Source organism: Candidatus Bandiella woodruffii (genome assembly GCF_034359465.1).
In the GTDB taxonomy this organism is placed as follows: domain Bacteria; phylum Pseudomonadota; class Alphaproteobacteria; order Rickettsiales; family Midichloriaceae; genus NDG2.
Genome location: NZ_CP110820.1, coordinates 1,008,218 through 1,063,224 on the forward strand (window position 1 = coordinate 1,008,218; position 55,007 = coordinate 1,063,224).

General features: G+C 35.7%; 70 protein-coding genes, 2 tRNA genes and 4 pseudogenes (1 of these 76 cut by a window edge). 42 read left to right on the forward strand and 34 right to left on the reverse strand.

Features of this window, described 5'->3' with window-relative positions; translation table 11 throughout:
* From Bandiella_RS06105 to ileS, 5 genes and pseudogenes are all read right to left on the reverse strand, one after another.
* Positions 1-250 (reverse strand): annotated as a pseudogene (locus Bandiella_RS06105) (IS6 family transposase); its annotated part reaches 236 nt to the left of the window's first position; the annotation flags it as partial.
* An 18-nt stretch (positions 251-268) separates the two neighbouring features.
* Positions 269-469 carry a hypothetical protein gene (locus Bandiella_RS06110; protein WP_323732757.1) on the reverse strand — a complete coding sequence of 67 codons (201 nt, stop codon included), beginning with the start codon at positions 467-469 and terminating at the stop codon, positions 269-271.
* Between the two features lie 10 nt (positions 470-479).
* A complete protein-coding gene (locus Bandiella_RS06115; RefSeq protein WP_323732804.1) occupies positions 480-614 on the reverse strand; it encodes a hypothetical protein in 135 nt (44 codons plus the stop codon).
* A gap of 155 nt (positions 615-769) precedes the next feature.
* Entirely contained in the window at positions 770-1,378 is a 609-nt protein-coding gene (locus Bandiella_RS06120) for a lysophospholipid acyltransferase family protein (RefSeq protein WP_323732805.1), read from the reverse strand.
* Between the two features lie 112 nt (positions 1,379-1,490).
* On the reverse strand, positions 1,491-4,619 hold the full coding sequence (ileS, locus tag Bandiella_RS06125; RefSeq protein WP_323732806.1) for an isoleucine--tRNA ligase: 3,129 nt from the start codon (positions 4,617-4,619) through the stop codon (positions 1,491-1,493).
* Positions 4,620-4,801: 182 nt separating this feature from the next.
* Here ileS and Bandiella_RS06130 point away from each other — a divergent pair.
* The 6 genes and pseudogenes from Bandiella_RS06130 to fmt all read left to right on the forward strand — a co-directional run bounded on the left by Bandiella_RS06130 (position 4,802) and on the right by fmt (position 10,667).
* Positions 4,802-5,540: pseudogene (locus tag Bandiella_RS06130) on the forward strand (IS6 family transposase).
* A gap of 438 nt (positions 5,541-5,978) precedes the next feature.
* Positions 5,979-6,110 (forward strand): hypothetical protein, encoded by a 132-nt coding sequence (locus Bandiella_RS06135; RefSeq protein WP_323732807.1) that lies wholly within the window; start codon positions 5,979-5,981, stop codon positions 6,108-6,110.
* An 8-nt stretch (positions 6,111-6,118) separates the two neighbouring features.
* Positions 6,119-6,882 (forward strand): IS5 family transposase gene (locus tag Bandiella_RS06140; RefSeq protein WP_323732808.1). Its coding sequence is split into 2 segments (ribosomal slippage): positions 6,119-6,491 and positions 6,491-6,882, totalling 765 coding nucleotides; the frame shifts between segments, so codons are not numbered across the junction.
* A gap of 388 nt (positions 6,883-7,270) precedes the next feature.
* On the forward strand, positions 7,271-8,326 hold the full coding sequence (gene hemE, locus Bandiella_RS06145; RefSeq protein WP_323732809.1) for a uroporphyrinogen decarboxylase: 1,056 nt from the start codon (positions 7,271-7,273) through the stop codon (positions 8,324-8,326).
* Entirely contained in the window at positions 8,310-9,740 is a 1,431-nt protein-coding gene (locus Bandiella_RS06150) for a replicative DNA helicase (RefSeq protein ID WP_323732810.1), read from the forward strand. Before hemE ends, Bandiella_RS06150 begins: the two co-directional genes overlap by 17 nt.
* Before the next feature lie 3 nt (positions 9,741-9,743).
* Positions 9,744-10,667: a methionyl-tRNA formyltransferase gene (gene fmt / locus Bandiella_RS06155; RefSeq protein WP_323732811.1), complete on the forward strand. Its 924-nt coding sequence runs from the start codon at positions 9,744-9,746 to the stop codon at positions 10,665-10,667.
* 60 nt (positions 10,668-10,727) lie between these two features.
* Here the strand turns inward: fmt and nusB are convergent, their stop codons facing one another.
* The 3 genes from nusB to Bandiella_RS06170 all read right to left on the reverse strand — a co-directional run bounded on the left by nusB (position 10,728) and on the right by Bandiella_RS06170 (position 11,730).
* Positions 10,728-11,210, reverse strand: coding sequence for a transcription antitermination factor NusB (gene nusB / locus Bandiella_RS06160; protein WP_323732812.1), 483 nt, complete (start codon positions 11,208-11,210; stop codon positions 10,728-10,730).
* Positions 11,182-11,625 (reverse strand): 6,7-dimethyl-8-ribityllumazine synthase, encoded by a 444-nt coding sequence (gene ribH / locus Bandiella_RS06165; RefSeq protein WP_323732813.1) that lies wholly within the window; start codon positions 11,623-11,625, stop codon positions 11,182-11,184. The genes nusB and ribH overlap by 29 nt, the downstream gene beginning before the upstream one ends.
* Positions 11,626-11,645: 20 nt before the next feature.
* Positions 11,646-11,730 (reverse strand) — tRNA-Leu (locus Bandiella_RS06170).
* 131 nt (positions 11,731-11,861) lie between these two features.
* On the opposite strand from Bandiella_RS06170, the gene fdxA reads away from it, so the two are divergent.
* The 7 genes from fdxA (at position 11,862) to Bandiella_RS06200 (ending at position 16,082) form a co-directional block, all read left to right on the forward strand.
* Positions 11,862-12,194 carry a ferredoxin FdxA gene (gene fdxA, locus Bandiella_RS06175; protein ID WP_323732814.1) on the forward strand — a complete coding sequence of 111 codons (333 nt, stop codon included), beginning with the start codon at positions 11,862-11,864 and terminating at the stop codon, positions 12,192-12,194.
* Positions 12,195-12,387: 193 nt separating this feature from the next.
* Entirely contained in the window at positions 12,388-13,782 is a 1,395-nt protein-coding gene (gene fumC / locus Bandiella_RS06180) for a class II fumarate hydratase (RefSeq protein ID WP_323732815.1), read from the forward strand.
* Positions 13,783-13,787: 5 nt separating this feature from the next.
* Positions 13,788-14,426: an endonuclease III gene (gene nth / locus Bandiella_RS06185; RefSeq protein ID WP_323732816.1), complete on the forward strand. Its 639-nt coding sequence runs from the start codon at positions 13,788-13,790 to the stop codon at positions 14,424-14,426.
* Between the two features lie 18 nt (positions 14,427-14,444).
* A complete protein-coding gene (locus tag Bandiella_RS06190; RefSeq protein ID WP_323732529.1) occupies positions 14,445-14,837 on the forward strand; it encodes a transposase-like zinc-binding domain-containing protein in 393 nt (130 codons plus the stop codon).
* Entirely contained in the window at positions 14,821-15,189 is a 369-nt protein-coding gene (locus Bandiella_RS06195; protein WP_323733371.1) for an IS1 family transposase, read from the forward strand. The genes Bandiella_RS06190 and Bandiella_RS06195 overlap by 17 nt, the downstream gene beginning before the upstream one ends.
* Before the next feature lie 78 nt (positions 15,190-15,267).
* A complete protein-coding gene (locus Bandiella_RS07620; RefSeq protein WP_407651243.1) occupies positions 15,268-15,417 on the forward strand; it encodes a transposase in 150 nt (49 codons plus the stop codon).
* A gap of 116 nt (positions 15,418-15,533) precedes the next feature.
* Entirely contained in the window at positions 15,534-16,082 is a 549-nt protein-coding gene (locus Bandiella_RS06200; protein ID WP_323732817.1) for a DUF4410 domain-containing protein, read from the forward strand.
* A gap of 80 nt (positions 16,083-16,162) precedes the next feature.
* On the opposite strand, the gene Bandiella_RS06205 is transcribed toward Bandiella_RS06200, so the two are convergent.
* A complete protein-coding gene (locus tag Bandiella_RS06205; RefSeq protein ID WP_323732818.1) occupies positions 16,163-16,816 on the reverse strand; it encodes a hypothetical protein in 654 nt (217 codons plus the stop codon).
* A 182-nt stretch (positions 16,817-16,998) separates the two neighbouring features.
* On the opposite strand from Bandiella_RS06205, the gene Bandiella_RS06210 reads away from it, so the two are divergent.
* From Bandiella_RS06210 to Bandiella_RS06230, 5 genes are all read left to right on the forward strand, one after another.
* Positions 16,999-17,145: a hypothetical protein gene (locus tag Bandiella_RS06210; RefSeq protein WP_323732819.1), complete on the forward strand. Its 147-nt coding sequence runs from the start codon at positions 16,999-17,001 to the stop codon at positions 17,143-17,145.
* A 130-nt stretch (positions 17,146-17,275) separates the two neighbouring features.
* Entirely contained in the window at positions 17,276-17,980 is a 705-nt protein-coding gene (locus Bandiella_RS06215) for an IS6 family transposase (RefSeq protein WP_323732571.1), read from the forward strand.
* A gap of 253 nt (positions 17,981-18,233) precedes the next feature.
* Positions 18,234-22,349, forward strand: coding sequence for an ICP22 family protein (locus tag Bandiella_RS06220; protein ID WP_323732820.1), 4,116 nt, complete (start codon positions 18,234-18,236; stop codon positions 22,347-22,349).
* A gap of 180 nt (positions 22,350-22,529) precedes the next feature.
* Positions 22,530-23,234: an IS6 family transposase gene (locus Bandiella_RS06225; protein WP_323732571.1), complete on the forward strand. Its 705-nt coding sequence runs from the start codon at positions 22,530-22,532 to the stop codon at positions 23,232-23,234.
* Complete coding sequence (locus Bandiella_RS06230; RefSeq protein ID WP_323732821.1) at positions 23,234-23,707, forward strand: DDE-type integrase/transposase/recombinase; 474 nt, start codon at positions 23,234-23,236, stop codon at positions 23,705-23,707. Before Bandiella_RS06225 ends, Bandiella_RS06230 begins: the two co-directional genes overlap by 1 nt.
* On the opposite strand, the gene Bandiella_RS06235 is transcribed toward Bandiella_RS06230, so the two are convergent.
* From Bandiella_RS06235 to Bandiella_RS06250, 4 genes and pseudogenes are all read right to left on the reverse strand, one after another.
* Positions 23,697-23,831, reverse strand: coding sequence for a hypothetical protein (locus Bandiella_RS06235; protein WP_323732822.1), 135 nt, complete (start codon positions 23,829-23,831; stop codon positions 23,697-23,699). The genes Bandiella_RS06230 and Bandiella_RS06235 overlap by 11 nt on opposite strands.
* 46 nt (positions 23,832-23,877) lie before the next feature.
* Positions 23,878-24,582, reverse strand: a complete 705-nt coding sequence (locus Bandiella_RS06240) for an IS6 family transposase (RefSeq protein ID WP_323732571.1) — start codon at positions 24,580-24,582, stop codon at positions 23,878-23,880.
* A gap of 37 nt (positions 24,583-24,619) precedes the next feature.
* Positions 24,620-24,937 (reverse strand): annotated as a pseudogene (locus Bandiella_RS06245) (IS6 family transposase); the annotation flags it as partial.
* A 10-nt stretch (positions 24,938-24,947) separates the two neighbouring features.
* Positions 24,948-25,259, reverse strand: a complete 312-nt coding sequence (locus tag Bandiella_RS06250; protein WP_323732823.1) for a VirB3 family type IV secretion system protein — start codon at positions 25,257-25,259, stop codon at positions 24,948-24,950.
* 74 nt (positions 25,260-25,333) lie between these two features.
* On the opposite strand from Bandiella_RS06250, the gene tmk reads away from it, so the two are divergent.
* A complete protein-coding gene (gene tmk / locus Bandiella_RS06255; RefSeq protein WP_323732824.1) occupies positions 25,334-25,948 on the forward strand; it encodes a dTMP kinase in 615 nt (204 codons plus the stop codon).
* Between the two features lie 330 nt (positions 25,949-26,278).
* The gene (locus Bandiella_RS06260) at positions 26,279-26,863 is read left to right on the forward strand and encodes an IS6 family transposase (protein WP_323733405.1); all 585 of its coding nucleotides are present in this window, start codon (positions 26,279-26,281) and stop codon (positions 26,861-26,863) included.
* Positions 26,864-26,882: 19 nt separating this feature from the next.
* Here Bandiella_RS06260 and Bandiella_RS06265 read toward each other — a convergent pair whose 3' ends face one another.
* Both Bandiella_RS06265 and Bandiella_RS06270 read right to left on the reverse strand, forming a co-directional pair.
* The gene (locus Bandiella_RS06265) at positions 26,883-27,644 is read right to left on the reverse strand and encodes a sulfite exporter TauE/SafE family protein (RefSeq protein ID WP_323732825.1); all 762 of its coding nucleotides are present in this window, start codon (positions 27,642-27,644) and stop codon (positions 26,883-26,885) included.
* Positions 27,645-27,727: 83 nt separating this feature from the next.
* Entirely contained in the window at positions 27,728-28,900 is a 1,173-nt protein-coding gene (locus tag Bandiella_RS06270) for a PQQ-binding-like beta-propeller repeat protein (RefSeq protein WP_323732826.1), read from the reverse strand.
* Positions 28,901-29,065: 165 nt separating this feature from the next.
* Here Bandiella_RS06270 and Bandiella_RS06275 point away from each other — a divergent pair, with 165 nt between their 5' ends.
* The 3 genes from Bandiella_RS06275 to Bandiella_RS06285 are packed head-to-tail and all read left to right on the forward strand — an operon-like array spanning position 29,066 to position 33,241.
* On the forward strand, positions 29,066-30,091 hold the full coding sequence (locus Bandiella_RS06275; RefSeq protein WP_323732827.1) for a hypothetical protein: 1,026 nt from the start codon (positions 29,066-29,068) through the stop codon (positions 30,089-30,091).
* Positions 30,092-30,135: 44 nt separating this feature from the next.
* Positions 30,136-32,154: a TrbL/VirB6 family protein gene (locus tag Bandiella_RS06280; protein WP_323732828.1), complete on the forward strand. Its 2,019-nt coding sequence runs from the start codon at positions 30,136-30,138 to the stop codon at positions 32,152-32,154.
* 22 nt (positions 32,155-32,176) lie between these two features.
* The gene (locus Bandiella_RS06285; protein WP_323732829.1) at positions 32,177-33,241 is read left to right on the forward strand and encodes a mechanosensitive ion channel family protein; all 1,065 of its coding nucleotides are present in this window, start codon (positions 32,177-32,179) and stop codon (positions 33,239-33,241) included.
* Between the two features lie 79 nt (positions 33,242-33,320).
* On the opposite strand, the gene Bandiella_RS06290 is transcribed toward Bandiella_RS06285, so the two are convergent.
* Both Bandiella_RS06290 and Bandiella_RS06295 read right to left on the reverse strand, forming a co-directional pair.
* On the reverse strand, positions 33,321-33,689 hold the full coding sequence (locus Bandiella_RS06290; RefSeq protein WP_323733407.1) for an IS1 family transposase: 369 nt from the start codon (positions 33,687-33,689) through the stop codon (positions 33,321-33,323).
* Positions 33,593-34,066, reverse strand: coding sequence for an IS1/IS1595 family N-terminal zinc-binding domain-containing protein (locus Bandiella_RS06295; RefSeq protein WP_323732830.1), 474 nt, complete (start codon positions 34,064-34,066; stop codon positions 33,593-33,595). The genes Bandiella_RS06290 and Bandiella_RS06295 overlap by 97 nt, the downstream gene beginning before the upstream one ends.
* 270 nt (positions 34,067-34,336) lie before the next feature.
* On the opposite strand from Bandiella_RS06295, the gene Bandiella_RS06300 reads away from it, so the two are divergent.
* Positions 34,337-34,921 carry an IS6 family transposase gene (locus Bandiella_RS06300; RefSeq protein WP_323733405.1) on the forward strand — a complete coding sequence of 195 codons (585 nt, stop codon included), beginning with the start codon at positions 34,337-34,339 and terminating at the stop codon, positions 34,919-34,921.
* A gap of 94 nt (positions 34,922-35,015) precedes the next feature.
* On the opposite strand, the gene Bandiella_RS06305 is transcribed toward Bandiella_RS06300, so the two are convergent.
* On the reverse strand, positions 35,016-35,717 hold the full coding sequence (locus Bandiella_RS06305; protein ID WP_323732831.1) for a DUF6765 family protein: 702 nt from the start codon (positions 35,715-35,717) through the stop codon (positions 35,016-35,018).
* On the opposite strand from Bandiella_RS06305, the gene Bandiella_RS06310 reads away from it, so the two are divergent.
* Genes Bandiella_RS06310 through Bandiella_RS06320 form a run of 3 tightly spaced genes read left to right on the forward strand, consistent with a single transcriptional unit; the run spans position 35,602 to position 36,823 of the window.
* On the forward strand, positions 35,602-35,856 hold the full coding sequence (locus Bandiella_RS06310; protein WP_323733428.1) for a transposase-like zinc-binding domain-containing protein: 255 nt from the start codon (positions 35,602-35,604) through the stop codon (positions 35,854-35,856). The two genes, Bandiella_RS06305 and Bandiella_RS06310, sit on opposite strands and share 116 nt — an antisense overlap.
* A complete protein-coding gene (locus Bandiella_RS06315; protein ID WP_323732577.1) occupies positions 35,841-36,452 on the forward strand; it encodes a transposase in 612 nt (203 codons plus the stop codon). Before Bandiella_RS06310 ends, Bandiella_RS06315 begins: the two co-directional genes overlap by 16 nt.
* A 20-nt stretch (positions 36,453-36,472) precedes the next feature.
* Positions 36,473-36,823 (forward strand): transposase, encoded by a 351-nt coding sequence (locus tag Bandiella_RS06320; protein WP_323732514.1) that lies wholly within the window; start codon positions 36,473-36,475, stop codon positions 36,821-36,823.
* A gap of 167 nt (positions 36,824-36,990) precedes the next feature.
* On the opposite strand, the gene Bandiella_RS06325 is transcribed toward Bandiella_RS06320, so the two are convergent.
* A complete protein-coding gene (locus Bandiella_RS06325; protein ID WP_323732832.1) occupies positions 36,991-37,221 on the reverse strand; it encodes a hypothetical protein in 231 nt (76 codons plus the stop codon).
* A 46-nt stretch (positions 37,222-37,267) separates the two neighbouring features.
* Between Bandiella_RS06325 and Bandiella_RS06330 the strand changes: the two genes are divergently transcribed.
* Both Bandiella_RS06330 and Bandiella_RS06335 read left to right on the forward strand, forming a co-directional pair.
* Positions 37,268-38,031, forward strand: a protein-coding gene (locus Bandiella_RS06330; protein WP_323732753.1) for an IS5 family transposase whose coding sequence is annotated in 2 segments (ribosomal slippage) — positions 37,268-37,640 and positions 37,640-38,031 — 765 coding nt in all. Because the reading frame shifts where the segments join, the coding sequence is not laid out codon by codon here.
* A 192-nt stretch (positions 38,032-38,223) separates the two neighbouring features.
* On the forward strand, positions 38,224-38,673 hold the full coding sequence (locus Bandiella_RS06335) for an IS1 family transposase (protein ID WP_323732575.1): 450 nt from the start codon (positions 38,224-38,226) through the stop codon (positions 38,671-38,673).
* A 605-nt stretch (positions 38,674-39,278) separates the two neighbouring features.
* On the opposite strand, the gene Bandiella_RS06340 is transcribed toward Bandiella_RS06335, so the two are convergent.
* From Bandiella_RS06340 to Bandiella_RS06355, 4 genes and pseudogenes are all read right to left on the reverse strand, one after another.
* On the reverse strand, positions 39,279-39,629 hold the full coding sequence (locus tag Bandiella_RS06340) for a transposase (RefSeq protein ID WP_323732514.1): 351 nt from the start codon (positions 39,627-39,629) through the stop codon (positions 39,279-39,281).
* Positions 39,630-39,649: 20 nt separating this feature from the next.
* Positions 39,650-40,261: a transposase gene (locus tag Bandiella_RS06345; RefSeq protein ID WP_323732477.1), complete on the reverse strand. Its 612-nt coding sequence runs from the start codon at positions 40,259-40,261 to the stop codon at positions 39,650-39,652.
* 375 nt (positions 40,262-40,636) lie between these two features.
* A complete protein-coding gene (locus Bandiella_RS06350) occupies positions 40,637-41,059 on the reverse strand; it encodes a thermonuclease family protein (protein WP_323732574.1) in 423 nt (140 codons plus the stop codon).
* A pseudogene (locus Bandiella_RS06355) lies at positions 41,056-41,630 on the reverse strand (IS5 family transposase); the annotation flags it as partial. The pseudogene Bandiella_RS06355 and the gene Bandiella_RS06350, both read right to left, overlap by 4 nt.
* A gap of 21 nt (positions 41,631-41,651) precedes the next feature.
* Between Bandiella_RS06355 and Bandiella_RS06360 the strand changes: the two are divergent.
* The 3 genes from Bandiella_RS06360 to Bandiella_RS06370 are packed head-to-tail and all read left to right on the forward strand — an operon-like array spanning position 41,652 to position 42,396.
* Positions 41,652-42,044 carry a transposase-like zinc-binding domain-containing protein gene (locus Bandiella_RS06360; protein ID WP_323732833.1) on the forward strand — a complete coding sequence of 131 codons (393 nt, stop codon included), beginning with the start codon at positions 41,652-41,654 and terminating at the stop codon, positions 42,042-42,044.
* Entirely contained in the window at positions 41,993-42,124 is a 132-nt protein-coding gene (locus Bandiella_RS06365) for a hypothetical protein (protein ID WP_323732528.1), read from the forward strand. Before Bandiella_RS06360 ends, Bandiella_RS06365 begins: the two co-directional genes overlap by 52 nt.
* A complete protein-coding gene (locus Bandiella_RS06370) occupies positions 42,073-42,396 on the forward strand; it encodes an IS1 family transposase (RefSeq protein WP_323732685.1) in 324 nt (107 codons plus the stop codon). Before Bandiella_RS06365 ends, Bandiella_RS06370 begins: the two co-directional genes overlap by 52 nt.
* Here the strand turns inward: Bandiella_RS06370 and Bandiella_RS06375 are convergent.
* The 3 genes from Bandiella_RS06375 to rnhA all read right to left on the reverse strand — a co-directional run bounded on the left by Bandiella_RS06375 (position 42,383) and on the right by rnhA (position 43,975).
* A complete protein-coding gene (locus Bandiella_RS06375; RefSeq protein WP_323732834.1) occupies positions 42,383-42,640 on the reverse strand; it encodes an IS1/IS1595 family N-terminal zinc-binding domain-containing protein in 258 nt (85 codons plus the stop codon). The genes Bandiella_RS06370 and Bandiella_RS06375 overlap by 14 nt on opposite strands.
* A 148-nt stretch (positions 42,641-42,788) precedes the next feature.
* A complete protein-coding gene (rlmB, locus tag Bandiella_RS06380; RefSeq protein ID WP_323732835.1) occupies positions 42,789-43,541 on the reverse strand; it encodes a 23S rRNA (guanosine(2251)-2'-O)-methyltransferase RlmB in 753 nt (250 codons plus the stop codon).
* On the reverse strand, positions 43,538-43,975 hold the full coding sequence (rnhA, locus tag Bandiella_RS06385; RefSeq protein ID WP_323732836.1) for a ribonuclease HI: 438 nt from the start codon (positions 43,973-43,975) through the stop codon (positions 43,538-43,540). The genes rlmB and rnhA overlap by 4 nt, the downstream gene beginning before the upstream one ends.
* Positions 43,976-44,054: 79 nt before the next feature.
* On the opposite strand from rnhA, the gene Bandiella_RS06390 reads away from it, so the two are divergent.
* Positions 44,055-45,317 (forward strand): S41 family peptidase, encoded by a 1,263-nt coding sequence (locus tag Bandiella_RS06390; RefSeq protein WP_407651244.1) that lies wholly within the window; start codon positions 44,055-44,057, stop codon positions 45,315-45,317.
* 47 nt (positions 45,318-45,364) lie between these two features.
* Here the strand turns inward: Bandiella_RS06390 and folE are convergent, their stop codons facing one another.
* The gene (gene folE, locus Bandiella_RS06395; protein WP_323732838.1) at positions 45,365-45,967 is read right to left on the reverse strand and encodes a GTP cyclohydrolase I FolE; all 603 of its coding nucleotides are present in this window, start codon (positions 45,965-45,967) and stop codon (positions 45,365-45,367) included.
* Between the two features lie 146 nt (positions 45,968-46,113).
* On the opposite strand from folE, the gene Bandiella_RS06400 reads away from it, so the two are divergent.
* Positions 46,114-46,539 carry an IS1/IS1595 family N-terminal zinc-binding domain-containing protein gene (locus Bandiella_RS06400; RefSeq protein WP_323732464.1) on the forward strand — a complete coding sequence of 142 codons (426 nt, stop codon included), beginning with the start codon at positions 46,114-46,116 and terminating at the stop codon, positions 46,537-46,539.
* Positions 46,488-46,832: an IS1 family transposase gene (locus tag Bandiella_RS07625; RefSeq protein WP_407651266.1), complete on the forward strand. Its 345-nt coding sequence runs from the start codon at positions 46,488-46,490 to the stop codon at positions 46,830-46,832. Before Bandiella_RS06400 ends, Bandiella_RS07625 begins: the two co-directional genes overlap by 52 nt.
* 193 nt (positions 46,833-47,025) lie before the next feature.
* Here the strand turns inward: Bandiella_RS07625 and Bandiella_RS06405 are convergent, their stop codons facing one another.
* Positions 47,026-47,226 carry a hypothetical protein gene (locus Bandiella_RS06405; protein WP_323732839.1) on the reverse strand — a complete coding sequence of 67 codons (201 nt, stop codon included), beginning with the start codon at positions 47,224-47,226 and terminating at the stop codon, positions 47,026-47,028.
* 154 nt (positions 47,227-47,380) lie between these two features.
* Here Bandiella_RS06405 and Bandiella_RS06410 point away from each other — a divergent pair, with 154 nt between their 5' ends.
* Both Bandiella_RS06410 and Bandiella_RS07630 read left to right on the forward strand, forming a co-directional pair.
* Complete coding sequence (locus tag Bandiella_RS06410) at positions 47,381-47,806, forward strand: IS1/IS1595 family N-terminal zinc-binding domain-containing protein (RefSeq protein WP_323732659.1); 426 nt, start codon at positions 47,381-47,383, stop codon at positions 47,804-47,806.
* On the forward strand, positions 47,755-48,099 hold the full coding sequence (locus tag Bandiella_RS07630) for an IS1 family transposase (protein ID WP_407651266.1): 345 nt from the start codon (positions 47,755-47,757) through the stop codon (positions 48,097-48,099). Before Bandiella_RS06410 ends, Bandiella_RS07630 begins: the two co-directional genes overlap by 52 nt.
* 136 nt (positions 48,100-48,235) lie before the next feature.
* Here the strand turns inward: Bandiella_RS07630 and Bandiella_RS06415 are convergent.
* Together Bandiella_RS06415 and trxA are read right to left on the reverse strand one after the other, a co-directional pair.
* Positions 48,236-48,310, reverse strand: a tRNA-Thr gene (locus tag Bandiella_RS06415).
* Between the two features lie 103 nt (positions 48,311-48,413).
* Positions 48,414-48,734: a thioredoxin gene (gene trxA / locus Bandiella_RS06420; protein WP_323732840.1), complete on the reverse strand. Its 321-nt coding sequence runs from the start codon at positions 48,732-48,734 to the stop codon at positions 48,414-48,416.
* Positions 48,735-48,865: 131 nt separating this feature from the next.
* Between trxA and infA the strand changes: the two genes are divergently transcribed.
* From infA to Bandiella_RS06445, 5 genes are all read left to right on the forward strand, one after another.
* Positions 48,866-49,081, forward strand: a complete 216-nt coding sequence (gene infA, locus Bandiella_RS06425; protein ID WP_323732841.1) for a translation initiation factor IF-1 — start codon at positions 48,866-48,868, stop codon at positions 49,079-49,081.
* 4 nt (positions 49,082-49,085) lie between these two features.
* Positions 49,086-49,682: a Maf family protein gene (locus tag Bandiella_RS06430; protein WP_323732842.1), complete on the forward strand. Its 597-nt coding sequence runs from the start codon at positions 49,086-49,088 to the stop codon at positions 49,680-49,682.
* Positions 49,683-49,814: 132 nt separating this feature from the next.
* Positions 49,815-51,389, forward strand: a complete 1,575-nt coding sequence (locus Bandiella_RS06435; protein ID WP_323732843.1) for an ABC-F family ATP-binding cassette domain-containing protein — start codon at positions 49,815-49,817, stop codon at positions 51,387-51,389.
* A 73-nt stretch (positions 51,390-51,462) separates the two neighbouring features.
* A complete protein-coding gene (locus tag Bandiella_RS06440) occupies positions 51,463-51,936 on the forward strand; it encodes an IS1/IS1595 family N-terminal zinc-binding domain-containing protein (RefSeq protein WP_323732830.1) in 474 nt (157 codons plus the stop codon).
* A complete protein-coding gene (locus Bandiella_RS06445; protein ID WP_323733407.1) occupies positions 51,840-52,208 on the forward strand; it encodes an IS1 family transposase in 369 nt (122 codons plus the stop codon). The genes Bandiella_RS06440 and Bandiella_RS06445 overlap by 97 nt, the downstream gene beginning before the upstream one ends.
* Here Bandiella_RS06445 and Bandiella_RS06450 read toward each other — a convergent pair.
* The 4 genes from Bandiella_RS06450 to Bandiella_RS06465 all read right to left on the reverse strand — a co-directional run bounded on the left by Bandiella_RS06450 (position 52,205) and on the right by Bandiella_RS06465 (position 54,726).
* A complete protein-coding gene (locus tag Bandiella_RS06450; RefSeq protein ID WP_323732844.1) occupies positions 52,205-52,330 on the reverse strand; it encodes a transposase-like zinc-binding domain-containing protein in 126 nt (41 codons plus the stop codon). The genes Bandiella_RS06445 and Bandiella_RS06450 overlap by 4 nt on opposite strands.
* A gap of 73 nt (positions 52,331-52,403) precedes the next feature.
* Positions 52,404-54,002, reverse strand: a complete 1,599-nt coding sequence (gene mutS / locus Bandiella_RS06455; RefSeq protein ID WP_323732845.1) for a DNA mismatch repair protein MutS — start codon at positions 54,000-54,002, stop codon at positions 52,404-52,406.
* A 97-nt stretch (positions 54,003-54,099) separates the two neighbouring features.
* Positions 54,100-54,396, reverse strand: a complete 297-nt coding sequence (locus Bandiella_RS06460; RefSeq protein ID WP_323732846.1) for a hypothetical protein — start codon at positions 54,394-54,396, stop codon at positions 54,100-54,102.
* Between the two features lie 105 nt (positions 54,397-54,501).
* Entirely contained in the window at positions 54,502-54,726 is a 225-nt protein-coding gene (locus Bandiella_RS06465) for an IS1/IS1595 family N-terminal zinc-binding domain-containing protein (RefSeq protein WP_323732847.1), read from the reverse strand.
* Positions 54,727-55,007: the final 281 nt, after the last annotated feature.

Sequence of the window (55,007 nt, forward strand, 5' to 3'; positions counted from 1 at the left end):
CTTTATGGCGCCTATGCTCTGTTTTAGGGCACATTTCTTTTATAGGTTTGGTATAGCTTTTTAATTTATCTGTCACGATTACTCTGGGTACTGGATTTGATTGTAATAATCTTGATAAAAACCTTATCGCAGACTTTTTATTACGTCTGGTCTGTAGGAAGACATCTATCTCATATCCATCTTCATCTACAGCTCTCCACAAAATAAAATATTTACCGTTAATTTTAATGCTCATCTCATCCAAATGCCATTTATCCTTTGCTTTCCTCTACTTCTTCTTGATTATATCTAAAAACCTTTTTCCAAATTTAATACACCATGCTCTTATCGTTTCATGGCTTACTTCTATACCCCTGTATAACAACTCTTCTGCTACGTCTCTATAACTCAAATTAAATCTGTGGTACAACCAAACTGCATGTCCTATTATCACCATTGGATATCTGTATCTGCTCGCTCTTTCTTCCATTGTTTTTCTATTATTTTTTATTTTGCTCCAATTTACTATTTTTTCCCTCTTCTCTCAATACCTTTTGCACCTCAACTTTTTTAACTTGACGGTGCCTACAGAATAGGACGCAAAGCCCAGTGTATATTTTTTCTATTTTGTTCATTCTCTGAAAGCATCACATATCATAGTCCACAGTATGTGTTATTTTTTTATATTAAGCAACAAAATACTAAAAACCGCTGCAGCATTAGAAAGCAAGTAACGCAATGCGAAGTCTGCAGACTCTCCAAGTAGAAATAATTATTCTTTACGGTCTTTTTAACTTCTACATAGATCATCACTATGACAGTCTATGGTGGTTTTTAAATATTTTAACAATTCGTCCTTATTTGTTTTAGTGTTAACTGAAGGAAGCACCTTCAAAACTACAGTTCCTGGATACTTCCACCACGACCCTTTAGGCCAAAAAACACCAGAATTAACAGCAACTGGAATAATAGGGGTATTGGGAAACTTATTGTGCAGTGCTGCAATCCCTGCTTGATACTCTACAGAATCAAATGGTTTAACTCTTGTTCCTTCTGGAAAAATTATAACACTTCGATTTTCTCCTAAACTTTTCTCGCAAGCCCTCAACAACTGTTTCAATGCTAACATACCGCCATTTCTGTCAATCGGGATCATTCCCATGTGCTGTAGAAACCATCCATAAAATGGTATGCTAAGCAGCTCTTTTTTGATTACATATACGGGAAACTTCAGATATTGTAAGAAAAATGCCGTTTCTATCACTGATTGATGCTTGCATGCTATTATGAATGGGGATTTAGGTAGGTTCTCTGCGCTTAAAATTTCCACTTTGATATTGCAGATAAACCTCAAGGCCCTTATCACCACATAAGACCATGAAATGCCTAATATAGACATAATTTTGGGATTCCTAAGAAAAAATAAAGGAGATAAAGTTGCTGATATCAAAACCGTCCAAACTGGCAAGAATATATTAAAAATCAAAGACCTAATAAAAAGCGACATACATCTATACTTTTATATGCAACCTAATTGCGCCACCATCAAGATTGAATACCTTGCTTTCTTGTGATGAATCAATTTTATCTTTCAATTCTATGGCTAACGTTTGCTCTTTTATGTATTCGTGCCATTTACTGATTGATTCTTTTACTATTTTGTCATCCGAAGACATCTCAAGATATATCTTGTCCGTGATATTCAAGTCCATCTCTTTTCTTGTTTGCTGGATAGCTCTTACTATATCGCGCGCTATTCCTTCCAGCTCAAGCTCCCTAGTTACTTCTAAATCAACCAGTACTAAAGCATCGTTTGTTGAGAGAGCGGATATATTATGTTTATATTCGCCCTTAGCTTCTAATAGCAATTCAAACTCATCTGCATTCAACAAACAGCCAGCAATCTCAACACTATTACCGACAAATCTCCAATTACCTTCTTTGTTGGCTGCTACTATATCTTTAACTTTTTGTGGCAGCCTCTTTGCCAACATTGGAAAGCTTATCTTCAATCTATAATCTGCATATTGAGCTATTTCTTCTTTGCCAAGATTAACCCAACTCTTTACATTGATTTCATCAAGCACAAGCTGCTTTAACTCGGCAGAGAAATTCGCATCAGCAACCCCGATAAAAGTAACTTTTGCAAGTGGTTGCCTAACGCGTATGTGTCGCTCATTTCTAATTCTGAGTGCGGTATTGCATGCATCACGCACTTTTTCCATATTATTTATCAAAGTTTCTTCATATGGGATAGAGGACGTGTCTGGATATAATTCCAGATGAACACTTTTAGAAGTTTGGTCAAGATTTGAGAAGATCGCTTCTGTGATTAACGGTAGTAACGGTGCTACACTACGTGTAAATACGTGCAGAACAGAATATAACGTGTTGTATGCAAAGAGTTTATCTTGATCTTTTTGATGGCGCCAAAATCTCTCTCTTGAACGCCTGATGTACCAATTGTTTAAAACCTCAAGAAACTCCTCAACAGCTTTTGTCGCAGAAACAGTGTCATATTTATCCAAAGAAGCTTGGATTGTATCCGTAACATTTGCCAACTTTCCGATGATATACTTATCGAGCACATTCGTTGATGTTAAATCGAAACGCACTGCGACTTTATCCGCTTTTGAATAAATTGAAAAAAAGTTAAATGCATTCCAAAGCGGTTTTATAACAGTTTTGACTGCTTCTCTGATACCATTTGCGTCCTTGTCCATCACAAGCTCCTGACCTTTCATCACAGGTGATGACATCATGAACCAACGCATTGCATCCGCTCCATATTTTTCAAATACCTCTTTGGGGTCGGGGTAATTCTTTAAGCGTTTTGAAAGCTTTTGCCCTCCGTCCCCAAGAATAACACCGTGACAAATACAATTCAAAAATGGTGGTCTATCAAACAAAGCGGTCGAAAGAACCGTCATGGTATAAAACCAACCTCTTGTTTGCGCCAAGTATTCAACTATAAAATCAGCAGGAAAGTGATTTTCAAACCATTCTTTATTTTCAAATGGATAATGCATCTGCGCATATGGCATAGAACCGCTTTCAAACCAACAATCTAATACCTCTGGCACTCTCCTTAATTTTGATTGGCCTGTTGGGTCTTTTGGGTTTGGCTTAGTTAAATCATCGATGAACGGACGGTGTAGGTCATCCACCCTTACCCCAAATGATTCTTCTATTTCTGTTACGGAGCCGTAAACTTCGATATGAGGATATTTTGGATCATCACTTTGCCAAATTGGGATCGGACATCCCCAAAACCTGTTCCTTGAAATTGACCAATCTCTTGCATTTTCCAGCCACTTACCGAACAGTCCAGCTTTAATATGTTCAGGTATCCAATTGATCTGTTTGTTATTTTCGATCATTTTGTCTTTTATTGCCGTCACTTTCACATACCAAGAGGAAACAGCCTTATATATAAGTGGTGTGTCAGTACGCCAACAATGTGGATAATTATGGATATACTGTTCTGTTTTTATCCAAAGGTTCAGGTTTTTTAAACGGATTATAATGTCGTCATTTGTTTCAAAGACTTGTTTGCCAACATAATCTTCAACCGGATAAGTAAATTTACCAGCAGCATCCACTGGACAAACCAACTCTATCCCATATTTTTCACAAAGAATCTGATCGTCTTCCCCAAATCCTGGTGCTATATGCACAATTCCGGTTCCGTCATCAGTTGTTACAAAGTCGCCTGCTAGGATCGTAAATGCTTTTGGATGATCTTTAAAAAACTCAAAAGGTGGTATATAACTTAAGCCTATAAGTTCAGCTCCTTTGAATTTTTTTATGACAGAAGAGCCTAGCTCTTTAGCATATTTTGGCAGCAAATTTTCAGCTATTATAGCAACCTTCCCTTCCTTTTCCACTGCAACATAATCAATTTCCCTACCAACAGCAATCGCAAGATTTGATGGCAACGTCCAAGGAGTTGTCGTCCAAACTGCAAGCACCACAGAACCATAGCCTGCTATTATGCTGTCTCCATTCTTTAACTTAAAACCAAGTGTAACTGCTTTACTATGCTTTTCTCTATACGCATTGTCCATTCTTGTTTCAAAATCCGAGACTGGAGTTTCACAGGCCCATGAATATGGCATCACTCTCATAGATTGGTAGATTAATCCAGCTTTATAGAGTTCACTAAAAGCCCAAATCACACTTTCCATGTATGGCTTATCCATGGTTTTATAGTCATCCTTAAAATCAACCCAACGAGCTTGTCTATTAACGTATTCTTGCCATTCATTAGTGTATTTTAAAACAGACTCCTTACAATGTTGATTAAATCTATCTATACCATACTTTTCAATCGCAACTTTGCCTGATATCCCAAGTTCCTTCTCAGAGTACATCTCCGCAGGCAGTCCATGACAATCCCAACCAAATCTTCTATCTACTTTTTTACCTTTCATCGTTTGATACCTGGCGAATAAATCTTTGATGAAGCCAGTAAGAAGATGTCCATAATGAGGTAAGCCATTAGCAAATGGAGGTCCGTCATAAAAAACAAACTCTCCTTCTCCCCTCAAACTTTGTTCGAAGGTTTCATCATCATGCCATTTTTTCAAAACTTGTTTTTCTATAGCATTGAAGTCATCTGCATCTAAGTTTATTGCCATATTATATAGCCGCTGAAATAATCGAAAAGTTATATACTTATAAACAAAAATCATAAAAGAAGCAATTGCGCTTTTTGTTTACCCAACAAGAAAATGGCATTCCTAAATAAATATGGTTCTGTCGCATCTGTTGAAACACATAAGAATTTTTGATATTCTGAAAGAAATAGTTGCTGGTAATAATGTTTAAAGTAGACCCAAAATTAATGAAGTATTTTAAGAACCATGAATATGGCGCAGAAATCATTATGGTATCGCTGTATATGAAAGGAAGATATTCTTTAAGTTACAGAGAGATAGAAGAGATAGGCGGGTTGAGAGGACTCAACATAGATCACGCCACTCTACAAAGATGGGTAGTAAAGTTTATGCCAATACTTGAAGGAAGATTCAGAAAAAGAAAAAAAGCCAGTCAACGGCAGCTGGAGAATGGACGAGACATATATCAAGGTTAAAGGTAAATGGGTCTATTTGTATAGAGCAGTTGATAAATACGGGGATACCATAGATTTTATGCTAAGAGCAAAAAGAGATAAAAGGGCAGCTAAAGCGTTTTTCAGGAAAGCAATTAAATCTAGTGGCCAGCCTATAAAGGTTAATATAGATAAAAGTGGCTCTAATACTTCTGCTTTGAATTCGATCAATAAGCCATTATCTAAAGAAGACCAAATAGAAATTAGGCATAACAAATATCTAAACAATAGGATAGAAGGCGATCACAGATTTGTAAAGAAACGAACTAGACCGATGCTTGGTTTCAAATCCTTTAGAAGTGCCGCCAGGACTATTGCAGGAATAGAGCTCTTGCACATGATTAAAAAAGGACAACTTGCTGACAATGACAATTATAATTCTGACTTTGATAAATTTCTTTGGTTCTGTCGCATCTGTGAAAATTCAGTGCAAAAAAGTGAAAAGTGAAAATTTCAAAGTGCGGAAAATCGGGAGTTAAAAATTCTTAATTTTTACTTTTTATTTCAAAAATTAACAGATGCGACAGAACCCAAGCAACACAAAAATGTAAAAAAAGAAGTTTAATGTTGGCATAAGTCAGCTATTTACGTTTGTTATCAAATATATACTCTTCTTATCTCAAGAACGGTTCTGTCGCATCTGTTGAAACACATAAGAATTTTGGCTCTGTCGCATCTGTAATATGATGCAAAAACTTTCAAATTATTTGTATATTTTTCCATTAAGCAGTTAGTGAAAGAAATGGTTCTGTCGCATCTGTTAATTTTTGAAATAAAAAGTAAAAATTAAGAATTTTTAACTCCCGATTTTCCGCACTTTGAAATTTTCACTTTTCACTTTTTGCACTGAATTTTCACAGATGCGACAGAACCCAGAATTGCAAGAATGACCAGAAAAACAAAGGTAGTTTCAAAATCTGAAGAAGTTGTCGATCTTACGATTAAGCTCTGGCTACATTTTGAGGATAACAATAATTTCCTAAGTGAGCAGGGCAATTTTATATCTATCTTTGGCTAACACTCTGAATGGATTTAGGGCTACATAGGCATGATATAACAGATAATATGTGGGATTTGATAAAGGATCATTTACCAGGAAGGGAAGGTACGTGGGGAGGTTTGGCACATAATAACAGAAGATTCATTAACGCAGTATTTTGGATATTAAGAACAGGTTCTCCCTGGAGAGATTTGCCTTCAGAATATGGAGGATGGAAAAATACACATAAAAGATTTTGCAGATGGAGAGACAAAAGGATATGGGAGGCTTTATTGGAGATATTTGTGAAAGAACCTGATATGGAATGGTTAATGATAGACGCAAGTCATAGTAAAGTGCATCCACATGCTTCAGGTGCAAAAGGCGGCAATCAAGATATGAGTCGTACAAAAGGGGGCTCAATACAAAGATTCACCTTGCCTTGGATTCACATGGTATGCCACTCAAAGTTATTATCACAAAAGGCTCAGAAGCTGATTGCAAGCAGGCTGTTAATCTTATTGAAGAGATGAAAGCTGAGTACTTACTAGCCGACAGAGGGTACGATGTTAATTACATAATTGACCATGCCCAAGAATTGGGCATGAGAGTTGTTATTCCTCCTAAAAAGAACAGAATCACCCAGAGAAAATACGATAAAGATTTATACAAAATAAGGCATATTGTAGAAAACACCTTTCTTCATCTTAAAAGATGGAGGGGAATTGCAACCAGATATGCTAAAAATTCAGCTTCTTTTCTTGCCGCAATTCAGATTAGATGCTTATCTCTTTGGCTTAAAATCTCATGACGACATTATCTAGAAAAGATACCAGAATAAAAAATATGCTTTTACAAAACTTCATCGCTTGTTTTTCTACTTTACACTTAATAGAGTACTTACTTTTTTGCATTATACAATTTGTTTGTATTTTTTGATGAAAGTTCTACAAACTATGTCAATAACTTGTTAGTTTGGTGTTAGTATTGTTTTCATCAACATTTACATTTTTTTTTATCAAAGTTATTATTAATGTTGATAAATTAAGAATCATTATAAAACACTACAAACCTACTCTGTGGTTAGTCTTAAGTGTTAATAAATGTTAGGCTGACCAAACCAACATTAAATAACTAACACTATTAAATAAAAATAAATATAATGTATAAGGTCATAATCAATAATGAATTTATAAAACATGAGTAATAATAAATTACTAATAAATGAGGTGGTATACGGACCATCCCAAACAACCCCCATTTGGTTTATGCGACAAGCTGGCAGATATCTAAAAGAATATATGGAAGAAAAAAGTAAGCATAAGTCTTTTTTAGATATGTGTTTAAACAGTGATTCGATGAAAGAAATAACTCTACAGCCATTGAGAAGGTTTGATTTGGATGCAGCTATTATATTTTCTGATATACTTATTGTACCTTTATCAATGAAGTTGAAGTTGGATTTTATAAAAGGGAGTGGACCGGTTTTTTTATCCAAAGATTTAGATGAAAGGCTAAACCAAGTGGAAAAATCTGAAGAAGCATTTGATGTATATGACAAAGTTTTTGAAGGTATAAGAAAAATTAAGGAAGAGATTGACCAAAAACATAAAAGCAAAGCTATAATAGGATTTGCTGGCTCACCATTTACTGTTGCATGTTACGTGATACAAGGAAGGGGGGATAAAGATTTTAGTGAGGTGAGAAAGTTATATTTTAATGATAAAAAAAGATTTTTAAGAATTATAGAAATATTAACAAGGGAAACAATAAAATATCTAAAAGGACAAATTGATCAGGGAGTTGAAGTGGTAAAACTTTTTGATTCTTGGAGTGGGATATTGGCAGAAGATGAGTTTGAGGAGCTAGTGATAAAGCCAAATCAAAAAATTGTGAATGAGTTGAAGAATTATAAAAAAAACATCATTACCAATACCTTTCCCAAAGGAAGTGGTGTTAAGTATAAGCGATTTTTGGAAATGGTGGATACAGATATAATAGCAATAGATCACACCATGCCAAAAGAATGGGTAAGAGATAATTTACAAGGCAAAGCAACAATACAAGGAAACTTAGATAATGCCATATTACTTGCGGAAAATGCGGATATAAAAGGGGAGGTAACAAAAATATTGGATGTTTTTTCAAAAGGAAAGTTCATATTTAATTTAGGGCATGGTATACTGCCAAGCAGTATGGTGGAAAAAGTTGAGGAGGTAGTAAAAGTAGTAAGGGAATATGACAGAAGAAAATAAAGTTACAGACACAAGGCCTCATAATATAGAGGCGGAGCAAAATCTACTTGGTTTGTTGTTGAGTAATAATGAAAACATAAACAAAATAGGTGATATTATGAGGGAGGAATATTTTTATTTACCTCTTCATGGAAAAATATATCAAGGAATCAGCAAATTGATGGATAGGGGTATGGTGTCAGACCCTATAACAATTAAAAATTATTTTGCAAAAGAAGAAATATTTAAAGAAATCCAAATGGATAGCTATGAATATTTATTAAAATTAGTAGCAGATGCACAGCTAAATACAGACATAAAAACATTAGCAAAAAATATATACGACACTTATTTGAGAAGGCAAATAATAAATCTCAGCGAGGAATATGTTGTAAAAGCGAAAGAAGAAAAAGTAGATGAGAAAGGAGAGGATTTAATAGAATCCATGGAGCATGAGCTGTATAAATTGGCAAGTAGCGGTGATTACGACAACAAAGTTTATAGTTTAGTAGATTCTGTAAAAGGAGCTTTAGGCAGAATTGAAAAAGCTTTAAAAAGCACAAAGGAAATCAGTGGTGTGACTACAGGGTACATAGAGTTAAATAGATTTACAGGAGGTTTTCAAAATTCTGACTTAATCATAATAGCAGGGAGACCTTCAATGGGGAAAACTGCGCTTGCGGTTAATATAGCGTTAAGAGCTGCAAAAGAATTTGCAAAAGAATATGAGTTGGGCGAAACAAAAAATAAGAAATCGGTTTGTTTCTTTTCATTAGAGATGTCGGCAGAACAACTTGCGTCAAGGATATTATCTATGGAAACAAAAATAGACGGTTCCAAAATAAGGGTTGGTAAAATCAACAAGGAAGAGCTGAAGAATTTATCACAGCAAATAATCAATTTAAACGATGTGCCAATAATGATAGACGACACACCAGATCTTACGATATCTGCTATCAGAACTAAAGCCAGGAGAATGAAAAGACAGCATAATCTTGGCATGATAGTGGTTGATTACCTGCAATTAATAAACTCTGTAAGTAAAAACAAAGAGAATAGAGTTCAAGAAATAGCAGAAATATCTCAGGGATTAAAGGCGATAGCCAAAGAATTGGATATTCCAGTAATAACAGCATCGCAGTTATCAAGAGCTGTAGAATCAAGAGAGGATAAAAGACCACTATTGTCAGATTTAAGAGAAAGTGGAAATATAGAGCAAGACGCTGATATAGTAATGTTTATATATAGAGAGCAATACTATTTAGGTAGGAAAATACCATCATCAGATGAGAAGAAGTTGTTAGAATGGCAAGAGAAGATGGAGAAGGTTGAAAATATAGCAGAAATAATAATAGCAAAACAAAGAAATGGGCCGGTTGGAAATTTTAATTTAAGATATGATAACAAAACAACAGGATTTGAAAATTTGGCTTAAGTTATGAGAATTATATTTATGGGCTCTCCAGAATTTGCAGCCCCAACTTTATTAGCACTTGTAAGCACACAACACCAGGTTATAGCAGTTTACACAAAGCCGCCATCTTATTCAGGAAGGGGCCTGCAAGAGAATAAAAGTGTGATTCATAATTTAGCAGAAAAATTTGACATTTCTGTCATGACTCCAAAGAGACTGAGAGATTCTGAAAATATAGAGGTTTTTCGTTCTTTTGCTCCTGATATTGTCGTGGTTGCAGCTTATGGGCTGATTATACCTAAAGAATTTTTACAAATACCAAAATATGGTTTTATTAACGTACATCCTTCAGATCTTCCAAGATGGCGTGGTGCTGCTCCAATACAACGCACCATAATGGCAGGAGATACAAAAACTGCAATTTGTATTATGCAGATGGATGAGGGGGTGGATACAGGTGATATTATTTTACGCAAAGAAATCCTGTTAGATGATCAAATTACCGCAAAAGAACTACATGATATGTGTGCGGAAACTGGTGGAAAAATGGTTTTAGAGACACTATCTTTAATTGAACAAAAAAAAGTCTTACACAAAAAGCAGTCCGATATTGGAGTTACGTATGCGGAAAAAATACAATCTAACGAGGAAAAAATTGACTTTAATCTAGGGGCAATTGAGATTAATTGTAAAATTAGAACCCTAAGTCCAAGACCTGGCGCGTATTTTTTTTATAACAACGAGATAATCAAAATAATAAAAGCGCAAGTAGTGGATTTAAAGCATGATTTTGAACCAGGAATGGTTATTGATGACAACTTAAGTATCGCTTGTAAGGAAGGTGTAATCAAGCCAATTTTATTACAAAGGCAAGGAAAAAAAATGATATATACAGACGCTTTTCTTAGGGGATTTAACATCCCTGCTGGCAATAAAGTCCAGAAATAAAAGCTCTAGATCAGATTATATGCTTTCCAACTATTATTTTGTATTAATTAGCCCCGTGTTTCAAGACTTTGATACTCCACTGCTTGAGGTGATCATTTTATCAAGGATACCATTGATAAACCCAATTTCCTCCGCATGTCCTAAGGATTTTGAGATTTGCAGATAGTCGTTGATAACTAATGCCACCTGTGTTGTATCAGTCGTAGAAACATCGTAAGAACCAACCCGCAGAATAGCCAACACTAACTTTGGCAATCTCTCTATTTTCCATGCGTTATCAATATGAGTAGCGATTTTTCCATCAATTTTCGCCAAATTTTTCCAAATTGCTTCCAGCAAATTAAAATAAAATTTTTGGTCTAAGCTTCTCACTGGATACTTCTCAAGATGATAACTAACATAATCAGAAGCAACTTCAGCAAACTCCTTTTTACCCTTTATAATATCGATAGAATACATGGATTGTATAGCCAACATTCTTGTTGGATATAACGAGACCAGATGATTGACGTTATCAGTTAAATCTTGATGGTCCGCTATCATTATAAACCATGAATTGTTCCTTGATTTTAATCATTTGTATGCACGCAACAGCTGCATTTTTTCCATACTCCTCAGCACGTACAATGGCTTGTTCCATAGTATCAACCATCAACACCCCAAATCCCATTGGTAAGGAATAATATATGGAGATGTCCTGTAGCGCTCTGGCACACTCCTTTATAATCACATCGTAATGCGAAGTTTCACCTCTTATAGCGCAACCCAAAGCTATCACTCCACTATACTCAAAAGATTCCAGCGCAATGTTAATAGAGCTCCCTAACTCAAACACCCCTGGAACTACAATTTTTTGGTAAAGAAGATTATTTTTCTGTAATTCCGGAATAACTGCTTGTAGCAAAGTCTCGGAGATATCTTTATAAAAATCCGCAATTGAAATTAAAACTTTTGTCATTAAACCATGAATTACTAACTTGGTGCGGATGAAGGGACTTGAACCCCCAAGCCTTGCGGCACTAGATCCTAAGTCTAGCGCGTCTGCCAATTTCGCCACATCCGCTAAATAAACTAATTTATTCCTATATTACTTTTATTATTTTGTAAAATAAGTACAATGCACATTAATCTATTAAACAAAATAGAAAATACACTGAATAAAATTTAAATCAAGAAATTATTGAAAAACTTGCTATGACATACGTTGTTACAGATAAATGTATTAGGTGCAAATATACGGATTGCGTTGAAGTGTGTCCAGTGGACTGCTTTTACGAAGGCAAGAATATGCTGGTGATTAACCCTGAAGAATGTATTGATTGTGGGGTATGTGTGCCTGAATGCCCTATTGGAGCCATTGAACCTGAATCAGAAAAACTGATCAAATGGTTGGAATTAAACAAAGCATATTCTGATATTTGGCCTAATATTACCGATAAGAAAGAGGCTATGCCAGATGCAGAAAAACATGAAGGCGAAGAAATGAAGTACGAAAAATATTTTGAAGAAAACCTTAAAGACAAATAATCCTAGCATATATACTTTGTGTCTTTTAAGTTTTTACAGGAAAACCATAGTGAATTAAGTTAATGAATGGACGTATCTAGGAAAGAACAATCAAAAGAGCCAAAAAAGAGTGATGAAATATTTCTATTCATAAATGCCCAACGTTATGATAGCATACCCAGAATGTATAAAAAGTAAGTAGTTATTTTAATTTATGGAAAAATTTAGGGTTGAATCAGATACGATGGGTGAAATAAAAGTCCCTATGGATAAATACTGGGGGGCACAATCAGAAAGATCATTGGAAAATTTTAAAATAGGCATCGAAAAAATGCCAAAAGCTCTGATATATGCTTTAGCCCAACAAAAAAAAGCTGCAGCTCTTGCAAATCTGGATATAGGGAAGCTGGAATCTAAAATTGCATATGCGATCGCCAAAGCTGTCGATAGAATTTTAGATGGAGAGTTTGACTCCCATTTTCCATTATCTGTATGGCAAACTGGTTCTGGTACCCAAACCAATATGAATATTAATGAGGTAATCTCCAATATTTCAATTGAATCGCTTGGTGGAGCATTGGGAAGCAAAACCCCTGTGCACCCAAACGACCACGTAAATATGTGTCAATCATCAAATGACACGTTTCCAACCGCTATGCATATTGCAGCTGTGACAGAAATTAACCAAAAGTTATTCCCAGCTCTTTCACACTTAAAATCAGCATTAGATGCAAAAGTAAGCCTATTTAAAGATATTATAAAGATAGGCAGAACTCATTTGCAGGATGCCACCCCTCTTACGTTAGCTCAGGAGTTTTCTGGTTATGCAACGCAAATTAAGTACGCCATAAGTCGCATAAAGCAAAATCTACCAAGCCTTCTCCAGCTCGCTCAAGGTGGAACAGCGGTTGGTACTGGGATTAATTGCAGCCAAAGTTTTATTGATAATTTTATCAAACATATCAATGAAATGACGGGCTTTGAGTTTGCCACGTCAGAAAATAAATTTGAATCATTAGCCACTTGCGATGCATTGGTGCAAGCAAGTGGAGCATTAAACACTTTAGCTGTAAGTTTAATGAAAATTGCCAATGATATTAGATTTTTGGCATCTGGGCCAAGGTGTGGGCTTGGCGAACTGAAAATTCCTGAAAATGAGCCAGGTTCCTCAATTATGCCAGGCAAAGTAAACCCCACACAATGCGAAGCCATCACGATGGTTGCAGCTCAAGTAATGGGCAACCACGCTACAATTACATTAGCCGGCTCAAACGGCCATTTCGAGCTTAACGTATTTAGACCTGTTATTATATATAATTTCTTGCAATCTGTTACTTTACTTTCAAATGCTATTATAAGCTTTACTAATCAATGTGTAGTAGGAATTGAGGCAAATGAAGAAAGAATAGATAAATTGCTGCATGAATCTCTTATGCTTGTAACTGCTTTAAACCCATATATAGGTTACGACAACGCAGCGAAAATTGCGAAAAATGCTCACAAAAAGAACATTACTTTAAAACAGTCAGCGATTGATCTGAATTTAGTTTCTGGTGAAGATTTTGATAAGTGGATTAACCCAAAGGATATGATCAAACTCCAAGATTAAAATTTATGCAAAAAAAATCTGTTGATGAGATGTTTTCAAGGTTCAGCAAAAGAGAACCAAAACCAAGAATTGAACTCCATTACAGCAATAACTTCACATTGTTCGTAGCGGTAGTGCTCTCAGCTCAATCCACAGATAAGGGTGTAAATAAAATTACCCCCGATTTATTCCATGAAGCAGACAACCCATTTAAAATGCTTTTGCTAGGTGAAACAAGACTAAAAGAACATATAAAAAGCATAGGTCTTTATAATTCAAAGGCAAAAAATATCATAAAAGCCTGCGAGATAATGGTGAATAAGCACAACAATCAATTGCCAGATAATTTCGATGATTTATGTGCCTTACCAGGAGTTGGAAGAAAAAGCGCCAATGTACTGATGAACTCTCTGTTTGGTCACCACACCATAGCCGTCGATACTCATGTGTTTAGGGTGAGTAATCGTATGGGGTTGTGTAAAACAAAGACCCCAGATGCGACTGAAAAAGCGTTGCATAAAAAAATTCCGGCAAAGTGGAAAAATTATGCGCACCATTGGCTGGTTTTGCATGGCAGATATGTTTGCAAAGCAAGAAACCCTATGTGTTCAGATTGCATTGTTGCAGATATATGTGAATTTAAAAATAGGAGAGTGTTGCCATAAGATAGATAAGATGCTAAAATGAATATAGCGAGCAACAAAGAAAATAGAAATATGAATACAGAGTGTAAAAAATGCAGTAGCAGTAAATACGTTAAGAATGGTAATATTATGGGTATGCAAAGGTATAAATGCAAAGAGTGTGTATGTAATTTTACAAGCACTAAATTAAGAGGCTGTTCGCCAGAGATGAAGGCTCTGGCAGTGTTATTGTACAGCATGGGAAAAAGTAGCTTTAGATGGCTAGGGAAATTATTTAAAGTAGCTCATACTAGCGTATATAAGTGGATAATACTGTATGCTAAAAAGATACCAAGACCAACAGTGCCGGAAGAATTGAGAGAAGTTGAAATAGATGAGATGTGGCATTTTGTAGATTCAAAAAAACAAATTATGGATATGGAAAGCCTATAGTAGGGAGCTCAAGAGAGTTGTTGCCTGGGTGGTTGGTAAGCGTAACGTTACAACCTTTAGAAAATTGTGGAAAATCATAAGTAGAGATAATTGCACTTATTACACAGACGATTGGTCTGTTTATTCAGAGGTTATACCTCGCCATCAACATGTTGTTGGCAAACAACATACACTCTCAATTGAGTCCAATAACTCAAACACAAGGCACAGAATTGCAAGAATGACCAGAAAAACAAAGGTGGTTTCAAAATCTGAAGAAGTTGTCGATCTTACGATTAAGCTCTGGGTACATTTTGAGGATAACAATAATTTCCTAAGTGAGCAGGGCAATTTTATATCTATCTTTGGCTAACACTCTGTAAAATAGATCATGCATAACTTGAGTGTGAGACGCGTACAAAAAGTTATCTGTCGTCTATAATAAAAAAAATTGAGTGCTTTTATTGGCCTAAATCATGCAATTAGGTTATCAGGTAAAAGTGTTAGAGGACGTTCAGGAATTGCCAAAATGGGTAGTAATATATTGCGTAAAGCCTTGTTTTATCCGCTATGGCTGCTTCTAGATTCAATCCTCTTATGAACTTGTTATTGTGCAAAGTATATTGACACACATGCATATCTTTTGTACACTACCCACCATGCTCATATCTAATATATGTAGCATAAAATAAAATTGTGAAATTTTTGGGAGATACAATGAAGAAATTAATGGTATTTGCATTCTTGTCTATGTTGTCTGCTTGTGGTAGTACATCAAATTTACAAAAGACACAAAATCTTGCGACTAACCAGGATATAAGTAGCTATAGTTGTGTGACGGTTGATGACTTTTCTCACGACGCCGGCAAGCCAAACAATGATGACACAATGAAATTAAGAGGCAAAATATTTGCCGACACTATAGCTGACGAAATTAAATCAAAGAAAGTATTTGATGAGGTTGAGCGCGGGGGTGGGGGCAGCAAAACGAATTCATGTCTGCTTATCGATGGCGAAATAATAAAATGCGATGAAGGTAATGCTGCTGCGCGCATGCTTATTGGTTTAGGAGCTGGAAGTTCTTATTTTGATGCAAACGTTTTCTTCAAGGATAGTAAGACGAAAGAGGTATTGGGAGAAATTAAGGTTAGCCAAATGAGTTGGGCATTAGGAGGCGCACTTGCTGCTGGCCAGGATGTCTTGTCCTACATGAAAGCAGCATCTTCGAAAATTGCCCGCGAATTGGCATCGGCTAAAAAACAATAGATATCTTACATAGCTTATGCATGCAGTCCCTCCGTCAAATTTTGATGGAGGGACTAGGGTATACTCTTCCCTCGATGAGGCTAGTTGATTTTCCTCATCTCTTCTAAGAGAGCCTCTTGTATTTTAGTAAACTTCTCTATTTGCTCTTGAGATTTTTGTGCTTCCTGGTACATCGCAACAATTTTATCAGTTATATCCTCACTCTTGACTTCTTGCAATGCTGAGTTATCTACTACAGCGTTTTCCTGCTCATAAAAAACTTGTGCGTCATTCATAACTTGATTGTTATTTGCGGTATACTGCTGAACAACTGCCTGACTTTCTAATTCCAATCTCTGCACTTCTTCTTGCAGTACATTTGTTCTTGACAGTAGTTCTTTTTCTTGGGCTAAGTATTGTTCTTCACGTAAACTTAGTGCGTCTGCCCTCTCTTTATATTCATTTTGCATAGCCTCTATTCTCTCGTTAACTTCGGGTAGATTGAGTGGATTTTCTTGACGCATATCCTGAATTATTTGTTCCATTTCTGTTCTAGAATTGGTCAAATCTAACCTATCCTGTACCAGCATTTCTCGAACGTTGTCAAGGCTTGCCTTGTCTTCAATTAACCCTCTTGCTTCTTCATGTAGTTTTGTTGTTCTTGTGGTAAAATCATCTATTCTCTGCTCTCTCTGCTCCTTATCATTATAAAACCCTCCGTAAACATCATCAAATGTTTTAGATTGATCTAACATTGGTGGATTATCTGGCTGAGGTGTTTCTGGTGTTTTCCACAAAAGATTAGTAATCCCATCTCTTACGGTTCTGTCGCATCTGTTAATTTTTGAAATAAAAAGTAAAAATTAAGAATTTTTAACTCCCGATTTTCCGCACTTTGAAATTTTCACTTTTCACTTTTTGCACTGAATTTTCACAGATGCGACAGAACCGAAAAATGTCATCAGCGCATCAAATAATAATGGTATGTTTGGATCAATTGGTTGGTAGTGAGCATCAATATCGCAAATTTAAGGAGCTGTTTAATTTTGGGGCAGCAGAGCAAGAGGCTCTGTCGCATCTGTAATATGATGCAAAAACTTTCAAATTATTTGTATATTTTTCCATTAAGCAGTTAGTGAAAGAAATGGTTCTGTCGCATCTGTTGAAACACATAAGAATTTTTGATATTCTGAAAGAAATAGTTGCTGGTAATAATGTTTAAAGTAGACCCAAAATTAATGAAGTATTTTAAGAACCATGAATATGGCGCAGAAATCATTATGGTATCGCTGTATATGAAAGGAAGATATTCTTTAAGTTACAGAGAGATAGAAGAGATAGGCGGGTTGAGAGGACTCAACATAGATCACGCCACTCTACAAAGATGGGTAGTAAAGTTTATGCCAATACTTGAAGGAAGATTCAGAAAAAGAAAAAAGCCAGTCAACGGCAGCTGGAGAATGGACGAGACATATATCAAGGTTAAAGGTAAATGGGTCTATTTGTATAGAGCAGTTGATAAATACGGGGATACCATAGATTTTATGCTAAGAGCAAAAAGAGATAAAAGGGCAGCTAAAGCGTTTTTCAGGAAAGCAATTAAATCTAGTGGCCAGCCTATAAAGGTTAATATAGATAAAAGTGGCTCTAATACTTCTGCTTTGAATTCGATCAATAAGCCATTATCTAAAGAAGACCAAATAGAAATTAGGCATAACAAATATCTAAACAATAGGATAGAAGGCGATCACAGATTTGTAAAGAAACGAACTAGACCGATGCTTGGTTTCAAATCCTTTAGAAGTGCCGCCAGGACTATTGCAGGAATAGAGCTCTTGCACATGATTAAAAAAGGACAACTTGCTGACAATGACAATTATAATTCTGACTTTGATAAATTTCTTTCACTAACTGCTTAATGGAAAAATATACAAATAATTTGAAAGTTTTTGCATCATATTACAGATGCGACAGAGCCTGCCCGGCGCACACAAAGATTCTTATCCCTTTCAACAGATGCGACAGAACCCTTTTTTTCTCATCTTCTCTATATTCATTTAGCAATTCCAATAAATTCATGGTATAATTCTACTTAAGTAATTAATATTTTAATATTTTTATATGACTCCAAATGTACGTACATGGATGAATGACAAACGCGATCTAGCCTATATGGATTTTACTTTTGCAAGCGGCGGATATTTTTTACTAAGAGTAAATGGGCAATCTGCCGTTCTTAATATGATAGAGTCGTTTGGTGAGCCTGAGCAAGTTGTTGTTACTGATCAAGGTGTCTTATATAGACGCTACAACATTAGTGATATCCAAGCAATCAATATACATAATAGAATTGCAAGTGGTAAGACCAGTGATTATGATATTAGCTTTATTATACCTCAAAGCACTTTATCTTTAAATTTAGATTTAAATAAATTTTACCGTAATGTGCGTGCATTCCAATACACAATTGACGGTCAGCTACATGTTTTTGCGCATGACGTTCAAGGCAACGTTTTTAAAAATTTTAACAAGGTAGGTGGTAGTGATTACGTTACAAGTTATGATTTGATATCTAAAGATGGTGAAGTTCAAAACGACCTGTTATACTTTAATTGTAAGCAATATAGAAAGGTTAGCGAAGATGATGTGAGTATACGCAATACGCTTAATCAAATATTTCAAGATTATGATCTGTATGTAGATAATTTGGATAAAGATAATTTAAACAAGGCTATTATTATTAGCAAGAACGCTGATGGTAACATTAGAGTCTTTGGCAATGTTAAGGAGAATAAACAATTATATACCGATGAAAAGTTAACTTATTTTGATGAATTTTATGATCATGGATATGCAGGGACTACATTTGCAGGATGCCCAAAGGCTAAATTCGTAAAGTATTCAGATGGACGTATATATGATAACATGTATAACGGAAAGATAAATGTTGCTAAGAGAAAGCAAGTAAGCGATGGTAGCGATCCATATTTCAAGAAAGCGGACATAACTTCAGCTAGTGAAAATAATAGACAGTATGGCAACACTTTTAGCGATTCTGCATTGCGCGCTTTTGAGCACATGCCAAAATCTGAATACATCGGTCATAAACTCGGCTCATATTTTTATCCGCTCCTGAATTATAAAAACAGCTTTATTGATAAGCATGACGAGGAAATTGAAAAAATTACAAAAATATTTAGTCATGCTACTGCAAATCCGTTTGATAATTTGTATAGGGGCGATATGACAGAATATTTCTTGGCGCTTCAAGAGAGTGTGGTAAATATAAGAGAAAATGCCCTTAAGCTAAGCAAAGAAAATGATTTAATTGTACATGATATCAACGATCTGCGCTCAATAATTGATAAGGTCATAGATAGTTCGCACAAGAAATACAGCGAAGATCCATACTTTGAGGCTAAGCGCGCTGAGCGAGCGCGTATTATTGACGGTGTGTTTAATAATTTGGTGCAAAAAAAAGATCATAGCGCATCACAACAAACTGATATTAATGATTGGCCTGATACTTATGTTAGTATTAATCCAGATAATGAAAAAATTCCTGTGGAAGTAAAAAGTGTTGATAAAAAGCTAATAGAAGGTCTAAACTACTATATAAGAACCTCAGACAAAACTGCAATTACTGATTTTGTAGTAAAGCAATTATGGAATCAAAAAAGAAAATTAGATAAGTTAGATGCTGATACTAAGAAATACCATGATAGTGTTGAGTACATAAAACACGGTAATAAACTAGAAGTTACAGAAGAAGATGGTGGAGATCAGAGTAGAGAAGAAACCAAGTCCAATGGCGCTAATGAGGAAGATGGTGGAGATCAGAATAGAGAAGAAACCAAGTCCAATGGCGCTAATGAGGAAGATGGTGGAGATCAGAGTAGAGAAGAAACCAAGTCCAATGGCGCTAATGAGGAAGATGGTGGAGATCAGAGTAGAGAAGAAACCAAGTCCAATGGCGCTAATGAGGAAGATGGTGGAGATCAGAATAGAGAAGAAACCAAGTCCAATGGCGCTAATGAGGAAGATATAGAAACAATAACGCGGTCGCAGCCCAAGGCAAAACCATTCAGTGAAATTACTAAAGCTACGAGAGCGCATAATTACATATCCGACATGAAGGTGCGTGATGAGCGCATCGAGGTGCAAAACAAAGTTGCTGAGCGCATAGGCATATCGGGCATCTTGGGAATTCAATTAGTTAAAAGCGATTTGTATAATGAGTTGTCAGAGCGCAAGAGATATAAAGAGAATGCTAAATCGTATGATGAGTTATTAGAGCGCAAGATGGATAAAGAGTATATTGAAAAATTAAAGAAGAACAAAGAATATAAAAGAGAATTTGAGATAAAATGTAGAGTCCATAAAGAATATATTGAAATAACAGAGCTTACTAAACCTACCGAACATTATGAATGGGCCAGTAAATTATTAAATGACTTCATGTGTGATTATTCTTTACCTAAAGACAAATATAATGTTAACTATAAAGCGGTTGATAAAGATATAAGGGCTTTAGATGAAATTTACTCGCTACTATCTAAGCATGGCTATTTATCTGCTACTCAAAAACATGCAGAGCAGTATGATGGTTGCAGTGTGAAAAAGGTAGATTTTAATTACACACCACACAATCTTTTTGAAAAAGGAGCTATTGATAAGTATATTATCAATCCACTGAGTAAATTAGACGTTAAGTTAGATTTGGAAAATAATAAGCCAGTAGTGACCAAAGAGGCGCAGCCTTGGTTTGATATAAAAAAGGTGACAGAACCTATTTTTAAGCTTTTCGAATCTAGGATTTGCGATTTAAAATTTAATGAGGGCGCATCTTGGCACTCGCCACCTGAGACGCAACCAGAAGTTGAGCTGCTAAATCTGCGTCTTAAGCAATATGTCTCTGTCATTAGAGGTGTTGAAAAAAGTGTCAAAGCGCTAGCAAAAGATGTTTTTCATAAAAAAGACAAAGAGTATATAATATGTCAGGATGGTAAATTAATACTTGATGAACATGAAGGGGTTATTGAAATGCAAAGTGATGTAGCAAATATAGGGTCCCTATTTGTAACTAAAAGCCGATTGGATTATTTTGCTAATAAAGTTGCGGATGAGAAAGCCCCTTCTCTTAATGATCGAATAAATGAGTTTTTTGTTGATTTTGCATATAGGGTATCACCTGAAGCGATGATGGATGTAAAGCGTTACAATCCAAAGCCGCTGAAGTCACTGGAATTTCAACGTGTAGATCAGGGTGTTAAAATTACGGCTGAATCTAAAGAGCAGAGGATTCAAGAATTAAAAAAAATAGGTAAATATTTTAACGAGCAAAATGAAAAATATTATTCCGATCTATACGAAGGATATGAAGGTACGTGGACTGATCAATTTATAAGTGGTGCCAATGCTATTGGGAACCTTGCAACTATGACTCAAACTGCGTCTCTTGGCACCAATCTCGTAAAGGCTTACTACGTTCCTACTGCCAATAATGTTATTAATGTGGTGACCAGCGGAGCGCATACAGCCAGTGGCATGCTTGGGGCACCCATAATCTCTGTTGGCGTTCAAGCTGCAGTAGGGATTACATCTGCGGCTCATAAGGCTTTTTATGCGGACTTCAAAGGTGCACTTTTAGAGCTTGGCAGCACAACTCTTCATGTTGTTTCTGCTGCTGCACCTGCTGCTATATTATATGTGAACCCTTTTATTGGTCTTACATATTTAGCTGGTACATCTATGTATGTAATAGGGCAAACTGTATATGACATTAATCATTACTGGAGATATGAATTTCAATCAGAGGACGAGAAGTTAGCCTCAGCTATGCAGTGGAAGAAGATAAAATCCTTTTCACTTTGGTCTTCTAATAATAGCTATGATGTTGAGTTAAAAAATTCTCTTGGGAAAATGCAGATTGAATCTTACTCTGAGCATAGGCTTATCAAAGATTGCGAATCTTATATGAATCAGCAATATGGCAAAAGTTATTATGAATTTACTGTTAATACAGAATTTAATGAAGATTATGTGAATTCGTGCTATGATCTATATGCAACATCTGAATCATCATCTTTTAAATATAATACTCATATAGTTGCGCATGAAAATTCCAAGATTACAGAGCGAGGCTGCGATGTTCTTGCAACGCTTGGTAAAGGTGGCCTCATTAGCGTCTGTTATGACAGTGATTTAGATATGATGTATAATTACTTTACGAGCTGTAGTGGCAGTAATGGAAGTGATAACTGTATAGATTCCTATGTTGTTAATTAGAATTTTTGCGCTCTATCTTACCTGTTGAAAAGAATAAGAATCTTTCATATTCTGAAGGAAATAGTTGCTGGTAATAATGCTAAAAACAGATCCATTATTCTTAGTCTATTTTGGTTCTGTCGCATCTGTTGAAACACATAAGAATTTTTGATATTCTGAAAGAAATAGTTGCTGGTAATAATGTTTAAAGTAGACCCAAAATTAATGAAGTATTTTAAGAACCATGAATATGGCGCAGAAATCATTATGGTATCGCTGTATATGAAAGGAAGATATTCTTTAAGTTACAGAGAGATAGAAGAGATAGGCGGGTTGAGAGGACTCAACATAGATCACGCCACTCTACAAAGATGGGTAGTAAAGTTTATGCCAATACTTGAAGGAAGATTCAGAAAAAGAAAAAAGCCAGTCAACGGCAGCTGGAGAATGGACGAGACATATATCAAGGTTAAAGGTAAATGGGTCTATTTGTATAGAGCAGTTGATAAATACGGGGATACCATAGATTTTATGCTAAGAGCAAAAAGAGATAAAAGGGCAGCTAAAGCGTTTTTCAGGAAAGCAATTAAATCTAGTGGCCAGCCTATAAAGGTTAATATAGATAAAAGTGGCTCTAATACTTCTGCTTTGAATTCGATCAATAAGCCATTATCTAAAGAAGACCAAATAGAAATTAGGCATAACAAATATCTAAACAATAGGATAGAAGGCGATCACAGATTTGTAAAGAAACGAACTAGACCGATGCTTGGTTTCAAATCCTTTAGAAGTGCCGCCAGGACTATTGCAGGAATAGAGCTCTTGCACATGATTAAAAAAGGACAACTTGCTGACAATGACAATTATAATTCTGACTTTGATAAATTTCTTTCACTAACTGCTTAATGGAAAAATATACAAATAATTTGAAAGTTTTTGCATCATATTACAGATGCGACAGAGCCGTAGATGAAGATGGATATGAGATAGATGTCTTCCTACAGACCAGACGTAATAAAAAGTCTGCGATAAGGTTTTTATCAAGATTATTACAATCAAATCCAGTACCCAGAGTAATCGTGACAGATAAATTAAAAAGCTATACCAAACCTATAAAAGAAATGTGCCCTAAAACAGAGCATAGGCGCCATAAAGGATTAAATAATAGGGTTGAAAATGCACACCAACCAACACGCAGGAAAGAGAAATGCCTAATAAAATTCAAATCTCCTTCTGGGGTACAGCAAACTCTTTCTTTGATGGGAAAAATAAGGAACATATTTTCAGTAGATGTGGGCAGGTATATTAACAGTTCTAGCAAGCAAAAAGAAATGTTTTTGAAGCTAAATCTATTTGGGATCACGCCGCTCAATCCATAGCTGCTGCATAATTTTCAAAAAGATGCTCTGTCACGCCCTTACCTCCATTAACTTGACGGTGCCGTTCTCCCTGGAGAGATTTGCCTTCAGAATATGGAGGATGGAAAAATAGGCTCTGTCGCATCTGTAATATGATGCAAAAACTTTCAAATTATTTGTATATTTTTCCATTAAGCAGTTAGTGAAAGAAATTTATCAAAGTCAGAATTATAATTGTCATTGTCAGCAAGTTGTCCTTTTTTAATCATGTGCAAGAGCTCTATTCCTGCAATAGTCCTGGCGGCACTTCTAAAGGATTTGAAACCAAGCATCGGTCTAGTTCGTTTCTTTACAAATCTGTGATCGCCTTCTATCCTATTGTTTAGATATTTGTTATGCCTAATTTCTATTTGGTCTTCTTTAGATAATGGCTTATTGATCGAATTCAAAGCAGAAGTATTAGAGCCACTTTTATCTATATTAACCTTTATAGGCTGGCCACTAGATTTAATTGCTTTCCTGAAAAACGCTTTAGCTGCCCTTTTATCTCTTTTTGCTCTTAGCATAAAATCTATGGTATCCCCGTATTTATCAACTGCTCTATACAAATAGACCCATTTACCTTTAACCTTGATATATGTCTCGTCCATTCTCCAGCTGCCGTTGACTGGCTTTTTTCTTTTTCTGAATCTTCCTTCAAGTATTGGCATAAACTTTACTACCCATCTTTGTAGAGTGGCGTGATCTATGTTGAGTCCTCTCAACCCGCCTATCTCTTCTATCTCTCTGTAACTTAAAGAATATCTTCCTTTCATATACAGCGATACCATAATGATTTCTGCGCCATATTCATGGTTCTTAAAATACTTCATTAATTTTGGGTCTACTTTAAACATTATTACCAGCAACTATTTCTTTCAGAATATCAAAAATTCTTATGTGTTTCAACAGATGCGACAGAACCTCATCTACAGCTCTCCACAAAATAAAATATTTACCGTTAATTTTAATGCTCATCTCATCCAAATGCCATTTATCCTTTGCTTTCCTCTACTTCTTCTTGATTATATCTAAAAACCTTTTTCCAAATTTAATACACCATGCTCTTATCGTTTCATGGCTTACTTCTATACCCCTTTATAACAACTCTTCTGCTACGTCTCTATAACTCAAATTAAATCTGTGGTACAACCAAACTGCATGTCCTATTATCACCATTGGATATCTGTATCTGCTCGCTCTTTCTTCCATTGTTTTTCTATTATTTTTTATTTTGCTCCAATTTACTATTTTTTCCCTCTTCTCTCAATACCTTTTGCACCTCAACTTTTTTAACTTGACGGTGCCCAATGAACAAAGGTTCCTTATAACATATCGCTACTCCCAAACCGTGTATTGGAAACGATATAGCCAGATATAAAAAGTTCGCGGTCATGATGTAAGATATCATACAGACAAAAGCGTTTATGATAAAAAAGTTATAACTTGCCCCAAACAACAAAGTTGGTCTTGTCAACCCCACAAACAGATGATCGGTATTTAAAGAACCTGGCATAAATTCAAAAAAAATCACTTAACTTTCATAGTAACTACTTGCATCTTTGAGCACAAGCTATATTTTGATAAAAAATAATATTTCACTTATTTATGAAGTTTATAACTTTTGAAGGTTGTGATTTCTGTGGAAAATCGACACAAGTAGTTCTGTTGAAAGAATTTTTCCAAAGTGAGCAAAGAAAAGTACTCACAACCAGAGAACCAGGAGGCAGTGACTTTGCAGAGGAAATCAGAGGTTTGTTATTGTCAAAACATGGAGTTACCGACCCTCTTGTAGAATATTTACTACTTGCAGCTGCAAGAAAAGATCATGTGGATAGTGTAATAAAGAAGAGGCTAGACGAAGGCTATTATGTTATATCAGATAGATTTTACGATTCATCGTTATGCTATCAAGGGTATTACAAGAATCTGGACCTTAAGATATTGGAATACATAAAAAGTATTAGTATTGACAAATTTGAACCTGACTTAACGTTTGTAATAGACATCTCTATAGATGAAATCCAAAAAAGAATGGCAATCAAAAGAGCGGATAATAACTTGTATGATTTGAAAGACGTGCAATTTTATCAAACCATTAAAGACGGTTACTTAAAGATAGCACAAGATAATCCAAAAAGGATTGTGGTCATAGACGGCAATAAAAAAATTGCAGACATCCAGGATGAGATTATCCAAATAGTAAAGGGGCGAATTTTGTAGTTGATTTCCACTATGAAATAATGCAGTATTTCATAAAGTGTCTTTTACTGTCCCGAATGTTTTTTGCCAGATTAGTTTTTATATTGGTCTTCTCCTGCATGCTTAATTTTAATGGGCACCGTCAAGTTAAAAAAGTTGAGGTGCAAAAGGTATTGAGAGAAGAGGGAAAAAATAGTAAATTGGAGCAAAATAAAAAATAATAGAAAAACAATGGAAGAAAGAGCGAGCAGATACAGATATCCAATGGTGATAATAGGACATGCAGTTTGGTTGTACCACAGATTTAATTTGAGTTATAGAGACGTAGCAGAAGAGTTGTTATAAAGGGGTATAGAAGTAAGCCATGAAACGATAAGAGCATGGTGTATTAAATTTGGAAAAAGGTTTTTAGATATAATCAAGAAGAAGCAGAGGAAAGTAAAGGATAAATGGCATTTGGATGAGATGAGCATTAAAATTAACGGTAAATATTTTATTTTGTGGAGAGCTGTAGATGAAGATGGATATGAGATAGATGTCTTCCTACAGACCAGACGTAATAAAAAGTCTGCGATAAGGTTTTTATCAAGATTATTACAATCAAATCCAGTACCCAGAGTAATCGTGACAGATAAATTAAAAAGCTATACCAAACCTATAAAAGAAATGTGCCCTAAAACAGAGCATAGGCGCCATAAAGGATTAAATAATAGGGTTGAAAATGCACACCAACCAACACGCAGGAAAGAGAAATGCCTAATAAAATTCAAATCTCCTTCTGGGGTACAGCAAACTCTTTCTTTGATGGGAAAAATAAGGAACATATTTTCAGTAGATGTGGGCAGGTATATTAACAGTTCTAGCAAGCAAAAAGAAATGTTTTTCGAAGCTAAATCTATTTGGGATCACGCCGCTCAATCCATAGCTGCTGCATAATTTTCAAAAAGATGCTCTGTCACGCCCTTACCTCCATTAACTTGACGGTGCCGTTTGAGAGTATCAATTTTATTCCAAAATTTAATAATAAAACGAAATTTACAAACATAAATAATGCATAGATAAAGGAGAGCCATTTTTTAGCTCTTAGCATGATATGTTGCCCTAAGAGACTTATAATAAAAAGAGCAGGAAATGTCCCAAGCCCAAAGAAAAACATAGCTAAAAATAATACCAATGGGGCATTTTGATGGGATGCAACCAGTATAATAGCACTAAATACCAATCCGCACGGAATCAGCCCTAAAATCATTCCCATAAACAAGCCCTTTATACCAAATGGGGTTAAGCTTAGCTGCTTTATAAAAGTAAGAATGTGAGACTCCCAAAACTTAAAAGATTTTAAAGAACGACTAAACATGTTAAGTTTTTTGCTGGGAATTAATTTAGAAAGCATCATTTGTAGATATATCAATGCGCAAACTATGAGTAAGATACCAGCCGCTATTTTAAAAGCGCTATTCTCTTTTAAGGATACAGATATAAAATTCACTGCCAATGTTAATAAACTATAAGTTAACGCCTTCCCTACATAATAAGGCATAGATAATGCGCAATTTAGCTTATTCCAATTGGTAAGCTGATTATTGTTTAGATGCATCAGCCTCATATTAGTTTGCCCCAAAACAATGGGCCCACACATCCCAACACAATGGGTAAAACTTCCAATAACCCCATAGACGAAAAGCGCCAGCACCAGCGTTAGGGATTCTATACCCAAAAGATTGGATTCCAATAGATACTGTACAAAAACGCTACCATTCTCATTTGCATGACCGTGACAACTCATAACTTATGTTATTCTTAAGAAATAACGAAAGTTTTAGCTTTTGTGTATATCGGAGGAATATAAGCGTTCTGTCCAATTTCATGCGTAACTTTTATCAATTTACCATTTAAATCAAAAGCTAGAAATTCGCCTTTTGAACTTAAAACATAAACGTTGTGTCCAACTATAATCGGCGCATTCCAATATCTAGCAGACGCCTTTTTATCTTTGTTTGACAAACAATCGAATAACTTCACTCTCCATAATTGCAGCCCATTAGAAGCATTGATTCCAACTAAATTGTTTTCTTCATCAAGTACGGTGAGCAACTCGTTTGATATATAGAACTGTCTGTTAGAAGCAACTTTGCTTTTCCATACTATAGCCCTGGTTGATAAATTTAATTTATAAAAATATCCGTTTGAAGAATAAAAGTACAATGAATCGTTTATTCTGACAGGTTGATATATCAAAGCTTCTTTGGAATCCAAGTTCATATCAAACATTAACGCGTTTGAATTGTCTATGATCCACGCTTCAAAACCAGTTCTAATATTAATGGCACTAATTCTTCCTGAACTGTCTTGTGTGATAAGCACATTTTCATATGGTATAGGAGAAGTGACATTTATAACACTAACATCTTCAGTCAATCCGGCTTTGTACCAAATAACCTCTCCGTTATCAGAATTCAAGGCATACATCCCATCGTTTATTGTTTTTAGAAACACGATTTTATCGTGAACTATAGGGTACGCTCTTACCATTTCTTGTAGATTTTTACTCCATAAAGATTTACCCGTCTTGGCGTCTATACAGTTGACGAAGTTAATTCCATAGGTTGCATAAATTTTAGTTCCGTTCTGAGATAAACCTCCATTGAGATAATCACCAAAGAAACTTGATCTTTTGCCTATAACATCACTCTTCCATTCCGCTTTTTTACTCGCGGAATTAAATCTTGTGACCACCCCTTTTCTATCCATGCTGATTATGTAGTCACTTCCTACTATAGGGTAAGAAATCATTGGGAAACCTGAAGACCCAACAGTTTTTAAAACGAAAAAGTCACTTTTGTTTAGCTCTTTCTCATTAGGGAAATTTTCGCCGTTTAAATAGTTGGAGTACTGCCATACAACATCGCTATTAAGTTGAGAGTCTTTTTTAATTTGTTTTTTTACACATGATGTAAGGAATAAAACTGACACTAAGCATATTGCCAATTTTCTTGTCAAAATTTTGTAAGAGTGCATAAATACCAACCTAAAAATTCAAATGGTCATTATCAACTCTTAATACTTCTTATTATTTTTGTTGTAAAGTGATAAGTTAGAATGTAGTCTTAATTTTAATCTTGTGAGCAATTTCTACGAATGAAAACAAAGCGAATTGCCTTGGTAATGCTGTTGTGCACATTAGCTGCTTTCATAACCGATATCAGCTATGCAGCTAATTTTTACGGGCAGTGTTTATTATCAAGCGGTGGTAACAGTAGTCAGGGTGATAATGTTGTGGTATTAACCCCCTTGGATGCCAAATGTCAGTCTAATTGTCAGGCGCGGTGTGATCAAGTGTTTTCGTATACCTTTAACCCATATGCTCAAATTAACACGGGGAGTGATTCCGCAAAGAATGGCGGCCAAGAACTTAATCAGGATATTTCAATAGATTGCTATTCTGCGTGCCAGAAAGGTGAAGAGTATAAAGGACGAGCTTTTAATGCATTTATAATCAGTTGTAACGACCCAACACAAGATGTTTTTCAGAAGTTATGCGTAGATAAGAACGGCAATCCTGCAACTGGATGTAAGGATGTTGATTTTGTTTCAGCAGATGAAGCAAGGTACGTGTGTTTTGCCAAAACTTTACAAGGAGAGGCGGCTGTTGGTGCAATTTGCAATCAAGATGCAAGTTACAATGTAGTACAAACAGGCTATACAGCCAAAGAAAGTGATGTGTTTGATTTGAGTTTGATAGGAGGTAAATCACAAAACCAACTTTTCCTATGTGGGAAGAAGCACATAAGTGTCACCCCTATATTTAGTGATATGCCAAACTCAAACGTTGTTCCTGCATCACTATGCGATACCAGTAAGTCTATGGATCAATGGTACAAATACGACACTTGGTTTACGTTTGATTGGAAAAATAAGAACAGCCATAGATACCTAGCAACTTTGGATGATCCAACGTTCAACTCCTTAAAACAAGCCCCCCAAACTTATTGGTACGAAACGATCTTAAGTGATGCAAAATTGTCAGCATCATACGTTGGTTGGGGGCAAAAAATCCACAGTTCTTCGATACTGGCATTGACATTCAGAATGGCGATTTGGTTTCAATTACTTGGAGCGGTGTTTATTCATATTCTGGGTGTAGTATCCCAATTCATGATGTGAAGAACGTGTATAAAGTCCTGCCTGCAGCAAATAGACAGAATATAATGACCCAATGTATATGGGATGACACAATCGCAGACGAGTCAAAATCTTTGTGTAAAGAGGCATGGTATAAAAACAGCTATTTGAGAATCAAAAACTCAAATGGCGGTGAAGATCATTTATACGGTGAAGAATTTAGGGTAGGAGGGATAGATGCGTTTGCAATAAATGCAGGAAACGAGCAAAAAACAAAGGTAACGCAGCAATATGGTTTAAATGGCACAGTCACTGATATGAATTTATATGTGACGCGCTACCCTGGCAGCATTACGAGTTCTAACAACAAAATTAATTGCACTTGCACAGAGCAGGATAATCCTGGATGTAAAAATTATAATGACTACCACTGCATTAATAAAGAGGCCTTTCAAGCTGGAAAAGCTCATTATGGCTTAAATGGTGTTCTTACAGATGATAGATTTAGTACTAGAAATCGCTTAGAGTTAGCCCATTATGATATGGGTGAGGGAAAAAATTCCACTTGGTATCAAGATAATACAGGTGGATATCAATTAGAAATCGACTGGAGCGGTTGCCCTAAAAACAATGGGGAAAATGTACAGTATACCGTTGCTCCGAAAGATTCTATACTGGACAACAGCGCAAAATGGGTTGATATTACACAAAACGATTGGACAAACGCTTATCTCACCATATCAAATAACGCAATCTCAACTGATTGTGTTAATGACAAAGAATGTTACGCTTTTCTAAGAATTAAGCTCGAGACACCAGTTGCTGGAATGGAGGAGAACTACAAATACCACAACACTTACGGACAATACAATGTAAGTTTTGTAAAAAGGGGGGATTCCAATTCGTGTAGCAAAGGCTTAATATACGATACAATGAATGATATTACCGACACACTTGTTGGCAAAAGAGATGTAAAGACAAATCAAAGAGATGTCGACACAGGAGCTGTTGGAGGCATATTCACGTCAGTTATCAAAAAAGCATCAACAGTGATCAAATTATTGGTTACCCTGTCTTTAATTTTTAGCGCGATAGCATATATGGTCGGCTTAGTGGATTATAATGGTGATGCATTTATCAAACTGGTTTTAAAATATGCAATAGTGCTTGCATTATTAACGGAAAAAAGTTGGGATTTCTTTGCTGGATTTATGGTACCTTTCTTTATTGATGGTAGTATTGAACTAGTTGCAAGATACTCTGCGGAGTCATTCCTTAGCTCAGATAATTGCTCGCATCAGATAATTCAGGATCCCTACATGATCTTCTCCATATTTGATGGGCCTATGTCAGAGTTCACTTCACCAATTATTTGGAAAAAAATATGGGCAATATGTACTAGCGGGTTATTAGGATTCTTTACTGCAGTGTTGCTAGTGATAGCAATAGGTTATTATTTTGTTGCTGTAGTCAAAGCAATTGCAATGTTTGTGTTTGCTTTAATAATGGATTCATTACTTATTTTGATGTCTCCAATTTTTATACCATGTATTTTATTCTCAAAAACAAAAGGGCTGTTCGATACGTGGGTTAAATACTTATTTTCCTACGCATTACAACCAATTTTTGTTTACACTACGATAATAATACTAAACTTTGTAGTAATAATGCTGATAAGTAGTATATTCAACTTTACAGCTTGTTCTGTTTGTTTGATTAAGCTTAATTTAGTGGTGGAAGAGCCATGTATAATATCTGGTTACCAAAGTATGATGGATGCCCATCTTCCTCCTGATGCTTCTCATCCGAGTCAATACACTTCGTTCTCGTCTTATGCAATGTCTTTTATTGGAGCTTTGGCTATATACATCATTGCGTCTGCTATGTCACAGTTTTCAACCGTTATGGCTGGCATCGCATCTTGGATTATCACTGGCAGTGCAATCAGGCATTCAAATGTTGGTTCTGTTGCTGATGATACTAGTAAGTATGTCCAGGCACAAGCTCAACAAGCAGCCCTCACTGTTGCTAGTGGTGGTTCTGCTGCTGCAGCTAAAGCTGCTAAGGCGTATCAGAAAATGAAACAGGGAGAGAATGACGGGTAGTAATAATAAGAAAGTATGAAAAATGATATTTACGAAAAACCCTATAGCTAATTTTGTTTTATCTGGTCAATCTGGATCTTTGTATGTTTTAGAAGGGTTAGTGATTTTTTTGCTTACCTGTTTTATCCTTATTGCGTTAAATAGAATGCGTCATCGACTGCGAAAGAAAAAAGGGATGAACAATTTGTATTTCATTATTTTGAACGCAATAAAACTTCCCATAAAAATTCTGCTCCTAGTTTTCTTTATATCATATGTTGTATCATTAATAGCAAGAGGTGCACATTTTGATTTTATCAATACTATTTCTCTGATAAGGAAAGTAGTTTTGGTATTTGTATTAGCGTGGGCATCTGTGAATGTACTACATCAATATGAACTATACCTAAAGAAAAAAAATGAAGGGTATCAAATACAGATAGATGCATTTTGTAGAGTGCTGAAAATCATTGTTGTGGTCTCTTCTATGTTAGTTATGATTCAAACAGCTGGTGTAAACATTAGTAGCTTGTTAGCACTCGGCGGTATAAGTGGACTTGTAATAGGTTTTGCATCAAAAGATTTGCTTTCCAATTTTTTTGGTGCAGCTTTAGTGTATTTAGACAAACCTTTTGAGATAGGAGACTGGATAAGTTCTCCTGATAGAAGTATAGAAGGGGTTGTGGAATTGGTAGGATGGAGACTGACGAAAATTAGAACGGCGGATAAATGTCCTATCTATGTACCTAACTCAGTATTTAATTCTATAATAATAGAGAATACGTCAAGAATGTCGCACAGGAGAATACAAGAAACAATAAGTATTAAGCATAGCGACCTTAAGATGCTGGAGAAAATTACAGCAGACATAAAGTCAATACTTAGAACCTATGAAGAAATTGATTCTGCTGAAACTACCTCTGTTTTCTTAACTCATGTGCATCGGGGATCATTTGATATAGAAATTTTAGCCTTCACAAAAACAACTGAGTGGATTAAATATCAGCATATAAAACAATACATTCTACTAAAAGTTTGCGAAATTATAAGTGGCAATGGTGCTCAAATCACATCTAATATACCGTGTTTATGCCAAAACATTGATTAACTTCCACTACCAAAATCTGTCAAAAATTCCAGTGTTGCAAGATGGAATAAAGAAAGGTATAGTTGAGCGGATCAGAGTGTTAGCCAAAGATAGATATAAAATTGCCCTGCTCACTTAGGAAATTATTGTTATCCTCAAAATGTACCCAGAGCTTAATCGTAAGATCGACAACTTCTTCAGATTTTGAAACTACCTTTGTTTTTCTGGTCATTCTTGCAATTCTGTGCCTTGTGTTTGAGTTATTGGACTCAATTGAGAGTGTATGTTGTTTGCCAACAACATGTTGATGGCGAGGTATAACCTCTGAATAAACAGACCAAGCGTCTGTGTAATAAGTGCAATTATCTCTACTTATGATTTTCCACAATTTTCTAAAGGTTGTAACGTTACGCTTACCAACCACCCAGGCAACAACTCTCTTGAGCTCCCTACTATAGGCTTTCCATATCCATAATTTGTTTTTTTTGAATCTACAAAATGCCACATCTCATCTATTTCAACTTCTCTCAATTCTTCCGGCACTGTTGGTCTTGGTATCTTTTTAGCATACAGTATTATCCACTTATATACGCTAGTATGAGCTACTTTAAATAATTTCCCTAGCCATCTAAAGCTACTTTTCCCCATGCTGTACAATAACACTGCCAGAGCCTTCATCTCTGGCGAACAGCCTCTTAATTTAGTGTTTGTAAAATTACATCCACACTCTTTGCATTTATACCTTTGCATACCCCTAATATTACCATTCTTAACGTATTTACTGCTACTGCATTTTTTACACTCTGTATTCATATTTCTATTTTCTTTGTTGCTCGCTATATTCATTTTAGCATCTTATCTATCTTATGGCAACACTCCCAATCCATTTTTACTCCTGTTGGCACCGTCAAGTTAAAAAAGTTGAGGTGCAAAAGGTATTGAGAGAAGAGGGAAAAAATAGTAAATTGGAGCAAAATAAAAAATAATAGAAAAACAATGGAAGAAAGAGCGAGCAGATACAGATATCCAATGGTGATAATAGGACATGCAGTTTGGTTGTACCACAGATTTAATTTGAGTTATAGAGACGTAGCAGAAGAGTTGTTATAAAGGGGTATAGAAGTAAGCCATGAAACGATAAGAGCATGGTGTATTAAATTTGGAAAAAGGTTTTTAGATATAATCAAGAAGAAGCAGAGGAAAGTAAAGGATAAATGGCATTTGGATGAGATGAGCATTAAAATTAACGGTAAATATTTTATTTTGTGGAGAGCTGTAGATGAAGATGGATATGAGATAGATGTCTTCCTACAGACCAGACGTAATAAAAAGTCTGCGATAAGGTTTTTATCAAGATTATTACAATCAAATCCAGTACCCAGAGTAATCGTGACAGATAAATTAAAAAGCTATACCAAACCTATAAAAGAAATGTGCCCTAAAACAGAGCATAGGCGCCATAAAGGATTAAATAATAGGGTTGAAAATGCACACCAACCAACACGCAGGAAAGAGAAATGCCTAATAAAATTCAAATCTCCTTCTGGGGTACAGCAAACTCTTTCTTTGATGGGAAAAATAAGGAACATATTTTCAGTAGATGTGGGCAGGTATATTAACAGTTCTAGCAAGCAAAAAGAAATGTTTTTTGAAGCTAAATCTATTTGGGATCACGCCGCTCAATCCATAGCTGCTGCATAATTTTCAAAAAGATGCTCTGTCACGCCCTTACCTCCATTAACTTGACGGTGCCTAATTTCCTAAGTGAGCAGGGCAATTTTATATCTATCTTTGGCTAACACTCTGCTAATTTTATCGATTCGTCACGCCATTTATGCTTATTATATTTGAGTATATCAAACGATGTAATTTGTTTTGCCAGCTCATTATATTGTTTTATTCTTTTTCCTTGCAGCCTTTTGACATCTAAATAACTATTTTTTTCATCGTTATACATTATTGTTTCAAGTGACGATAAAAATTGTTCCACGCCAACGTTGAGTTTTTTTGTATACCTGCCGTATTCATGGATTAATTTCTTTGAGGCATCTAAAAATCTGCGAATATTACTAATTTTACTTTTCTTAAGCCTTGGGTCTTGCCAAATCAACCCAACCAAATCGGGTTTATCAAGTGCATCTATATGCCCTATGGTAGGTAATATTCCTACTAAATGACTATACAACGCATTAAAATCGCTTGATGCCCCAATGAAATTTTGATGCGCCCAAGTGTCAACATAAACGTGTGATGCTATCCCTATACAATATAGATTTCTGCTTTTAAGGGCGCATCTTAGAATCTTCCTAGCTAATTTGCTGTTTTTTGTTGTGTTGATACTATGCTCGGGAGTGTTGCCATAAGATAGATAAGATGCTAAAATGAATATAGCGAGCAACAAAGAAAATAGAGATATGAATACAGAGTGTAAAAAATGCAGTAGCAGTAAATACGTTAAGAATGGTAATATTAGGGGTATGCAAAGGTATAAATGCAAAGAGTGTGGATGTAATTTTACAAGCACTAAATTAAGAGGCTGTTCGCCAGAGATGAAGGCTCTGGCAGTGTTATTGCACAGCATGGGAGTGTTGCAAGATGGAATAAAGAAAGGTATAGTGGAGTGGATTACAGAATAAAGAAGAGAAAAATGTCATCAGCGCATCAAATAATAATGGTATGTTTGGATCAATTGGTTGGTAGTGAGCATCAATATCGCAAATTTAAGGAGCTGTTTAATTTTGGGGCAGCAGAGCAAGAGCTGAAGGGAATTGAATCTCCTGCTAATTATAAGGGATATGGTGTTTTACGTTTATTTAAATGCTTGTTGTTACAGTTTATGGAAGATTTGTCAGATCGTGAACTAGAAAGATATTTGAGTGACAGTGTTGCAGCCAAGTGGTTTTGTGATTTTGATTTAACCGAAGCCACACCTGATTATAGCGTTTTTAGTAGAATCCGCTCAAAGATAGGAACAAATTTGTTATCAAAAATCTTTGCCATTTTTAGAGATCAACTAAAATCTCAAGGATATATGAGCGAGGTATTTACTTTTGTTGATGCAAGTCACTTGATCTCCAAAGCTAATTTATGGGAAGAGCGGGATGAAGCCAGAAAACAAAAATATGAAAAACTTAACAACGAAGTCTTGCCTAAAGTCGCACATGATAAACAAGCCAAAATAGGGTGCAAGGGTGGTAGTAAATTTTGGTATGGCTATAAGAAAAACATGTAAGCGTAGATATTCAATCCGGAATGATCAACAAGGTTGCTATAACGCCTGCTAATGTTACCGATGCAAAGGGAGTTGCGCATGTTTTACCAAATAGTGGAGCAGTTTATGCTGACAAAGGGTATTGTGTTGCACCAGCAAAGAATGCAGCTAAAAGCAGAGGTATTCATTTTTGCGCCATCAAGAAAAACAATATGAAGCAAAAGAATTTTGACCTTGATCGATACTATACTTCCATAAGGGCTCCGTTTGAGAGGGTGTTTTCTCAAGATAATAAACGATTGCGATACATAGGAATTGCCAAAAATCAGTTTGCTGAATTTATGAATGCTATCTGCTTTAATTTAAAACGTTTAACGGTTCTTACTGCCTAAGCTCATAAAATCACGCTTCGCAGAATCAATAAAAAGCTAAAAATTACCATATCCCACCTCAAAGAAATCTTTTGAATTCTTGGGGAAACCAGTTTTTTGTTAATTTTTTTAGACCATGGTCCAAACTTCCTTAAATCAAACCATCACATTTATCCTTATTTTATCTTTCAACGCTCCCTTTCTATATTATTCAAATTTAAATCTGCTAATCCTTTACCAAATGTCTGATATAGCAGTTTAATTTTAATTATTTCTTTTGGCGTTATTTCTACTATGGCTTTATAACTATGAACTTTTATTAGCTCATTTATTATCTCTATGGCGTCTAATAACTCCTCATCAGTTTGTGATTTGATATTAAGATTAAAATCTTTGCAAAACTTAGATAGTGTCGTCATGAGATTTGTGGTATAATATGAAAGAAAAGATAAATCAGGAGTAAAAATGGATTTAGGGCTACATAGGCATGATATAACAGATAATATGTGGGATTTGATAAAGGATCATTTACCAGGAAGGGAAGGTACGTGGGGAGGTTTGGCACATAATAACAGAAGATTCATTAACGCAGTATTTTGGATATTAAGAACAGGTTCTCCCTGGAGAGATTTGCCTTCAGAATATGGAGGATGGAAAAATACACATAAAAGATTTTGCAGATGGAGAGACAAAAGGATATGGGAGGCTTTATTGGAGATATTTGTGAAAGAACCTGATATGGAATGGTTAATGATAGACGCAAGTCATAGTAAAGTGCATCCACATGCTTCAGGTGCAAAAGGCGGCAATCAAGATATGAGTCGTACAAAAGGGGGCTCAATACAAAGATTCACCTTGCCTTGGATTCACATGGTATGCCACTCAAAGTTATTATCACAAAAGGCTCAGAAGCTGATTGCAAGCAGGCTGTTAATCTTATTGAAGAGATGAAAGCTGAGTACTTACTAGCCGACAGAGGGTACGATGCTAATTACATAATTGACCATGCCCAAGAATTGGGCATGAGCGTTGTTATTCCTCCTAAAAAGAACAGAATCACCCAGAGAAAATACGATAAAGATTTATACAAAATAAGGCATATTGTAGAAAACACCTTTCTTCATCTTAAAAGATGGAGGGGAATTGCAACCAGATATGCTAAAAATTCAGCTTCTTTTCTTGCCGCAATTCAGATTAGATGCTTATCTCTTTGGCTTAAAATCTCATGACGACATTATCTAAGTATATTAACTAAATCCTCTTCTTCTCTAACATTGTTATTTAGATCGAAGGAATCAAATATTGCATCTAACCTTTCCTCTATTGCCTCATTATATTCTGTATTGCTAAGCAAACATAGCATACAATTGAGAAAGCTGCTATGATATGTACAATAATACTAATACAAATAAGGTTAGTATATGTCAGAAATAATATGTTGCAAATGCAGAGAAAGTAATTATTACAGATCTGGGAAAGTGAACGGGAAACAAAGGTATAAATGTAAAAGTTGCGGCTGTCATTTTACAATAAATGACAGAATAGAGAAGTATAGCGTAAAACAAAAAATTGTGGCAATCACGTTATTTAAAAAAGGCCTTAGCTTAAGGAGTATAGCTGAAGTAATAGGAGCTAATAATGTCATTGTATTATACTGGATAAAAAACATAGGAAAGTTTATCAAAGATACAGTGCTAGATAGTGGGGTTCAAAGCAGCAAGGATTTAGAGGTTGTAGAGATGGACGAATTATGGCATTACGTCCAAAAAAAGAGAAAACTATGGATATGGCTTACTTACTCTGGTGCCAGAAAAAGAATCATTGCCTGTGAAGTTGGCTCTGGTGGTGTCAAAACTTTAAAAAAGCTGTAGCAGAAGGTTTCTTTGTTTAAGCCAGATATTATTTGTACTGACAATTACAAAGTATATGCAAGAGTTATCCCAAATGATCTTTTGATACAAAGTAAAAAGCACACCTATAATATTGAGGCCCAAAAATAGATCTCTCAGAGACTTTATCAAGAGATACAATCGAAAAACCAAGGCTTATTCCAAAGCTGCTGATATGGCTGAATTATCTGTGTATATCCATTCCTTCTTTGACACTATATTTGTTTAGCAATGCCAAAATTTTACTAACGGGATACGCTTTGGCTCTCGTTGACAAATATACCCAAAACTCAACCACTAGCTAACTCTACACCTTTAAACTAAATATACTCAGCCAATCCTTAAACGACCCCACTCCCATACCAACTCTATACCCTGCCAACTACACACCTCCCCTTATACCCATTATGGGAGCGTTGAAAGATAAAATAAGGATAAATGTGATGGTTTGATTTAAGGAAGTTTGGACCATGGTCTAAAAAAATTAACAAAAAACTGGTTTCCCCAAGAATTCAAAAGATTTCTTTGAGGTGGGATATGGTAATTTTTAGCTTTTTATTGATTCTGCGAAGCGTGATTTTATGAGCTTAGGCAGTAAGAACCGTTAAACGTTTTAAATTAAAGCAGATAGCATTCATAAATTCAGCAAACTGATTTTTGGCAATTCCTATGTATCGCAATCGTTTATTATCTTGAGAAAACACCCTCTCAAACGGAGCCCTTATGGAAGTATAGTATCGATCAAGGTCAAAATTCTTTTGCTTCATATTGTTTTTCTTGATGGCGCAAAAATGAATACCTCTGCTTTTAGCTGCATTCTTTGCTGGTGCAACACAATACCCTTTGTCAGCATAAACTGCTCCACTATTTGGTAAAACATGCGCAACTCCCTTTGCATCGGTAACATTAGCAGGCGTTATAGCAACCTTGTTGATCATTCCGGATTGAATATCTACGCTTACATGTTTTTCTTATAGCCATACCAAAATTTACTACCACCCTTGCACCCTATTTTGGCTTGTTTATCATGTGCGACTTTAGGCAAGACTTCGTTGTTAAGTTTTTCATATTTTTGTTTTCTGGCTTCATCCCGCTCTTCCCATAAATTAGCTTTGGAGATCAAGTGACTTGCATCAACAAAAGTAAATACCTCGCTCATATATCCTTGAGATTTTAGTTGATCTCTAAAAATGGCAAAGATTTTTGATAACAAATTTGTTCCTATCTTTGAGCGGATTCTACTAAAAACGCTATAATCAGGTGTGGCTTCGGTTAAATCAAAATCACAAAACCACTTGGCTGCAACACTGTCACTCAAATATCTTTCTAGTTCACGATCTGACAAATCTTCCATAAACTGTAACAACAAGCATTTAAATAAACGTAAAACACCATATCCCTTATAATTAGCAGGAGATTCAATTCCCTTCAGCTCTTGCTCTACTGCCCCAAAATTAAACAGCTCCTTAAATTTGCGATATTGATGCTCACTACCAACCAATTGATCCAAACATACCATTATTATTTGATGCGCTGATGACATTTTTCTCTTCTTTATTCTGTAATCCACTCCACTATACCTTTCTTTATTCCATCTTGCAACACTCCCACAAAGTAAAAAGCACACCTATAATATTGAGGCCCAAAAATAGATCTCTCAGAGACTTTATCAAGAGATACAATCGAAAAACCAAGGCTTATTCCAAAGCTGCTGATATGGCTGAATTATCTGTGTATATCCATTCCTTCTTTGACACTATATTTGTTTAGCAATGCCAAAATTTTACTAACGGGATACGCTTTGGCTCTCGTTGACAAATATACCCAAAACTCAACCACTAGCTAACTCTACACCTTTAAACTAAATATACTCAGCCAATCCTTAAACGACCCCACTCCCATACCAACTCTATACCCTACCAACTATACCTCTCCCCTATGCTTATTATCGCCTCCTCTTTTTTCTTTTTTTTCTCCACTCAGATGGCATTTCAAAATCACCTCTCCAAATCCCAGCTTTATTATACATCGCTATCAATTCCTCTACTTTAAACTCGCCATATCCAACTGCCCAGCCTTTATAAACCATATCCCTATTTATATTTGTTATACCTACATAACAGTAAGATAGCGTTCTCCCATATAAATCTTTACCTTCATTTGTGCATTCTATCCTCTCTCCCCCCTCAATAAGCTTGCTTAGATATTTCGCTGATTCAACTCCGCATTTATATGATATCTTTTCTTTATGATCTCCAATATACCAGCACCACTGCTTTGATTCAGGTGCATCAATTCCTTTTAGCCTAATCTTTTCATTATTCAATACTATTGTGTCGCCATCAACAACTCTAGATAATGTCGTCATGAGATTTTAAGCCAAAGAGATAAACATCTAATCTGAATTGCGGCAAGGAAAGAAGCTGAATTTTTAGCATATCTGGTTGCAATTCCCCTCCATCTTTTAAGATGAAGAAAGGTGTTTTCTACAATATGCCTTATTTTATATAAATCTTTATTGTATTTTCTCTGGGTGATTCTGTTCTTTTTAGGAGGAATAACAACTCTCATGCCCAATTCTTGGGCATGGTCAATTATGTAATTAACATCGTACCCTCTGTCGGCTAGTAAGTACTCAGCTTTCATCTCTTCAATAAGATTAACAGCCTGCTTGCAATCAGCTTCTGAGCCTTTTGTGACAATAACTTTGAGTGGCATACCATGTGAATCCACGGCAAGGTGAATCTTTGTATTGAGCCCCCTTTTGTACGACTCATATCTTGATTGCCGCCTTTTGCACCTGAAGCATGTGGATGCACTTTACTATGACTTGCGTCTATCATTAACCATTCCATATCAGGTTCTTTCACAAATATCTCCAATAAAGCCTCCCATATCCTTTTGTCTCTCCATCTGCAAAATCTTTGGGAGTGTTGCCATAAGATAGATAAGATGCTAAAATGAATATAGCGAGCAACAAAGAAAATAGAGATATGAATACAGAGTGTAAAAAATGCAGTAGCAGTAAATACGTTAAGAATGGTAATATTAGGGGTATGCAAAGGTATAAATGCAAAGAGTGTGGATGTAATTTTACAAGCACTAAATTAAGAGGCTGTTCGCCAGAGATGAAGGCTCTGGCAGTGTTATTGTACAGCATGGGGAAAAGTAGCTTTAGATGGCTAGGGAAATTATTTAAAGTAGCTCATACTAGCGTATATAAGTGGATAATACTGTATGCTAAAAAGATACCAAGACCAACAGTGCCGGAAGAATTGAGAGAAGTTGAAATAGATGAGATGTGGCATTTTGTAGATTCAAAAAAACAAATTATGGATATGGAAAGCCTATAGTAGGGAGCTCAAGAGAGTTGTTGCCTGGGTGGTTGGTAAGCGTAACGTTACAACCTTTAGAAAATTGTGGAAAATCATAAGTAGAGATAATTGCACTTATTACACAGACGCTTGGTCTGTTTATTCAGAGGTTATACCTCGCCATCAACATGTTGTTGGCAAACAACATACACTCTCAATTGAGTCCAATAACTCAAACACAAGGCACAGAATTGCAAGAATGACCAGAAAAACAAAGGTAGTTTCAAAATCTGAAGAAGTTGTCGATCTTACGATTAAGCTCTGGGTACATTTTGAGGATAACAATAATTTCCTAAGTGAGCAGGGCAATTTTATATCTATCTTTGGCTAACACTCTGAAATACTGTACTTAACGGGATATTTAATATGTGAGCTATCCTCCTAATTCCGCAGTTATTTAGATACATCTTTATCACCATGCTCCTCTCTTTATTACCATATTTCCAATTCTTCCTACCATCTCCTTCTGTAAAGTTTTTATTACAACTCTTACATTTGTATCTCTGCTTTTTCCTTGCATATCCATTTTTTGATACCTCTTTCCCTTTGCAATATTTACATTCTATTTTCTCCATTTTTCCCTTTCTTTTTTCCTTCCCTCTCCTTATATCACATTCTTTTCTTCTTTCCTATCCTTTTTAAAACACTCCCGTTTCTTTTGAAGTAAGACCCATTTCCTATTGGCATAATGTGTTTTATAGCCTGAGTTGTGGGTTGCCGTTTTTATTTTGAGTATATTTGATATAAGCCGATAGCAGCCGCGTTTGAAACATTTAAGCTTTGCAGCCTATCTGATATGTTTATCCTTGCTTGCACATCGCTTTGTTTCAGATTCACATCCCTTATTCCCTTACCTTCAGCTCCTAACAACAAAACTACCCTGTCAAAATCGTTGAGTTTATTAATTGGAACACTTCCATTTTGAGTAATCGCAACTATCCAATATCCATGCTTTTTCAAGTCGTTAAGCGTTCTGGCCAGATTTGTTACCTGAACATATGGGATAAGCTCAAACGCACCAGCAGACCCTTTTACAAGGTTAGCATTTTCACTGGGGGCGTTATCTTTAGTTGTTATCACAGCATCAGCTCCAAACGCTAAAGAAGACCTAATCACAGCCCCTACGTTTTGCGGATCAGTCACTTGATCTAAAACCAGCAATATACTCTTCTTATCAATTTTTTTTAGTATCTGTTCTATAAATACCAACTCTAGTTTTTTGACCTTGACTGCAATCCCCTGGTGAACTGATTCCTCGATTGCTATATATTTACTCATCTCAGAGCTACTTTCCAAGATACTCACTTCTATACGACGCTCCTTTATAATCTGGGCATATTTTTGGATGCTCGCCATTGTATTTTTTGTGCCAAAAATCTGAAGTATCTGCCTTTTAGGGTTATTCATTGCAGCTTCAACTGGATGTTTGCCATATAACCAGTAGGTATTAGCACTATCTTTCAATTTATGTGTCATATCTTAATCTCTTGAAACTCCTTTTTTTGGATGATTGCGCCTTTTGCAAGTCTGTCTGCCATTTCGTTATACTTGTTTCCATTATGCGCCTTAACCCAATGCCATTTAACATTAAGAGCAGAGTTTAACTTGTCGAGCTCCTCCCACAGCTCTACATTTTTGATTTTGCCATTTTTCCAATTGTTTAGCTTCCAAGATTTGATCCAAACCGTTATTCCTTGTTGTAAATATGTGCTGTCGGTGAATATATCAACATCAGTTTCTTTGACTCGTTCCAACGCCTTAATAGCCGCAGTTAGCTCCATTTTGTTATTGGTGGTATCTTTATCATAACCACAAATTTTTTGAACCACTTGGTTATTTTTTATAAAAATTGCAGCCCAACCTCCAGGACCTGGGTTACCAAAACATGAACCGTCGCAATATATTTGCATAAAAAATATGTAACTTTTTTCGGTTCCATGATACACTGCCGCGAGTTAATGTAAATAAATATATTGTACTGCCTTATACATGGTTATTTTTCGAACAAAATTAAGTATTTTTACAATCATTTTTTTAACGCTTGTCACGTTGTTTCACACCATTGGACATAGCGATGAAAGGTATAAGGCACTCAAAGATTTTGAGGAAGTTCTGAAGATTATACGCGAGCAATACGTGGATGAAGTTGAGGATAAAAAATTAATAGAAAGTGCAATAAATGGAGTGCTTAATTCTTTAGATCCGTATTCTACTTTTTTAAGCGAAGAAGAGTACGAGAACATAAAATCAAGCACCAAAGGTGAGTTTGGCGGCATCGGAGCAACGTTAAATATGGATCAAGGATTTGTCAAAATAATCTCTTCCTATAAAGCATGGCCAGCTTATAAGGCTGGTGTGAAACCCGGAGATATTATAGTGATGATTAACGATGAACAGATAAGCGGAATCAGTCTTGACCAAGTAATGGATAAATTGAAGGGGGAAGCAGGCAGTCAGGTTAAGCTAAAAATTTATAGAGAACCTGGGGAAATCAAAGAGTTCATCATTACACGAGAGATAATAAAAATCACTCCAACAAAGGTATTGCTTTACCCACAGGACAAAGTTATATATGCGAAAGTATCAACTTTTAATGATAAGACAAGCATTACTCTGAAAGCAGAGCTGCAAAAAATAATGGACAGCACTGATGATATAAAGGGAATAATTCTGGACCTCAGAGACAATCCAGGAGGGACTTTTGATCAGGCCATTGAGGTTTCAAGGTTGTTTTTGTCAAAAGAAAAAATCGTTTCCTTAAAAAACAGATATGGTAATGATGAGGTTATATACTCAGCTAATGGAAGCAATATTGCTAAAAATATATCAATGGTGGTTCTAATCAACAGCGCATCAGCATCATCCTCTGAAATTGTTGCAGGTGCACTTCAAGATAATCAAAGGGCCTTGATTATGGGGGAGAAATCATTTTGCAAAGGGGTTGTACAGAATATCATACCATTTAGTAATGGCTCTGCCATAAAGTTGACCACAGCAAAATTTTACACCCCTTTGGGTAAGTCAATACAAGAGCATTGCATTGTCCCCGATATAGAGGTTATCGATACCGTAAATAAACCAGTTGCCAGCCATAGTGGCGTTAATAATCTTAGAGATTTTGTTAAGAAACAGCCTGGAGGGAATGATATTAACCATGATTATCCTCTGCAGCGAGCAATTGATTTAGTTAAAGGCATATCTCTTTATGCCTCCGGCAAAGTAAAAATCGGGAAACCTATAAATGATAAATAAGTTCAAAAAGAACTAGAGGTATACTATGCAAATAGCCGCTTCACTAATTAATCTTTTATCAATTGAAAAAATCTTTTGCTTATCTCAGCATCTTGTCTAAAACACCCTAAAAGGCTATATGTCTTCATTTTTGCGTCTTTTTGAGCAACCCCCCTTGTGTTAATACAGCTATGGGTTGCTTCTAGTTGGACAGCAACTCCTTTTGGTTTAAGTACTAAATTAATGGCATGTGCAATTTCTGCTGTCAATCTTTCTTGTATCTGCAAACGTTTAGAGTAAATATCCACCACTCTCGCAAGTTTGCTGATTCCAATAACTTTATCATTTGGATAGTATGCTATGTGCGCAACACCATTGATCGGTGCCATGTGATGCTCACAGTGCGAATTTATCTCAATATCCTTCAAAAGAACAATGTCCTGATAACCAGAAGTCTCAGTGAAAGTTTTTTTCAGCACTTGTATTGGGTCTTTCGCATAACCAGAAAAGTACTCCTTGAAGCTTTCTATAACTCTTTGCGGAGTTTCTGCTAACCCCTCCCTTTCAGGATCTTCCCCAATCCACTGAAGAATTGTTCTGATTGCTTCTATAGCCTCTTTTTCAGACACAACCTTCCCCATATTATCGGTGACTGATAATTTGTTTTGCATAAAATTCACTTATAATAAACTCGTGGCCCATTATAGCATTAAATTTTTATTTTTGTAGTTATTATTAAGGGAGTGTTTTAAAAGGGATAGGAAAGAAGAAAAGAATGTGATATAAGGAGAGGGAAGGAAAAAAAAGAAAGGGAAAAATGGAGAAAATAGAATGTAAATATTGCAAAGGGAAAGGGGTATCAAAAAATGGATATGCAAGGAAAAAGCAGAGATACAAATGTAAGAGTTGTAATAAAAACTTTACAGAAGGAGATGGTAGGAAGAATTGGAAATATGGTAATAAAGAGAGGAGCATGGTGATAAAGATGTATCTAAATAACTGCGGAATTAGGAGGATAGCTCACATATTAAATATCCCGTTAAGTACAGTATTTTATTGGATCAAACAAGCAGGGAAAGTAGTAGATGAGATGGTGACGAATCAAAAGATAGAGGGAGATAAGAAGCGTATAGAGATATTAGAGATGGATGAGCTATATACATACGTCAAAAAAAAGAGAATAAAACAAGAATATGGACTGCTGTCGATAGGGACAGATTCAAAACTGTTGCGTTTAAAGTAGGTTCAGGTGATAAAGAAAATTACGTAGATTTAGCTCGTGAGCTAGGAGAAAAATACCAAATTCGTTATATGTGTACAGATGGGTATGAGGTCTATTGTCATTATAAAATTGCTCAAATACATCTGCAGACAAAGTCTGAAACTTGTTTGGTTGAGAGCTTCAATTCCTCCTTAAGGGATATGCTTGCTAGATTAAATCGCAAGACTAAACGCTTTAGCAAGTGTTCTGAAATGCTAAGATTATCCCTTGTTTTATTTTTTAACAAAGCTTTAGCTCTTTCTATCTATTTATGAACACTCCCTATTATTAAAGGTAGATTATATGAAGTTGAAAGCTAAATAGCACCACAATCATAACAGGAAGAAAAGAAGATTTGTATACTCACCGCACACAGAGTGGCCTTAGCTTACCTTTGAATACTCAAACATAAACTAGGCCACAAAATAAATAATACGAACTTGCGTATTGCCTATAATCCGCTAAAAATTAGTTAGCTTTTTTAGCTACTGGTTTTTTAGGATCTTGCTTACTAGCATCTTCTGTTGCAGCAGCATCTGTGGTCGCAGTTGCTGTAGCGTCAACTTTAGCTTCGTCTGTTGATTTAGCAGCAGTGTCAGCTGCAATCACGCTTCCAGCAAAGAATGTAACAGCAAGTGTTAGGCAAATTGTTAAGTATTTTAAGTTCATGATTTTGACTCCATATAATTATGAATTGTAAAGCTTAATTATACTATAAAAATTTTCTATTCCTAGCATTATTTTTGGGAGTGTTTTAAAAGGGATAGGAAAGAAGAAAAGAATGTGATATAAGGAGAGGGAAGGAAAAAAAAGAAAGGGAAAAATGGAGAAAATAGAATGTAAATATTGCAAAGGGAAAGGGGTATCAAAAAATGGATATGCAAGGAAAAAGCAGAGATACAAATGTAAGAGTTGTAATAAAAACTTTACAGAAGGAGATGGTAGGAAGAATTGGAAATATGGTAATAAAGAGAGGAGCATGGTGATAAAGATGTATCTAAATAACTGCGGAATTAGGAGGATAGCTCACATATTAAATATCCCGTTAAGTACAGTATTTTATTGGATCAAACAAGCAGGGAAAGTAGTAGATGAGATGGTGACGAATCAAAAGATAGAGGGAGATAAGAGGCGTATAGAGATATTAGAGATGGATGAGCTATATACATACGTCAAAAAAAAGAGAATAAAACAAGAATATGGACTGCTGTCGATAGGGACAGATTCAAAACTGTTGCGTTTAAAGTAGGTTCAGGTGATAAAGAAAATTACGTAGATTTAGCTCGTGAGCTAGGAGAAAAATACCAAATTCGTTATATGTGTACAGATGGGTATGAGGTCTATTGTCATTATAAAATTGCTCAAATACATCTGCAGACAAAGTCTGAAACTTGTTTGGTTGAGAGCTTCAATTCCTCCTTAAGGGATATGCTTGCTAGATTAAATCGCAAGACTAAACGCTTTAGCAAGTGTTCTGAAATGCTAAGATTATCCCTTGTTTTATTTTTTAACAAAGCTTTAGCTCTTTCTATCTATTTATGAACACTCCCTTAAAAAAATATATTAGAAGCTTTCGAAACTTCCAAATTAACTACTTATAAGCCATATAAACTGTATTTCCATTTATATCAAATCGCAACAACCTTTTTCATTTTGACTTCCTGACCTATATCAGTTGTGGTGCCGAAGGGGAGAATTGAACTCCCGACCTACTGATTACGAATCAGTTGCACTACCTCTGTGCTACTTCGGCTCATAATACAAGTACCTTGAGAGCTCTTTCAAAACTTTACTAGGATCAAATACATTCCAACCAATTACAGCTTAAGTTTGGCGCACGATTGTTGTGAATGCGCCTATGAATTATGGCTTTCAATCCAATCTAAAATCGCCGCTTTTGGAGAAGAGCCAACTTTTGTATCTATGTGTTTACCGTTCTTAAACAGCATTAACGTAGGGATACTTCTAATCCCGAATTTCGAAGGAGTTTCTGGATTTTCATCTATATCCATCTTCATCACTTTCACTTTATCATCCAACTCTTGTGCTACCGCATCTATAATTGGAGATAATTGCTTGCATGGTCCACACCATTCTGCCCAAAAGTCTACCAACACTGTTCCAGCATATCTTTCCACTTCTGCTGCAAAGGTTTTATCTGATACTGACAGAGTCATTTTACCTTATTCTGATCATGTTTTACATAGTGACAAATGCTATAAAAAGTTCCATTGAAAGTCAATATATACTTGAAATAATTATAATTAAGACTATAAGTAGTAACTCAATACAGAATTTTATATATTTAATGGCAAAAGACGACATAGTGGAAATGAAGGGGAAAATAATAGAGTTATTGCCCAATGCCACTTTTAGAGTTGAACTGGAAAATGGACATCAAATCATAGCTTATACTTCAGGTAAAATGAGAAAAAATAGAATCAGAGTACTGGCAGGTGATGTGGTTACGATAGAAATGACACCATACGACTTGACCAAAGGAAGAGTTAGCCATAGGCATTAATGGCATGAACAGGTTGGTATTAGCGTCGTCGTCCCCTAGAAGAAGAATTTTACTTGAAAGTATTGGTTATCGTCCAGATATAATCATTTCGCCAGATATAGATGAAAGCCCTAACAAAAAGGAATTGCCCTGTAAACTTGCGCAAAGACTGGCTTCAGAAAAAGCATCAATAGTAGCAAAAAACTACCCCACTGATATAGTATTAGCAGCTGACACTATAGTTGCAAGGGGCAGAATGGTTATCCCAAAGCCGCAAGATGAGAAGCAAGCTCATTTATTTTTAAAGCTACTATCAGGCAGAAGACATACGGTATATACCGGCATATGCGTTACTAAAGGAGAAAAAATTGTCTGTAAAGTGGTACAAACCAAATTAAAATTCAAGTTGCTTACAGAAAATGAAATTCGGTACTTATTAGATTCAAACGAATGGAAAGATAAATCGGGAGGATATGCGTTGCAAGGCGTTGCAGGAGCTTATATTACTTGGATTAATGGTCATCCAAGTAACGTCATAGGTTTACCGGTACATGAAACATATAAAATTTTATCCGGTCTTGGACTGAAGCAAAAGACTTTGATGGACCAATCTAGGGATTGATAACTTTGCAAAAGCCATTATTTCAAATGTTACATACACGCTTCCTTGAAGTAATTAAAAAAAACTGTATTTATATATCCATTACTTTATAACGGTCGGTTAATTTTAATGATTCTATGTGAAAATGTTTCCATGCATTATGGGGGCAAAAAATTGTTCAGCGACGTCAACCTTACACTAAAGCCAAAAAATCAATACGGGTTGGTTGGCGCAAATGGTTCGGGCAAATCCACATTTATCAAACTAATACAAAAAGAAGAGGATGTTACTTCTGGCAACATCACAGTTAACAACTCACTTAGGATCAGTGCTTTAAAGCAAGACCAATTTAAGTATGAGAATGACAGGGTAATAGATGTTGTGATCCAAGGAAATACCCAGTTGTGGAACGCAATGCAAGAGCAAAATACTCTTAGTATCAAGAGTAACTTTACTGATGAAGACGGCTATAGAATTGCAGAGTTAGAATCTGTGATACATGAAAACGATGGATATAGGGCAGAGTCAAACGCTAAAATCATATTACAAGGGTTGGGGATTGACAAGGAAAACGTAACGCAACCGCTAAAAAAGCTATCGGGGGGGTATAAAATCAGAGTCTTGCTCGCCCAGTGCCTTTTTGGCAATCCTGACATATTATTGCTAGATGAACCAACAAACCACTTAGATATACTCTCCACACAATGGTTGGAAAATTTTTTAAAAAGAAGTTTCAAGGGAGTTTTGATATTAATATCCCATGACCATGATTTTCTTAATTCCACCTGTAACCATATACTGGATGTAGATTATGGCACAATCACATCTTACGTTGGTGATTACGACCATTTTATCAGAGAAAAGCAAGCAACATTAGAGCAAAAAGAAGATGAAAAAGATGCAATTGAAAGAAAAATTGCAAAAGACCGTGCTTTTATAGATAAATTCAGAGCGTCAACGCGTTCCAAACAAGCAATTTCAAGGGAAAAAAGAATTGAAAAAATAGATATACCAGAAATTGCACGCACTACAAGAGTAGCACCCAATTTTTTCTTCAAACAAGAGAAAAAATCTGGGCAGGAAGTTTTACAAATTCTAGAACTTTCCCAATCGTTTAAAGATGTTAAATTATTTCAAAATTTATCATTCAGAGTAAGTCTGGGGGAGAAAATTGGTGTTTTAGGAATCAATGGTATTGGAAAATCCACCCTGCTTAAAACTGTTCTTGGGCTTATTAAGCCTGCCAACGGCAGTATTAAATGGGGATTTAACACTGATATTGCCTATTTTTCACAAGATCATCATGACTTAATTCAGGGCAGTATGTCTGCAGTAAATTGGCTTATGGAGATCACTGGTAAATCAGATATTGGACTTGTGAGGGGAGCCCTGGGCAGAATGTTGCTCACGCAAGATCAAGCTGACAAGCCAGTCAACGTATTGAGCGGTGGGGAAGCTGCAAGGCTATTATTTGCAAAAATTATGTTGGAAAAACCAAACGTTATAGTACTAGATGAACCAACAAACCACTTAGATTTAGAAAGCAGGACTGCCCTTGCAAAAGCGTTAAAAGCTTTCGAAGGAACAGTAATATTCGTAAGCCATGATAGGCACTTTATATCTACAATTGCAAATAGAATTATATTTTTATACAAAGGCAATACCATAGATTTTGATGATGGCTATGATGAATTTAAAAAGAAATACAGCAAGTTTTTTACTACCTGACTTAGGACGTTGTATACCACCAAATCCATACCATTTTATGGGAGTGTTGCCATAAGATAGATAAGATGCTAAAATGAATATAGCGAGCAACAAAGAAAATAGAAATATGAATACAGAGTGTAAAAAATGCAGTAGCAGTAAATACGTTAAGAATGGTAATATTAGGGGTATGCAAAGGTATAAATGCAAAGAGTGTGGATGTAATTTTACAAACACTAAATTAAGAGGCTGTTCGCCAGAGATGAAGGCTCTGGCAGTGTTATTGTACAGCATGGGGAAAAGTAGCTTTAGATGGCTAGGGAAATTATTTAAAGTAGCTCATACTAGCGTATATAAGTGGATAATACTGTATGCTAAAAAGATACCAAGACCAACAGTGCCGGAAGAATTGAGAGAAGTTGAAATAGATGAGATGTGGCATTTTGTAGATTCAAAAAAAACAAATTATGGATATGGAAAGCCTATAGTAGGGAGCTCAAGAGAGTTGTTGCCTGGGTGGTTGGTAAGCGTAACGTTACAACCTTTAGAAAATTGTGGAAAATCATAAGTAGAGATAATTGCACTTATTACACAGACGCTTGGTCTGTTTATTCAGAGGTTATACCTCGCCATCAACATGTTGTTGGCAAACAACATACACTCTCAATTGAGTCCAATAACTCAAACACAAGGCACAGAATTGCAAGAATGACCAGAAAAACAAAGGTAGTTTCAAAATCTGAAGAAGTTGTCGATCTTACGATTAAGCTCTGGGTACATTTTGAGGATAACAATAATTTCCTAAGTGAGCAGGGCAATTTTATATCTATCTTTGGCTAACACTCTGTGCATTTATACCTTTGCATACCCCTAATATTACCATTCTTAACGTATTTACTGCTACTGCATTTTTTACACTCTGTATTCATATTTCTATTTTCTTTGTTGCTCGCTATATTCATTTTAGCATCTTATCTATCTTATGGCAACACTCCCCATCAAATTATAGAATTATCAAAATTTTCGTGCGGCAAACTATAACTTTTTTTTCAGATCGCACAAAATTTCATGTGCTTTAAGTAGCGTGGTGCTATTCATATCCACATGCTTAAGCATCTCTACTATTTCAGACTCTTTAGAAGCTGTTGAATTTGTATTCGCAGTGTATTGCATTTCTTTTTGCACATCAAGTGTTACGGCATTTTCAAATCTACTCAATATATTTTGAGCAATTTTTATCACCTCAGTTGGCAAACCAGCTAATTGTGCAACATGCACCCCATAAGAACTATCAGCAACGCCCCTTCTTATCTTGTGCATAAAGATTATTTCATTGTTCCACTCTTTAATCTCCATAGTATAAGTGGCAATATTTTTTAAGTGCTTTTTTAGTTGGACCAGTTCATGATAATGTGTTGCGAACAACGTTCTGCAATTAGTTTTGTTGTGTATGTACTCAAGCACCGCCCACGCAATTGCTATGCCATCGTGTGTGGAAGTTCCTCTGCCAATTTCATCTAATATAACAAATGACTTTTGGGTGGCATTATTTAAGATATATGCAGTTTCTAACATTTCCACCATAAACGTGGATTCTCCTTTCGCAAGATTATCAGCTGCACCTATTCGGCTAAACATCTTGTCTACCACACCTAAATTCACCTTGGTTGCTGGCACATAACTTCCCATTTGTGCTAATATACAAATCAAAGCGTTCTGTCTTAAAAAAGTGCTTTTACCAGCCATATTTGGACCGGTTATCAGCCAAATCTTCTCCTGCTCATTGATGTTAGATGAGTTGGGGATGAAGTTATCTTTTTGGTAATTTTCCACTACAGGGTGCCTTCCCCCTTCAATTTCAAATGAATCACCGTCATGGACTTGGGGTTTGGCATAGTTTTTCTCATGTGCTAATTCTGCAAGTGAGCTGTAAAGATCCAGATTCGCAATACTTGTTACCACCAAGTTAATCTCATCAAAATGGGCTTTCACTTGCTCACATAGCTTCTCAAATATATGCTTCTCCAAGCTTTCTATTTTATTATCACAATTCAACAGCACGTCTTCCAAGTGCTTTAACTCATCCGTAAAATATCTTACAACATTACCCAAGGTTTGCTTATGCACAAAAAAATCTTGCTCCATTTTGCTGGCATTCATGCTTGTAACTTCAACAAAGTAACCAAATATGTTGTTTTTTACGATTTTTAGATTTGCCACCCCGGTTTTCTCTCTATATTTATCCCGCATATCAGAAATTTTTTGATGCGAATTGTCCTTAATGTCATATAATTCATCAAGTTGCTTGTTATATCCAACTCTAATAGGCCTTGTTACATCTTCTTCAGATTGTTTTAACGCTTCCTCCAGTTGATCAACCAATTGGGAATATCCAAATATCTGCGATATTATTGCATTGATTCCGTCCGTCAGTTTGCTGTGTTTAATCCTGAACAACTCGCTTATCATACTGGCTATTTTGAGTCCATCCTTGATAGTGTTTAAATTTTTAAAGGTAGCTTTGTTGATGAATATTTTTGCTAAAGCTCTTTGGATATCGGGGAAATAAGCTAGATACTTCCTTAGATCGTCCCCCAATTCTTTCGCATAATAAAAAAAATGGTTCTGTCGCATCTGTTAATTTTTGAAATAAAAAGTAAAAATTAAGAATTTTTAACTCCCGATTTTCCGCACTTTGAAATTTTCACTTTTCACTTTTTGCACTGAATTTTCACAGATGCGACAGAACCAGCATATCCCTTAAGGAGGAATTGAAGCTCTCAACCAAACAAGTTTCAGACTTTGTCTGCAGATGTATTTGAGCAATTTTATAATGACAATAGACCTCATACCCATCTGTACGCATATAACGAATTTGGTATTTTTCTTCTAGCTCACGAGCTAAATCTACGTAATTTTCTTTATCACCTGAACCTACTTTAAACGCAACAGTTTTGAATCTGTCCCTATCGACAGCAGTCCATATTCTTGTTTTATTCTCTTTTTTTGACGTATGTATATAGCTCATCCATCTCTAATATCTCTATACGCTTCTTATCTCCCTCTATCTTTTGATTCGTCACCATCTCATCTACTACTTTCCCTGCTTGTTTGATCCAATAAAATACTGTACTTAACGGATATTTAATATGTGAGCTATCCTCCTAATTCCGCAGTTATTTAGATACATCTTTATCACCATGCTCCTCTCTTTATTACCATATTTCCAATTCTTCCTACCATCTCCTTCTGTAAAGTTTTTATTACAACTCTTACATTTGTATCTCTGCTTTTTCCTTGCATATCCATTTTTTGATACCTCTTTCCCTTTGCAATATTTACATTCTATTTTCTCCATTTTTCCCTTTCTTTTTTTTCCTTCCCTCTCCTTATATCACATTCTTTTCTTCTTTCCTATCCTTTTTAAAACACTCCCAAAATTCAGCTTCTTTCCTTGCCGCAATTCAGATTAGATGTTTATCTCTTTGGCTTAAAATCTCATGACGACATTATCTAACAATTACAATAACGAGGCACCGTCAAGTTAAAAAAGTTGAGGTGCAAAAGGTATTGAGAGAAGAGGGAAAAAATAGTAAATTGGAGCAAAATAAAAAATAATAGAAAAACAATGGAAGAAAG

Excerpts from the sequence above, each read along its gene's own strand:
- Bandiella_RS06325 (WP_323732832.1), bottom strand. The coding sequence starts at position 37,221 with ATGACGACACTATCTAAGTTTTGCAAAGATTTTAATCTTAATATCAAA.
- Bandiella_RS06465 (WP_323732847.1), bottom strand. The coding sequence starts at position 54,726 with ATGGAGAAAATAGAATGTAAATATTGCAAAGGGAAAGAGGTATCAAAA.
- Bandiella_RS06110 (WP_323732757.1), bottom strand. The coding sequence starts at position 469 with ATGGAAGAAAGAGCGAGCAGATACAGATATCCAATGGTGATAATAGGA.
- Bandiella_RS06335 (WP_323732575.1), top strand. The coding sequence starts at position 38,224 with ATGTCAGAAATAATATGTTGCAAATGCAGAGAAAGTAATTATTACAGA.
- rnhA (WP_323732836.1), bottom strand. The coding sequence starts at position 43,975 with ATGCAAATATATTGCGACGGTTCATGTTTTGGTAACCCAGGTCCTGGA.
- Bandiella_RS06280 (WP_323732828.1), top strand. The coding sequence starts at position 30,136 with ATGACCCAATGTATATGGGATGACACAATCGCAGACGAGTCAAAATCT.
- fumC (WP_323732815.1), top strand. The coding sequence starts at position 12,388 with ATGGAAAAATTTAGGGTTGAATCAGATACGATGGGTGAAATAAAAGTC.
- Bandiella_RS06360 (WP_323732833.1), top strand. The coding sequence starts at position 41,652 with ATGAATATAGCGAGCAACAAAGAAAATAGAGATATGAATACAGAGTGT.
- Bandiella_RS06390 (WP_407651244.1), top strand. The coding sequence starts at position 44,055 with ATGGTTATTTTTCGAACAAAATTAAGTATTTTTACAATCATTTTTTTA.
- nusB (WP_323732812.1), bottom strand. The coding sequence starts at position 11,210 with ATGATAGCGGACCATCAAGATTTAACTGATAACGTCAATCATCTGGTC.
- hemE (WP_323732809.1), top strand. The coding sequence starts at position 7,271 with ATGAGTAATAATAAATTACTAATAAATGAGGTGGTATACGGACCATCC.
- Bandiella_RS06410 (WP_323732659.1), top strand. The coding sequence starts at position 47,381 with ATGGAGAAAATAGAATGTAAATATTGCAAAGGGAAAGGGGTATCAAAA.
- Bandiella_RS06115 (WP_323732804.1), bottom strand. The coding sequence starts at position 614 with ATGAACAAAATAGAAAAAATATACACTGGGCTTTGCGTCCTATTCTGT.
- nth (WP_323732816.1), top strand. The coding sequence starts at position 13,788 with ATGCAAAAAAAATCTGTTGATGAGATGTTTTCAAGGTTCAGCAAAAGA.
- Bandiella_RS06225 (WP_323732571.1), top strand. The coding sequence starts at position 22,530 with ATGTTTAAAGTAGACCCAAAATTAATGAAGTATTTTAAGAACCATGAA.
- Bandiella_RS06430 (WP_323732842.1), top strand. The coding sequence starts at position 49,086 with ATGAACAGGTTGGTATTAGCGTCGTCGTCCCCTAGAAGAAGAATTTTA.
- Bandiella_RS06235 (WP_323732822.1), bottom strand. The coding sequence starts at position 23,831 with ATGCGACAGAGCCTATTTTTCCATCCTCCATATTCTGAAGGCAAATCT.
- Bandiella_RS06320 (WP_323732514.1), top strand. The coding sequence starts at position 36,473 with ATGATCAACAAGGTTGCTATAACGCCTGCTAATGTTACCGATGCAAAG.
- Bandiella_RS06275 (WP_323732827.1), top strand. The coding sequence starts at position 29,066 with ATGAAAACAAAGCGAATTGCCTTGGTAATGCTGTTGTGCACATTAGCT.
- Bandiella_RS06435 (WP_323732843.1), top strand. The coding sequence starts at position 49,815 with ATGCATTATGGGGGCAAAAAATTGTTCAGCGACGTCAACCTTACACTA.
- Bandiella_RS06450 (WP_323732844.1), bottom strand. The coding sequence starts at position 52,330 with ATGAATATAGCGAGCAACAAAGAAAATAGAAATATGAATACAGAGTGT.
- Bandiella_RS06230 (WP_323732821.1), top strand. The coding sequence starts at position 23,234 with ATGGAAAAATATACAAATAATTTGAAAGTTTTTGCATCATATTACAGA.
- ribH (WP_323732813.1), bottom strand. The coding sequence starts at position 11,625 with ATGACAAAAGTTTTAATTTCAATTGCGGATTTTTATAAAGATATCTCC.
- Bandiella_RS06200 (WP_323732817.1), top strand. The coding sequence starts at position 15,534 with ATGAAGAAATTAATGGTATTTGCATTCTTGTCTATGTTGTCTGCTTGT.
- fmt (WP_323732811.1), top strand. The coding sequence starts at position 9,744 with ATGAGAATTATATTTATGGGCTCTCCAGAATTTGCAGCCCCAACTTTA.
- Bandiella_RS06460 (WP_323732846.1), bottom strand. The coding sequence starts at position 54,396 with ATGAGCTATATACATACGTCAAAAAAAGAGAATAAAACAAGAATATGG.
- Bandiella_RS06285 (WP_323732829.1), top strand. The coding sequence starts at position 32,177 with ATGATATTTACGAAAAACCCTATAGCTAATTTTGTTTTATCTGGTCAA.
- Bandiella_RS06210 (WP_323732819.1), top strand. The coding sequence starts at position 16,999 with ATGCGACAGAACCGAAAAATGTCATCAGCGCATCAAATAATAATGGTA.
- Bandiella_RS06340 (WP_323732514.1), bottom strand. The coding sequence starts at position 39,629 with ATGATCAACAAGGTTGCTATAACGCCTGCTAATGTTACCGATGCAAAG.
- Bandiella_RS06190 (WP_323732529.1), top strand. The coding sequence starts at position 14,445 with ATGAATATAGCGAGCAACAAAGAAAATAGAAATATGAATACAGAGTGT.
- Bandiella_RS06440 (WP_323732830.1), top strand. The coding sequence starts at position 51,463 with ATGAATATAGCGAGCAACAAAGAAAATAGAAATATGAATACAGAGTGT.
- tmk (WP_323732824.1), top strand. The coding sequence starts at position 25,334 with ATGAAGTTTATAACTTTTGAAGGTTGTGATTTCTGTGGAAAATCGACA.
- infA (WP_323732841.1), top strand. The coding sequence starts at position 48,866 with ATGGCAAAAGACGACATAGTGGAAATGAAGGGGAAAATAATAGAGTTA.
- ileS (WP_323732806.1), bottom strand. The coding sequence starts at position 4,619 with ATGGCAATAAACTTAGATGCAGATGACTTCAATGCTATAGAAAAACAA.
- Bandiella_RS06215 (WP_323732571.1), top strand. The coding sequence starts at position 17,276 with ATGTTTAAAGTAGACCCAAAATTAATGAAGTATTTTAAGAACCATGAA.
- Bandiella_RS06150 (WP_323732810.1), top strand. The coding sequence starts at position 8,310 with ATGACAGAAGAAAATAAAGTTACAGACACAAGGCCTCATAATATAGAG.
- Bandiella_RS06405 (WP_323732839.1), bottom strand. The coding sequence starts at position 47,226 with ATGAACTTAAAATACTTAACAATTTGCCTAACACTTGCTGTTACATTC.
- Bandiella_RS06240 (WP_323732571.1), bottom strand. The coding sequence starts at position 24,582 with ATGTTTAAAGTAGACCCAAAATTAATGAAGTATTTTAAGAACCATGAA.
- Bandiella_RS06375 (WP_323732834.1), bottom strand. The coding sequence starts at position 42,640 with ATGGAGAAAATAGAATGTAAATATTGCAAAGGGAAAGAGGTATCAAAA.
- Bandiella_RS06120 (WP_323732805.1), bottom strand. The coding sequence starts at position 1,378 with ATGTCTATATTAGGCATTTCATGGTCTTATGTGGTGATAAGGGCCTTG.
- Bandiella_RS06350 (WP_323732574.1), bottom strand. The coding sequence starts at position 41,059 with ATGACGACATTATCTAGAGTTGTTGATGGCGACACAATAGTATTGAAT.
- Bandiella_RS06205 (WP_323732818.1), bottom strand. The coding sequence starts at position 16,816 with ATGTTAGATCAATCTAAAACATTTGATGATGTTTACGGAGGGTTTTAT.
- Bandiella_RS06400 (WP_323732464.1), top strand. The coding sequence starts at position 46,114 with ATGGAGAAAATAGAATGTAAATATTGCAAAGGGAAAGGGGTATCAAAA.
- mutS (WP_323732845.1), bottom strand. The coding sequence starts at position 54,002 with ATGCGACAGAACCATTTTTTTTATTATGCGAAAGAATTGGGGGACGAT.
- Bandiella_RS06295 (WP_323732830.1), bottom strand. The coding sequence starts at position 34,066 with ATGAATATAGCGAGCAACAAAGAAAATAGAAATATGAATACAGAGTGT.
- Bandiella_RS06310 (WP_323733428.1), top strand. The coding sequence starts at position 35,602 with ATGAATATAGCGAGCAACAAAGAAAATAGAGATATGAATACAGAGTGT.
- trxA (WP_323732840.1), bottom strand. The coding sequence starts at position 48,734 with ATGACTCTGTCAGTATCAGATAAAACCTTTGCAGCAGAAGTGGAAAGA.
- rlmB (WP_323732835.1), bottom strand. The coding sequence starts at position 43,541 with ATGACACATAAATTGAAAGATAGTGCTAATACCTACTGGTTATATGGC.
- folE (WP_323732838.1), bottom strand. The coding sequence starts at position 45,967 with ATGCAAAACAAATTATCAGTCACCGATAATATGGGGAAGGTTGTGTCT.
- Bandiella_RS06135 (WP_323732807.1), top strand. The coding sequence starts at position 5,979 with ATGACCAGAAAAACAAAGGTAGTTTCAAAATCTGAAGAAGTTGTCGAT.
- Bandiella_RS06220 (WP_323732820.1), top strand. The coding sequence starts at position 18,234 with ATGGATTTTACTTTTGCAAGCGGCGGATATTTTTTACTAAGAGTAAAT.
- fdxA (WP_323732814.1), top strand. The coding sequence starts at position 11,862 with ATGACATACGTTGTTACAGATAAATGTATTAGGTGCAAATATACGGAT.